At 65.2% G+C, this 57,053-nt stretch carries 56 protein-coding genes, 4 tRNA genes and 1 riboswitch (2 of these 61 cut by a window edge); of the genes, 45 read left to right on the forward strand and 15 right to left on the reverse strand.

Annotated elements, in window-relative coordinates; translation table 11 throughout:
• The 6 genes from J7I92_RS05550 to J7I92_RS05575 all read right to left on the reverse strand — a co-directional run.
• Positions 1-382, reverse strand: the 5' portion of a protein-coding gene (locus tag J7I92_RS05550) for a ParB/RepB/Spo0J family partition protein (protein ID WP_214838402.1). 977 nt of this gene lie to the left of the window's left edge; only the first 382 of its 1,359 coding nucleotides appear in the window; the start codon lies at positions 380-382; the stop codon falls past the left edge of the window.
• Entirely contained in the window at positions 379-792 is a 414-nt protein-coding gene (locus tag J7I92_RS05555) for a hypothetical protein (RefSeq protein ID WP_214838404.1), read from the reverse strand. Before J7I92_RS05555 ends, J7I92_RS05550 begins: the two co-directional genes overlap by 4 nt.
• The gene (locus J7I92_RS05560) at positions 789-977 is read right to left on the reverse strand and encodes a hypothetical protein (protein ID WP_214838406.1); all 189 of its coding nucleotides are present in this window, start codon (positions 975-977) and stop codon (positions 789-791) included. Before J7I92_RS05560 ends, J7I92_RS05555 begins: the two co-directional genes overlap by 4 nt.
• Complete coding sequence (locus J7I92_RS05565; protein WP_214838408.1) at positions 974-1,231, reverse strand: hypothetical protein; 258 nt, start codon at positions 1,229-1,231, stop codon at positions 974-976. Before J7I92_RS05565 ends, J7I92_RS05560 begins: the two co-directional genes overlap by 4 nt.
• On the reverse strand, positions 1,228-1,731 hold the full coding sequence (locus tag J7I92_RS05570) for a hypothetical protein (protein WP_214838410.1): 504 nt from the start codon (positions 1,729-1,731) through the stop codon (positions 1,228-1,230). The genes J7I92_RS05565 and J7I92_RS05570 overlap by 4 nt, the downstream gene beginning before the upstream one ends.
• Positions 1,732-1,892: 161 nt before the next feature.
• Positions 1,893-2,132, reverse strand: a complete 240-nt coding sequence (locus tag J7I92_RS05575; RefSeq protein WP_214838412.1) for a helix-turn-helix domain-containing protein — start codon at positions 2,130-2,132, stop codon at positions 1,893-1,895.
• Between the two features lie 172 nt (positions 2,133-2,304).
• On the opposite strand from J7I92_RS05575, the gene J7I92_RS05580 reads away from it, so the two are divergent.
• The 4 genes from J7I92_RS05580 to ettA all read left to right on the forward strand — a co-directional run bounded on the left by J7I92_RS05580 (position 2,305) and on the right by ettA (position 5,918).
• Positions 2,305-2,631, forward strand: a complete 327-nt coding sequence (locus J7I92_RS05580) for a helix-turn-helix transcriptional regulator (protein WP_214838413.1) — start codon at positions 2,305-2,307, stop codon at positions 2,629-2,631.
• Positions 2,632-2,884: 253 nt separating this feature from the next.
• Positions 2,885-3,463 (forward strand): single-stranded DNA-binding protein, encoded by a 579-nt coding sequence (gene ssb / locus J7I92_RS05585; protein WP_214838415.1) that lies wholly within the window; start codon positions 2,885-2,887, stop codon positions 3,461-3,463.
• Between the two features lie 168 nt (positions 3,464-3,631).
• A complete protein-coding gene (locus J7I92_RS23725) occupies positions 3,632-4,117 on the forward strand; it encodes a DUF6993 domain-containing protein (protein ID WP_251039509.1) in 486 nt (161 codons plus the stop codon).
• 118 nt (positions 4,118-4,235) lie between these two features.
• Positions 4,236-5,918 carry an energy-dependent translational throttle protein EttA gene (ettA, locus tag J7I92_RS05595; RefSeq protein ID WP_214838418.1) on the forward strand — a complete coding sequence of 561 codons (1,683 nt, stop codon included), beginning with the start codon at positions 4,236-4,238 and terminating at the stop codon, positions 5,916-5,918.
• A 53-nt stretch (positions 5,919-5,971) separates the two neighbouring features.
• Here the strand turns inward: ettA and tesB are convergent, their stop codons facing one another.
• Positions 5,972-6,952 carry an acyl-CoA thioesterase II gene (gene tesB / locus J7I92_RS05600; RefSeq protein WP_214838420.1) on the reverse strand — a complete coding sequence of 327 codons (981 nt, stop codon included), beginning with the start codon at positions 6,950-6,952 and terminating at the stop codon, positions 5,972-5,974.
• 63 nt (positions 6,953-7,015) lie between these two features.
• Here tesB and J7I92_RS05605 point away from each other — a divergent pair, with 63 nt between their 5' ends.
• Positions 7,016-7,681: a hypothetical protein gene (locus J7I92_RS05605; RefSeq protein WP_214838422.1), complete on the forward strand. Its 666-nt coding sequence runs from the start codon at positions 7,016-7,018 to the stop codon at positions 7,679-7,681.
• 21 nt (positions 7,682-7,702) lie between these two features.
• On the opposite strand, the gene J7I92_RS05610 is transcribed toward J7I92_RS05605, so the two are convergent.
• The 4 genes from J7I92_RS05610 to pepN all read right to left on the reverse strand — a co-directional run bounded on the left by J7I92_RS05610 (position 7,703) and on the right by pepN (position 12,012).
• Complete coding sequence (locus J7I92_RS05610; RefSeq protein WP_285290070.1) at positions 7,703-8,158, reverse strand: globin; 456 nt, start codon at positions 8,156-8,158, stop codon at positions 7,703-7,705.
• A 2-nt stretch (positions 8,159-8,160) separates the two neighbouring features.
• Positions 8,161-8,826, reverse strand: a complete 666-nt coding sequence (locus J7I92_RS05615) for a mechanosensitive ion channel domain-containing protein (protein ID WP_214838424.1) — start codon at positions 8,824-8,826, stop codon at positions 8,161-8,163.
• Between the two features lie 151 nt (positions 8,827-8,977).
• On the reverse strand, positions 8,978-9,454 hold the full coding sequence (locus J7I92_RS05620) for an OsmC family protein (protein WP_214838426.1): 477 nt from the start codon (positions 9,452-9,454) through the stop codon (positions 8,978-8,980).
• A gap of 5 nt (positions 9,455-9,459) precedes the next feature.
• The gene (pepN, locus tag J7I92_RS05625; protein WP_214838428.1) at positions 9,460-12,012 is read right to left on the reverse strand and encodes an aminopeptidase N; all 2,553 of its coding nucleotides are present in this window, start codon (positions 12,010-12,012) and stop codon (positions 9,460-9,462) included.
• 145 nt (positions 12,013-12,157) lie between these two features.
• On the opposite strand from pepN, the gene J7I92_RS05630 reads away from it, so the two are divergent.
• From J7I92_RS05630 to J7I92_RS05640, 3 genes are all read left to right on the forward strand, one after another.
• Positions 12,158-13,159 carry a hypothetical protein gene (locus J7I92_RS05630; RefSeq protein ID WP_214838430.1) on the forward strand — a complete coding sequence of 334 codons (1,002 nt, stop codon included), beginning with the start codon at positions 12,158-12,160 and terminating at the stop codon, positions 13,157-13,159.
• 94 nt (positions 13,160-13,253) lie between these two features.
• Positions 13,254-13,748: a ribose-5-phosphate isomerase gene (locus J7I92_RS05635; protein WP_214838432.1), complete on the forward strand. Its 495-nt coding sequence runs from the start codon at positions 13,254-13,256 to the stop codon at positions 13,746-13,748.
• A complete protein-coding gene (locus J7I92_RS05640) occupies positions 13,748-14,686 on the forward strand; it encodes a DNA-formamidopyrimidine glycosylase family protein (protein WP_214838434.1) in 939 nt (312 codons plus the stop codon). The genes J7I92_RS05635 and J7I92_RS05640 overlap by 1 nt, the downstream gene beginning before the upstream one ends.
• A 68-nt stretch (positions 14,687-14,754) precedes the next feature.
• Here the strand turns inward: J7I92_RS05640 and J7I92_RS05645 are convergent.
• Positions 14,755-14,828 (reverse strand) — tRNA-Gly (locus tag J7I92_RS05645).
• A gap of 155 nt (positions 14,829-14,983) precedes the next feature.
• Between J7I92_RS05645 and J7I92_RS05650 the strand changes: the two genes are divergently transcribed.
• From J7I92_RS05650 to J7I92_RS05675, 6 genes are all read left to right on the forward strand, one after another.
• A tRNA-Pro gene (locus J7I92_RS05650) sits at positions 14,984-15,058 on the forward strand.
• 66 nt (positions 15,059-15,124) lie between these two features.
• Positions 15,125-16,522 (forward strand): trigger factor, encoded by a 1,398-nt coding sequence (gene tig, locus J7I92_RS05655; RefSeq protein ID WP_214838437.1) that lies wholly within the window; start codon positions 15,125-15,127, stop codon positions 16,520-16,522.
• 269 nt (positions 16,523-16,791) lie between these two features.
• Positions 16,792-17,403: an ATP-dependent Clp protease proteolytic subunit gene (locus J7I92_RS05660; RefSeq protein ID WP_214839034.1), complete on the forward strand. Its 612-nt coding sequence runs from the start codon at positions 16,792-16,794 to the stop codon at positions 17,401-17,403.
• Between the two features lie 35 nt (positions 17,404-17,438).
• Positions 17,439-18,098: an ATP-dependent Clp protease proteolytic subunit gene (locus tag J7I92_RS05665; protein WP_214838439.1), complete on the forward strand. Its 660-nt coding sequence runs from the start codon at positions 17,439-17,441 to the stop codon at positions 18,096-18,098.
• 198 nt (positions 18,099-18,296) lie between these two features.
• Positions 18,297-19,586, forward strand: a complete 1,290-nt coding sequence (clpX, locus tag J7I92_RS05670) for an ATP-dependent Clp protease ATP-binding subunit ClpX (RefSeq protein ID WP_028268994.1) — start codon at positions 18,297-18,299, stop codon at positions 19,584-19,586.
• 68 nt (positions 19,587-19,654) lie between these two features.
• Positions 19,655-20,269 carry a DsbA family protein gene (locus J7I92_RS05675; RefSeq protein ID WP_214838441.1) on the forward strand — a complete coding sequence of 205 codons (615 nt, stop codon included), beginning with the start codon at positions 19,655-19,657 and terminating at the stop codon, positions 20,267-20,269.
• A 373-nt stretch (positions 20,270-20,642) separates the two neighbouring features.
• Here J7I92_RS05675 and valS read toward each other — a convergent pair whose 3' ends face one another.
• Positions 20,643-23,264 (reverse strand): valine--tRNA ligase, encoded by a 2,622-nt coding sequence (gene valS, locus J7I92_RS05680; protein WP_214838443.1) that lies wholly within the window; start codon positions 23,262-23,264, stop codon positions 20,643-20,645.
• 61 nt (positions 23,265-23,325) lie between these two features.
• Here valS and J7I92_RS05685 point away from each other — a divergent pair, with 61 nt between their 5' ends.
• The 6 genes from J7I92_RS05685 (at position 23,326) to ndk (ending at position 30,427) form a co-directional block, all read left to right on the forward strand.
• A complete protein-coding gene (locus J7I92_RS05685; protein WP_214838445.1) occupies positions 23,326-23,685 on the forward strand; it encodes a DUF488 domain-containing protein in 360 nt (119 codons plus the stop codon).
• A gap of 9 nt (positions 23,686-23,694) precedes the next feature.
• Positions 23,695-24,459 (forward strand): SDR family oxidoreductase, encoded by a 765-nt coding sequence (locus J7I92_RS05690; protein ID WP_214838447.1) that lies wholly within the window; start codon positions 23,695-23,697, stop codon positions 24,457-24,459.
• A gap of 317 nt (positions 24,460-24,776) precedes the next feature.
• Entirely contained in the window at positions 24,777-28,142 is a 3,366-nt protein-coding gene (gene ileS, locus J7I92_RS05695; RefSeq protein ID WP_214838449.1) for an isoleucine--tRNA ligase, read from the forward strand.
• A gap of 3 nt (positions 28,143-28,145) precedes the next feature.
• Positions 28,146-29,504 (forward strand): folylpolyglutamate synthase/dihydrofolate synthase family protein, encoded by a 1,359-nt coding sequence (locus J7I92_RS05700; RefSeq protein WP_214838451.1) that lies wholly within the window; start codon positions 28,146-28,148, stop codon positions 29,502-29,504.
• A complete protein-coding gene (locus J7I92_RS05705; RefSeq protein ID WP_214838452.1) occupies positions 29,504-29,965 on the forward strand; it encodes a DUF4233 domain-containing protein in 462 nt (153 codons plus the stop codon). The genes J7I92_RS05700 and J7I92_RS05705 overlap by 1 nt, the downstream gene beginning before the upstream one ends.
• Positions 29,966-30,007: 42 nt before the next feature.
• A complete protein-coding gene (gene ndk / locus J7I92_RS05710) occupies positions 30,008-30,427 on the forward strand; it encodes a nucleoside-diphosphate kinase (protein ID WP_214838455.1) in 420 nt (139 codons plus the stop codon).
• Positions 30,428-30,510: 83 nt separating this feature from the next.
• Here ndk and J7I92_RS05715 read toward each other — a convergent pair whose 3' ends face one another.
• A complete protein-coding gene (locus J7I92_RS05715; RefSeq protein ID WP_214838456.1) occupies positions 30,511-31,179 on the reverse strand; it encodes a vitamin K epoxide reductase family protein in 669 nt (222 codons plus the stop codon).
• Between the two features lie 468 nt (positions 31,180-31,647).
• Between J7I92_RS05715 and J7I92_RS05720 the strand changes: the two genes are divergently transcribed.
• From J7I92_RS05720 to J7I92_RS05810, 20 genes are all read left to right on the forward strand, one after another.
• Entirely contained in the window at positions 31,648-35,028 is a 3,381-nt protein-coding gene (locus J7I92_RS05720) for an Rne/Rng family ribonuclease (protein ID WP_214838458.1), read from the forward strand.
• 106 nt (positions 35,029-35,134) lie between these two features.
• A riboswitch (TPP riboswitch) is annotated at positions 35,135-35,232 on the forward strand.
• Positions 35,215-36,807: a bifunctional hydroxymethylpyrimidine kinase/phosphomethylpyrimidine kinase gene (locus J7I92_RS05725; RefSeq protein WP_214838460.1), complete on the forward strand. Its 1,593-nt coding sequence runs from the start codon at positions 35,215-35,217 to the stop codon at positions 36,805-36,807. (Overlaps the previous riboswitch by 18 nt.)
• 324 nt (positions 36,808-37,131) lie before the next feature.
• Positions 37,132-37,440: a 50S ribosomal protein L21 gene (gene rplU, locus J7I92_RS05730; protein ID WP_011692233.1), complete on the forward strand. Its 309-nt coding sequence runs from the start codon at positions 37,132-37,134 to the stop codon at positions 37,438-37,440.
• Between the two features lie 60 nt (positions 37,441-37,500).
• Entirely contained in the window at positions 37,501-37,764 is a 264-nt protein-coding gene (rpmA, locus tag J7I92_RS05735; protein ID WP_009372867.1) for a 50S ribosomal protein L27, read from the forward strand.
• 117 nt (positions 37,765-37,881) lie between these two features.
• Positions 37,882-39,471 carry a GTPase ObgE gene (gene obgE, locus J7I92_RS05740; RefSeq protein WP_214838462.1) on the forward strand — a complete coding sequence of 530 codons (1,590 nt, stop codon included), beginning with the start codon at positions 37,882-37,884 and terminating at the stop codon, positions 39,469-39,471.
• A 64-nt stretch (positions 39,472-39,535) separates the two neighbouring features.
• Positions 39,536-40,633 carry a glutamate 5-kinase gene (gene proB, locus J7I92_RS05745; protein WP_214839037.1) on the forward strand — a complete coding sequence of 366 codons (1,098 nt, stop codon included), beginning with the start codon at positions 39,536-39,538 and terminating at the stop codon, positions 40,631-40,633.
• Between the two features lie 26 nt (positions 40,634-40,659).
• The gene (locus tag J7I92_RS05750) at positions 40,660-42,009 is read left to right on the forward strand and encodes a glutamate-5-semialdehyde dehydrogenase (RefSeq protein ID WP_214838464.1); all 1,350 of its coding nucleotides are present in this window, start codon (positions 40,660-40,662) and stop codon (positions 42,007-42,009) included.
• 81 nt (positions 42,010-42,090) lie between these two features.
• Complete coding sequence (locus J7I92_RS05755; RefSeq protein WP_214838466.1) at positions 42,091-42,315, forward strand: hypothetical protein; 225 nt, start codon at positions 42,091-42,093, stop codon at positions 42,313-42,315.
• On the forward strand, positions 42,254-42,988 hold the full coding sequence (gene nadD / locus J7I92_RS05760) for a nicotinate-nucleotide adenylyltransferase (RefSeq protein WP_285290071.1): 735 nt from the start codon (positions 42,254-42,256) through the stop codon (positions 42,986-42,988). Before J7I92_RS05755 ends, nadD begins: the two co-directional genes overlap by 62 nt.
• A 290-nt stretch (positions 42,989-43,278) precedes the next feature.
• Positions 43,279-44,337, forward strand: coding sequence for a hypothetical protein (locus J7I92_RS05765; protein WP_396020354.1), 1,059 nt, complete (start codon positions 43,279-43,281; stop codon positions 44,335-44,337).
• Between the two features lie 102 nt (positions 44,338-44,439).
• The gene (gene rsfS, locus J7I92_RS05770; protein WP_214838470.1) at positions 44,440-44,841 is read left to right on the forward strand and encodes a ribosome silencing factor; all 402 of its coding nucleotides are present in this window, start codon (positions 44,440-44,442) and stop codon (positions 44,839-44,841) included.
• Between the two features lie 141 nt (positions 44,842-44,982).
• Positions 44,983-45,055: transfer RNA gene (locus tag J7I92_RS05775), tRNA-Ala, on the forward strand.
• Positions 45,056-45,238: 183 nt separating this feature from the next.
• Positions 45,239-45,314, forward strand: a tRNA-Ala gene (locus J7I92_RS05780).
• Between the two features lie 67 nt (positions 45,315-45,381).
• The gene (locus J7I92_RS24505; protein WP_396020355.1) at positions 45,382-45,489 is read left to right on the forward strand and encodes a hypothetical protein; all 108 of its coding nucleotides are present in this window, start codon (positions 45,382-45,384) and stop codon (positions 45,487-45,489) included.
• 46 nt (positions 45,490-45,535) lie between these two features.
• Positions 45,536-46,738, forward strand: a complete 1,203-nt coding sequence (locus J7I92_RS05785) for an NAD(P)-binding domain-containing protein (RefSeq protein ID WP_311380141.1) — start codon at positions 45,536-45,538, stop codon at positions 46,736-46,738.
• A gap of 68 nt (positions 46,739-46,806) precedes the next feature.
• Complete coding sequence (locus J7I92_RS05790; protein WP_214838474.1) at positions 46,807-47,949, forward strand: class I SAM-dependent methyltransferase; 1,143 nt, start codon at positions 46,807-46,809, stop codon at positions 47,947-47,949.
• Between the two features lie 163 nt (positions 47,950-48,112).
• Positions 48,113-49,366, forward strand: a complete 1,254-nt coding sequence (locus J7I92_RS05795; protein WP_311380142.1) for an ROK family transcriptional regulator — start codon at positions 48,113-48,115, stop codon at positions 49,364-49,366.
• A 130-nt stretch (positions 49,367-49,496) separates the two neighbouring features.
• Positions 49,497-50,828, forward strand: a complete 1,332-nt coding sequence (locus J7I92_RS05800; RefSeq protein ID WP_251039513.1) for an extracellular solute-binding protein — start codon at positions 49,497-49,499, stop codon at positions 50,826-50,828.
• A gap of 3 nt (positions 50,829-50,831) precedes the next feature.
• Positions 50,832-51,713 carry a carbohydrate ABC transporter permease gene (locus J7I92_RS05805; RefSeq protein ID WP_214838478.1) on the forward strand — a complete coding sequence of 294 codons (882 nt, stop codon included), beginning with the start codon at positions 50,832-50,834 and terminating at the stop codon, positions 51,711-51,713.
• Complete coding sequence (locus J7I92_RS05810; protein WP_214838480.1) at positions 51,710-52,585, forward strand: carbohydrate ABC transporter permease; 876 nt, start codon at positions 51,710-51,712, stop codon at positions 52,583-52,585. The genes J7I92_RS05805 and J7I92_RS05810 overlap by 4 nt, the downstream gene beginning before the upstream one ends.
• Before the next feature lie 22 nt (positions 52,586-52,607).
• Here J7I92_RS05810 and J7I92_RS05815 read toward each other — a convergent pair whose 3' ends face one another.
• Entirely contained in the window at positions 52,608-52,805 is a 198-nt protein-coding gene (locus tag J7I92_RS05815; protein WP_251039515.1) for a hypothetical protein, read from the reverse strand.
• Between the two features lie 164 nt (positions 52,806-52,969).
• On the opposite strand from J7I92_RS05815, the gene J7I92_RS05820 reads away from it, so the two are divergent.
• The 5 genes in view from J7I92_RS05820 to J7I92_RS05840 are tightly spaced (at most 10 nt apart) and all read left to right on the forward strand, a layout consistent with a single transcriptional unit that may run on beyond the window.
• Complete coding sequence (locus J7I92_RS05820) at positions 52,970-53,977, forward strand: MoxR family ATPase (RefSeq protein WP_214838483.1); 1,008 nt, start codon at positions 52,970-52,972, stop codon at positions 53,975-53,977.
• A 10-nt stretch (positions 53,978-53,987) separates the two neighbouring features.
• On the forward strand, positions 53,988-54,908 hold the full coding sequence (locus J7I92_RS05825; RefSeq protein WP_214838484.1) for a DUF58 domain-containing protein: 921 nt from the start codon (positions 53,988-53,990) through the stop codon (positions 54,906-54,908).
• Positions 54,898-55,383 carry a hypothetical protein gene (locus J7I92_RS05830; protein WP_214838485.1) on the forward strand — a complete coding sequence of 162 codons (486 nt, stop codon included), beginning with the start codon at positions 54,898-54,900 and terminating at the stop codon, positions 55,381-55,383. The genes J7I92_RS05825 and J7I92_RS05830 overlap by 11 nt, the downstream gene beginning before the upstream one ends.
• Positions 55,374-56,387 carry a VWA domain-containing protein gene (locus J7I92_RS05835; protein ID WP_214838486.1) on the forward strand — a complete coding sequence of 338 codons (1,014 nt, stop codon included), beginning with the start codon at positions 55,374-55,376 and terminating at the stop codon, positions 56,385-56,387. The genes J7I92_RS05830 and J7I92_RS05835 overlap by 10 nt, the downstream gene beginning before the upstream one ends.
• On the forward strand, positions 56,384-57,053 hold the 5' portion of the coding sequence (locus J7I92_RS05840) for a VWA domain-containing protein (protein WP_214838487.1). The gene runs 341 nt beyond the window's last position; only the first 670 of its 1,011 coding nucleotides appear in the window; its start codon is at positions 56,384-56,386; the stop codon falls past the right edge of the window. Before J7I92_RS05835 ends, J7I92_RS05840 begins: the two co-directional genes overlap by 4 nt.

A 57,053-nucleotide genomic window follows, 5' to 3' on the forward strand; every position in this document is an offset into this window, starting at 1 on the left:
CGAACTCGAGGAGTGCCTGATAGGCGTTTGCTTCCTCCGTGATGGTCAGGTCAGTGCGTTGGGTGTTCTCGACCAACATGGCTTCGAGCTGCTTGGGCTCGGTGTCGATGTCGGTCCGGATGACGCAGGGCAGGGAGTCGACGTTGGCGAGCTTCGCGGCCGCGTGCCGGCGGTGCCCTGCGATGATGACGTACCGGACCTCTTCGCGGCTTATCTTTCCGGCAGGTCGTTGCGTGAGATCCGGGGCGACGACGAGCGGCTGCAGAATGCCCTGGGCGCTGATGCTGTTTGCGAGGTCCGTGACGATCCCGACGTCCTTGCGGACGTTCTTCGGGTGGATGGCCAGCTGGTCGATGTGTAGCTCTTGGAAGGTGGCGCTCATCGTGTGGTCTCTTCTGCCAGGGAGTGGCGGTAGTTCAGTGCGAACGCGAGTGCGGCCTGGAGGCAGGCGATGCCGGCGTTGATGTTGCCGTCCTGGATCTCGCGCAAAGCCCGGGTCGTTTGGTCCTCTGTGTCCAGCCACAGATCTGGTTCCCTGTCGTCGCCGACGACGCTGAGGGCGGCGCCGGCGGCGGCCAAATGCTCGCTCGCTTCCTTCGCAGCGGCGGCCAGCTCGGCGCGGGCCTGTTCCTGGCGGGCCGCTTCGATGTCCTGCCGCAGCACGGACTGGAACGGGGCCGGCAGGCGGTGCCCGTTCGGAAGGTAGGCTTCCCTCTTCGCCGGGGCTTGGACGGCGGACAGCGGCACGTTGCCGAGCCACCCCTGTTCGGTCTCCACTGGCTGTTCGGTCATGATCCTTGTCCTGTCTCTGTTTCGATGACGAATCCGGCAGCGCCGGTAACTACTGCGAGCATGCCGACCAGGTAGGCGGCGTTGAATGTGGGGAACGCGGCGACGATTGCCAGCAGGCCGGCGGCGAGGATGAGTAGGTAGGCGCGGCGGCGATTCCGGCCGACCCGCGCCGATGGGCGGCTCACTGCCCCGCTCCGGCGAGCGCGGGCTGGCGGTACTCGTGGATGGAGTAGTTCGCCCTGGGGATGCGGTCCACGATGATCTGCTGCGCGTGGACGTCCACCGCGAGCGCCTGCGGTGCCGGCCACTTGGACCGGGCATAGGTCAGGAGCTGCGCGGAGAGCTCGTTGTTGTCCCGGTAGTGCAGGTCTGCACGGTCCTTGTAGGGGCGGTGGCCGATGGGCTGCACGACGGCGAACCGCTTGATACGGGCCTTCACCGCTGGGCCCCTACCCGGTTGAGCGCCAGCTCCAGGTTCGCTTTCACCTGGGCTACATCCTCAGCGTTGGCGACATTCACGACGGCGATGGGTCCGGGGCCGGGCTTGGGGGTCTGCGCGTCCGACGCCTCGCGGGCGGCGCGGATGTCGCGGAAGGCCAGCTGCTCCAGCTCGTCGCCGTAGCGGTCCACCGAGGCGTTGACTTCATTGACCAGGTTCGTCGTGTACTTGCGGAGATCCTCGAATGTCTGCTCGATGTGGTCCACGGCCATGTCTGCGTTGCCGGTCCGGTCGAAAGCGCGGAGCGTGCGGACCGCGGAAGCCAGCTGGTTCGCGGTGACGATGACGTGCTCGGCCAGCTGGTGCCGCCGGGCCTTCTCCATCGACAGGTACTTGTCGACCAGCCCGGCCTTGCCGCCCTGGCGGCGGTCCTCGGCGCCGAAGAACAAGTGCCTGGGCGGGTCAACGGCGGGAGTCTCTGGCGTGCTTTGAGCGTCCATTGATAAACTCGATTCTGATTCGAGCGTCAGAAGTCCCAATGAATTGGGGGCTGACGATTGGATTTGATACGGGCGGTCCAGTGAGTTCTTGGCGGAAGGAACTGGACCGCCCTATTTACTGCCTGCCTACGGGCTCTACCCGGCAGGACAACTGCGGGGAGTCAGGCAGACTCGGCCTGGGCCCGAATATCTTCAGGCAGTAGTTTCGAAACGGGGACGCTGAATGCGTTGGCGAGAGCGAATAGCTCTTCGACGTCGATGGGGGTTATCCCCAGATACCGACGGTTGGCGGAGGACTGGCTTACGCCCAGGGCCACGGCGATGTCGCGCTGGGACATCTTGAGACGGGCGGCTTCCGCACGTACATTTGCGGCTACCCGTTCGGTGACTGTTTCACTCATGAGTACGAGTATTACCCAGAAATGCGTACTTTACAACCCTGAGAAGTGAGTACTCGTGTACCTGTTTCCAAGTAGTCCGTAATCTGGCAAATGAGTGGTTGATTTAACGGTAAAGTGATTATTTATCCCGCTCGCTGTTGCATGTACCCAGTCAATGGGTATAGTTCATTTCATGAGCACAGCAATCAACGAACAACACTCGTCCGAGTCATTGTCTGTTGCGGTTGCCCGGCGTCTACGGGGTCAACTCGCAGAACGAAATCTCAAGGGCTCCGGCCTCGCCCGGCTGACCGGCCTGCCGCAGCAGACCATCTCAAGGAAGCTGCTGGGTGGAACGCCCTTCACGCTCGATGAGCTTCAGGCAATCTGCGAGGTCACCGGCATCAGCCTGGAATACATCCTCTTGGGACTCCCGACATCCACTGGTCCCGTTCCCCCGAGGGACGGTGAACGCACCCCAAAATCTGAGGCGGTCTCGAATAACAAGCCTTTGGATTAGAAGGCCGCTGCTCTATCCCCTGAGCTACTGGGGCACGCTTGGCGTCTCCGGACTATTCCGGCGATGCCTAGAAAAGTTTACAGTGCCCGGCGCCATCGACCAGTCAGCCTGCCCGCGGCGTTTTGGCCTGGCGATAAGGTCCGTCTTCACCCGAAGTTTTGCACATAGCGAATGCTGCCTCTCGCCCCCGGTGCTTTCCTGCCCGAAGCTGAAGATGCCTGCTAGGGCACATCATTCGAGACAGGACACCAAGATGACTGACAACATCACTGTCCGGGGCTTCGTTGCCACGGAAATCAGGAGTTCCACAACTCCTGGGGGAGTCGCCACCGCATCGTTTCGGCTCGGCTCCACGGACCGGCGCTATGACCGCGCGTCAAGCACATGGGTCGACGGTAATACCAACTGGTTCACAGTCCAGGGCTACCGGCAGCTTGCCGGCAACATGGGGTGCAGCATCAAAAAAGGCCAGCGCGTGATCATCGTTGGCCGGCTCAAAATGCGGAGCTGGGAGAAGGACGGCCGCATCTACCACGCTGCGGAGATCGACGCCGACTCCGTCGGGCATGACCTCATGTGGGGCTCCGCCAACTTCATCCGTACGGCAGGGAACGCCGCCCAGGCCGAACGAGGGCAGGGCCAGCCAGGTTCCACATCGGCGGAGCAGGACGGCAGCATGCCCGGCAGCGAGGAGCCTGACGACGCGCGGGAAGGGAGTGAGAACGGACAGGACGACGACCCCGCCGCCGAAGGGATCTTCATCGACGATGCAAACGGCGAAATGCTGCAACTCGATTCAGAGACAGGCGAACTCACGGGGACCGCCCCCTGAACATGTCCCGCTGATGCCCCGGGTGCGGCACCGTTCCCCCGCGGTGCCGCATGGCAGAATGACAAAGTGATTCGAGCACAGAGACCCCACCTTCACCGCGGAACCCCGCTGCCCGTAAGCGGCGCGTCCGGGAGCCGGCAGTCAGGAGGCCAGTGGCGTGTCCGCAGCATGCGCCTTCGGTTTCTCGCGGTGCCCGTGCTGGTGGCGGGCCTGGCGGGGTGTAACGGTGCGGATTCCGGCGCATCGGCCCCGTCGTCACGGCAATCGACCGCCGCAGCGGAAGTGCCGGCCACACCAGCGGCGGCGCCAACCCCCGCCGCGACGGCTTCTACCGCCTCGCCGGGCGGTGAGCCGGGGCTCGACCCGGCGACTGAGCGGCTGAAGGAAACGGTGGGCAACGCGCTTCAGGGCGTGGCCGGGGCCAATCCAAAGCCGGGTCAGGACCAGCTGACAGCAGCCCTGACCGGCGCAGGCATACCGGCCGAGTCATTGCAGGTATCAGTCAGCCGCACTCCGACCGGTCTGGAAGTGGATGCGATTGAGGCCGCTGCATTGCAAGGCCAGGATTGTGTGATCGGCCAGATCCGCGACGGAAGCGTCGTGGTCACCGTCCTTCCGGTGCTGGCGACCGGAAAATGCTTCGTCGGCGGCTGAGCCTGGACTGAGCCTCAACCGGTCCATTGCGTAACTGAAGTCCGTTTTCCGCTGCTGTCGGGCTTCGGAGCCTGAAGCGAATGTGAGTTAACCCCGCCGACCCACTAGATTTGGAACCATGGCGGAATTTATCTACACAATGACCAAGGCCCGTAAGGCTGTTGGCGAAAAACTTATTCTCGACGACGTAAGCATGTCCTTCTTCCCGGGTGCCAAGATCGGTGTTGTTGGCCCCAACGGTGCCGGTAAGTCCACCATCCTCAAGATCATGGCTGGCCTGGACACTCCCTCCAACGGTGAGGCACGGCTCAGCCCCGGCTACACGGTAGGCATCCTGCTCCAGGAGCCGCCGCTGAACGAGGAGAAGACCGTCCTCGGCAACGTCCAGGAAGGTGTTGGCGAGATCTACGGGAAGATCCAGCGCTTCAACGCAATCTCCGAGGAAATGGCCAACCCGGACGCGGACTACGACTCCCTGCTGGAGGAAATGGGCCACCTTCAGGAAGCCATCGACTCAGCCGACGCCTGGGACCTTGACTCGCAGCTCGAGCAGGCCATGGATGCGCTCCGCTGCCCGCCGGCCGATGCCGACGTCACCCTCCTCTCCGGTGGTGAGCGCCGCCGCGTTGCACTGTGCAAGCTCCTGCTCCAGAAGCCGGACCTCCTCCTGCTCGACGAGCCCACCAACCACCTCGACGCCGAAAGCGTCCTGTGGCTGGAACAGCACCTCTCGTCATACGCAGGCGCCGTCCTCGCCGTCACCCACGACCGCTACTTCCTCGACCATGTTGCCGAGTGGATCGCCGAAGTGGACCGCGGTCACCTGTACCCGTACGAAGGCAACTACTCCACGTACCTGGAGAAAAAGCGCGCCCGCCTGGAAATCCAAGGCAAGAAGGACGCCAAGCAGGCCAAGCGCCTTACCGAGGAACTCGAGTGGGTCCGCTCCAACGCCAAGGGACGCCAGACCAAGTCCAAGGCCCGCCTGGCCCGCTACGAGGAAATGGCCGCGGAAGCGGACCGTACCCGCAAGCTCGACTTCGAAGAGATCCAGATCCCGCCGGGACCCCGCCTCGGCGGCCTGGTGCTCGAAGCCAAGAACCTGCAGAAGGGCTTCGAGGACCGTACGCTCATCGACGGCCTGTCCTTCACGCTGCCGCGCAACGGCATCGTGGGCGTCATCGGCCCCAACGGCGTCGGCAAGACCACCCTGTTCAAGACCATCGTGGGCCTGGAACCGCTCGACGGCGGCGACCTGAAGATCGGCGACTCGGTCAAGATCTCCTATGCGGACCAAAGCCGCGGCGGCATCGACCCCAACAAGACCCTCTGGGAGGTCGTCTCCGACGGCCTGGACTTCATCCAGGTGGGCCACGTTGAAATGCCGTCCCGCGCCTATGTGGCGGCCTTCGGATTCAAGGGCCCGGACCAGCAGAAGAAGGCAGGTGTCCTCTCCGGTGGTGAGCGCAACCGCCTGAACCTGGCCCTGACCCTCAAGCAGGGCGGCAACTTGCTGCTCCTCGACGAACCCACCAACGACCTCGATGTCGAAACCCTCAGCAGCCTCGAAAACGCCCTGCTGGAATTCCCCGGCTGTGCTGTCGTCGTCTCCCACGACCGCTGGTTCCTGGACCGGGTGGCCACCCACATCCTGGCCTACGAAGGTGACGAGGAGAACCCGTCCAAGTGGTACTGGTTTGAAGGAAACTTCGAGTCCTACGAGGAAAACAAGGTGGAGCGCCTCGGCCCGGACGCGGCCAAGCCGCACCGCGTCACGCACCGCCGCCTGACCCGCGACTAAGGTCGGAATGCAAAAGGCCGGTTCCCTGGGGAACCGGCCTTTTGCATGCCAAGCTAGACCTTGTCGGCCTTGCGCATCTGGCGCTCGATCACCTTTGTCTGCAATGCGCCGACTACTTTGTTCTTCAGGTCCGTCGGCACCCGGACCATGCCTTCCTGCGCCACCGATGCAACGTGCTCCCCGTCCCGGCTGAAAATCTTGCCGGTGGCCAGGCCGCGGGCGCCCTGGGCGCTGGGTGATTCCTGGACATACAGCAGCCACTCATCAACGCGCACAGGCCGGTGCCACCACATGGCGTGGTCCAGGCTGGCGACACTCATTCCCGGCGTGATCCAGCTGAGGCCGTGCTTGCGGAGGATGGATTCGAGCAGCGTGTAGTCGCTGGCGTAGGCGAGGGCTGCGCGGTGCGTGTTGGCGTCGTCCGGCATCGGCCCGAAGGTCTTCATCCAGACGGCATTGCGGGCTTCCCGCTCCCCCTTGGCCGACACGTACAGCGCCGGGTCAACGTGGCGTATGTCGAAGGGCCGCTCGTAGGCCCAGTGCCGGGCCACCGGGTGGTCGTACTTTCCCAGCAGGTCGGCCGTGCTGGGCAACGACTCCGGGTCAGGTATTCCTGCCGGCATCGGGGACTGGTGGTCGATGCCCTCGTCCTCCTCCTGGAAGGAGGCGATCATGGACAGTATGGGCGTGCCCTCCTGGTATGCGTGGACGCGGCGGGCAGAAAATGAGCGGCCGTCCCGCAGCCGCTGGACGCCGAAGGTAATGGGCTTGTTCGCGTCGCCCGGGCGCAGGAAATACCCGTGCATGGAATGGACACTGCGGGCGGGATCAACGGTCCGGTTTGCCGCGATGAGCGATTGCGCCAGTACCTGCCCGCCAAAAACACGCTGCCGCGGCTGCCGCTGGGACGGACCCATGAAGATGTCCTCGTCGGTCCGGGCACCCTCAAGCGTGCCGAGATCGAGGAGTTCAATGAGCGAGGATGTGGGATCCTCGGTGGGCAACGCCTGCAATCCGGCTTCCGCTTCAGTCATGGTTTGACTCTAGACGTCGCCCCGGCGCTCCTCAACCGCGGCTCAGCCGGTAGAGTCCTTAATGTGTCTGATGTCCTAACCCAGTCTTTCCGGTTCGCCGATCCCCGTGATCTGGCCGATCTCCGTACCTACGCGACGCGTGCCAAGGCAATTGAAGACGGCGCCATCCGGCTTCAGGCCACGGGCTGCGTGCTGGCTGCCTACGTCTGCGTGCTCCGCCCGCGGCTGCTGGGCGAGTCGACGCCCACCATTCTTGGCCTCCGCACCATGGCGCTGGCCGAGCCGGCCGCCGCCGACGTGACGGTTCCTCTCGCCGCGGTGCTGGACCGCCTTGCCCGGGCGGGGGACAACGACGTCGAACTTCCGATTCCGCCCATGACCGTCACCGAGTCCTGGGCGGGGGTTGGAGCGCCCAGGTCCGGCTGGGAGCTTATGGGCGCGCTTCCCGACGCTGAGCTGAGGGCGGCCGCGGAAGCCGGCATCACGGAGGTGGCCGGTATTGTTCCGGACAAGCCGGGCGCCCTGATCGTGAACAATGCCCGCGCCAATGTGTGGGGCCGTGAGCTGGCCGGTTCCGGCGGCCTGCCTGCCGGCGCAGCCTTCGCCGCCCTGACCCTTGGCTTCCTGGGCGGCGATGAGCAAAAGCTTTACCGCGCGGGACGCTGGTTCCGGCTCAGCGGCAGCCGCGGCCATGTCCTGGCCCGGACAGGCGCCGGCCTCCGCCTCTGACTGGAGGACCCCGGAACCCGCTTAGGTGTCCGACGCGCTGTTCACCATGGACAGCGCGGCCCGCTCCATGTAGTCCCACAGCGTGTTTTCGTAGAGCGGCGGCAGTTCGAGCGAGTCCACCGCCGTGCGCATGTGGTGGAGCCACCGGTCCTTGGCCGCAGGCGTGACCCGGAACGGCATGTGCCGCATCCGCAGCCGCGGGTGGCCGCGTTCCTCGCCGTACGTGGTGGGTCCTCCCCAGTACTGCTCGAGGAACATGAGGAAGCGCCTTTTGGCCGGTCCCAGGTCCTCCTCCGGATACATGGGCCGGAGCAGCGGGTCGGTGGCCACGCCGTCGTAGAAGACATCGATGAGCTTCACGAAAGTCTCATGACCGCCCACGGCGTCGTAGAAGTTGTCCGTGTAGCCGGGCTGGCTGAAGGGATCGTTCTGCATCAGCATCTTCGGTTGTCGTTGTTCGGGGGTTGGCATGCTCATGGCTACTCTCCGGCCTTCTGCTGCTTTGCTGAATCATGGTCCGGCACTTCCACGGAGTCGTCCGCCGGCGCCACGTAGTTGCCCTGGGAACGGTTGCCCACCCGCAGGATCTCGCCGTTGCGCAGGTACCAGATGGCGCCGTCGTCGGACCGGACGCGGGTGATGCGAAGGCCCATGGACTCCACCCTGCCCACGACCTCGCTGGTTTCGATGATGTCGCCGATTCCGTACTGGTCCTCGATGGTGATGAAGATGCCGGCCAGGAAGTCGCGGATGAGCTGCTGGGCGCCGAAGCCGATGGCGACACCGAGGATACCAACGCTCGTCAGCAGCGGTGCGATGTCCACGTCCAGGTTCTTCAGGACGTACATGATGGTGATAACGACGATCAGGACACTGGCCACGCTGTTCAGCAGCGAGCCGATTGTCTTGGCCCGCTGGACGCGTCGTTCATGGTCCAGTGCCCTCAGTGCCGGCGCTACCCAGCGGAAATGCGGTTTCTTGAAAAACGTTGTGCCGGCTGCCACACTCTTGGTGATTCCGGCGATCAGGAACGACGCGATGAGCCAGATCGTGACGCCGATTCCAATGCTGATCACGATTCCGGCGACGTTGATATCGGAGACGTCCGGTGCGGCTGGCGTGGTGATCGTCGACATGAAGTACATCGGCAGGGGGGCTCCTTATTGCTGACCGGCTTCCGCCGGGCATACCGGGGTTCGCCCGGCGCATAACACTCTGTTCACCTTCAACAGTAGCGCCGTAGCGCGGCCGCGGGCGCATCCTGATGCGCTGAACGGGCACCGCCAGAAGCCTCGGTCAGGCCCCCACCACCGTGGCGGGCGCGTGCAGCACGGGAAAGTTGACGCTGCGGGCAATGAAGCAGACCTTGTTTGCCTCCTGGTGCAGTTCTTCCATAAGCGCGGCGTCCACCTCGGCGGCAACCGTCACCTTGGGCCGGAGGGTGACGGACTCAAACTGGCCGCTGCCGTCCCGGTTGGTCCGCATCAGCCCCTCGGCCCTGTCTTCGTAGGCCGTCACCACCACGCCGTGCTTGACGGCCACATGCAGGAACGACAACATGTGGCACTGCGACAGGGCGGCCAGCAGCAGCTGTTCCGGGTTGTACCGGGTCTTGTCGCCATGGAATGTGGGATCCGCGGAGCCTTTCAAAACAGGAAGGCCGGCGAGTTCGACGTCGTGGTCCCGGGAGTAGCCCCGGTATGTGGACGTTCCCTCACCCCGGTTCCCGGTCCAGCGGACAGTCACGGCATAGCGGTGCTCGTCAAGGGCCATGCCGCCTACCCCACGTCGGCCTGGCGGGCACGCAGCGCGCGGGCCACGCCGTCGCGGTTTTCCAGCATCATCCGCCGCAGGGCGGCACTTTCTTCGGGCAGCGTGGCCAGGAAGTCGTCGGTGCGGTCCACCGTCGCCTGGGTGGTCTGCAGCGACGGATAGAGCCCGACGACGATCTGCTGGGCCAGTGCGTGCGTGCGGTTGGCGACGATGCCGGGAACGGCGTCGAAATACTTCTCCGTGTACGGCTCCAGCAGCGCCGGGTCCAGCACGCGCGTGAAGCCCGCCACCGCGGACGCCTGCAGGGCGTTCGACAGCTCGCCCTTCACCACGATGGACTCCCACGCCTCGGCCTTGGCCCGGGCCGTGGGGATGGCCGCCTTGGCCAGCGCGGCGGCGTTCTGGCCGTTCGCGGTGTTGTCCTGCGCGAGTTCGGCGTCGATGCGGTCCTGGCCGAACCGGCCGCCGGCCACGAGCGAGGCGAGCAGCTCCCACCGCAGGTCCTGGTCCACGGTCAGGCCGGGCAGTTCCGCAGAGCCGTCCAGCAGGGCGGCAACGGTATCCAGCTGGCTGTCGCTGCGGGCCAGCAGGGCGTAGGACTTAGCGAACTGCAGCTGCGCATCGGAGCCCGGGGGAACGGTGCCGGCAAGGTCCCACAGGGTGTCGGCCGCGGCAACTGACGTTTTCTCCCGGTGCTCTTCGGCAACGTAATAGCTGAGCGTTGTGGCCAGCTGGCGGAGCTGGACCAGGATCACCGAGGAGTCCGATTCGGACGCGATGTTCGCCAGGATCAGTTCGACGTATCCGCGCGCCGGCGTTTCGCCGTCGCGGGCGGCGTCCCAGGCAGATCCCCAGACGAGCGTCCTCGGCAGGCTTTCACGGAAGTCCTTCAGGTGGGCCGTCGCGGTGGCCAGGGATTGCGGGTCGAGGCGGACCTTGGCATAGGCGAGGTCGTCGTCGTTGAGCAGGATCAGGTCCGGCTGCTGCAGCCCGGTCAGGGCAGGCACGTCGGTGCGTTCGCCGTCGACGTCGAGTTCTTCGCGGTGCACGCGGACAAGCTGCCCGTCGGTGATGTTGTAGAAGCCGACGGCCAGGCGGTGCGGCCTGATGGTGGGCTGCTCGGCCACCGCGGTCTGTACGATGCTGAAAGCGGTGATCGCACCGGTGGAATCCACCGAAACGTCCGGGGACAGCGTGTTGACCCCGGCGGTCTCCAGCCACAGCCGCCCCCACTGGTCCAGGTCCCGGCCGCTGGCTTTTTCCAGCTCCACCATGAGGTCGCTCAGCTCGGTGTTTTTCCACGCGTGCTTGCTGAAGTATTCACGGACGCCTGACATGAACTGCTCCGGTCCCACCCAGGCAACCAGCTGGCGGAGCACCGAGGCACCCTTGGCGTAGGTGATGCCGTCGAAGTTCACCTCAACGTCCTGCAAATTGTTGATCTCGGCGAAAATCGGGTGCGTTGTGGGCAGCTGGTCCTGGCGGTATGCCCAGGATTTCTCCACCGAGGCAAACGTGGTCCAGGCGTGGTCAAACTCCGTGTTCTCCACGGCCGCCAGATGGGACATGTACTCGGCGAACGATTCGTTGAGCCACAGGTCGTTCCACCAGCGCATCGTGACGAGGTCGCCGAACCACATGTGCGCGAGCTCGTGCAAGATCGTGATGGCACGGCGTTCGATCTGCGCGCCCGTGACCTTGCCGCGGAACACATAGCCTTCCAGGATGGTGACGGCGCCCGCGTTTTCCATGGCACCGGCGTTGAACTCCGGGACGAAGAGCTGGTCGTACTTCTCGAACGGATAGGGGCAGCCGAACTGCGCCTCGAAGAACTCGAACCCCTGGCGGGTCAGTTCGAAGATGTTGTCCGCGTCGAGGTACTGCATGAGCGACTTGCGCGCGAACACACCCAGGGGAACGACGCGCCCGTCGGCGCACTTCACCTCGCTGCGCACGGACTGGTACGGGCCGGCGATCAGGGCCGTGACATAGGAGGACAGCCGGGGAGTGGCGGGAAACTCCCAGACCGAGCGGGCGCTGCCGTCTTCGGCCGGAATGGTTTCGATCGGGACCGGAGTGGGGGAGTTGGACACCAGGTCCCAGTGCGACGGCCCGGTGACAGTGAACGTGAAGCTCGCCTTGAGGTCGGGCTGTTCGAACACCGCAAACATCCGGCGGGAGTCCGGCACCTCAAACTGCGTGTACAGGTAAACCTCGTTGTCCACCGGATCCACAAACCGGTGGAGGCCTTCTCCCGTGTTCATGTACGGGGCCTCGGCCACGACCAGCAGGTTGTTCTCCGCGGCGAGGTCCGGCAGCTGGATGCGGACGCCGTCGGACACCTCGGCCGGGTCGAGCTCGATGCCGTTGAGCATGACGCTGTGGACCTTGTGGGTTACTGCATCGATGAACGTGGAAGACCCGGGGCGTGCGCTGAACTTCACGGCCGTGGTGGATCCGAAGACCTTGTCACCCCGGGTCAGGTCCAGGCTGACTTCGTAGGATTCAACGGAAATGAGGTCGGCGCGCTCACGGGCTTCGGCGCGCGTCAGGTTCATGCCTGGCAAGGTGGGGCCTCCAGAATAGGGTTGCGTTCCCGGCCGGCAACGGTCATTGCCTGCACTGTGAAATTATTCTTTCACTTCATTGCGCATTGGCAAGTTAGGTGGATCACAGCGTGCCGCTGCGGGGTAGCGTGGGGGTATGGGAAAGATCAGGGATTCGGTGGACGCCAAGGCACTGCGGTTCGCGATCGGGTTTCCGGTGCTGCTGGCCGCCGCATTCGTGGTCTGCGCACTTCTGCTCCGGCCGGACGTGCCGGACCCCATGGCGGTCCGCTGGTCCGACGCCGGTCCGGTCGGCTTTGCGCCGTTTTCCGCCTTTGTGGCAGTCGGCGCCCTGATCATCACGGTGGTGGGGTGGCTCGCCCTGGGACAGGCGGCACCTTTGAGCCGGCCCACTGTGATGCGCCGCTTATTGATGGGCGCCGGACTAAGCGTCACTCTCTTCGTCACAACTGCACTGGCCGCGGTGCTGGTGGGCCAGGCGGGAATCGCCGATGTCCGTGAGGCCCGGGTCGACATGTCGGCATTGGCGCTCGGGAGCGGGGCGGCCCTGGCCCTTGGGGTCATCATGGGCTTTGTCTTCAAAGCGGATGAACAGTGGTCCGTCGACGACGAACGCGCGCTGCAGGAGGCCCTGGACCGTGAACTGGACCCCGAACTCGCGACCGATTCCGTGCGGTTGTGGGTACACGCCCGCAGCTCGGTGTTCGTGATGCTGGGCGTGGCCTCGCTCTTCCCGGCAGCCCTGATCTCCATCGCCCTGCCCTGGCTCGGTGCCCTGCTGGTGGTCCTGGCCGTGCTGGCAGCCGCCTTCCTGTTCGCCCGGATCATCGTTGACCGGAGCGGGCTGCGGGTCTTCGTCGCGGGCTTCGTCCGGGTGATGGAGGTTCCGGCGGCCGCAATTTCCTCGGCGTCGCCGGCTGAGGTCCGTGCCGCAGACTACGGCGGCTGGGGCTACCGCCACCACGGCGGGACCACCGCGATGCTCGTCAGCAGTGGCCCCGCCGTCGTGGTCAACCGCGCTGACGGCAAGAAAGTGGCTGTCAGCGGCGGCAGCACGGACTCCGCGGAAAGGGTGGCCGCGGTGCTGTCCCGCGTGGCTGCCCGGGCGCGCGGGGAGAAGCGCCCGCCCCAGCCGTAACATCCCGGGCGGCACCTGCGTCCTAGTACGCTTGGATCCGACCCCCGAAGCAGCCCGGAAGCCTACCGGTGCTCATGACTGAACGGATACCGCCGTGACCACAAACCCCGACTTCCCGCGCGTCCACATAGCCACCGACCACGCCGGAATGGAGCTCAGCGCCCACCTGGTGGCCCACCTCACGGCCAAGGGCTATGACGTGGTTGACCACGGACCCAAGGTCTACGACGCCCTGGATGACTACCCGTCGTTCTGCATCAACGCGGGACTTGCTGTCGTGGCGGACCAGGCCGCCGGCGTCCACGCTCTGGGCATCGTGCTGGGCGGCTCGGGCAACGGCGAGCAGATCGCGGCCAACAAGGTCAAGGGCGTCCGCGCTGCACTGGCCTGGAACCTCTCCACCGCCACCCTTGCCCGGGACCACAACGACGCGAACGTCGTGGCCGTCGGGGGCCGCCAGCACAGCGTGGAGGAAGCCACGGAGATCATTGAGGCCTTCCTGCAGGAACCGTTCAGCAACGACGAGCGCCACGTCCGCCGGATCGGCAAGATCGCGGCCTACGAGAACACCGGTGAGGTTATCGCCTAGTGCCCGAGGGGCATTCCGTCCACCGGCTGGCGCGCCAGTTTTCGGACGTATTTTCAGACCGGCGGCTCGCCGTTTCCAGTCCGCAGGGCCGCTTCGCCGACGGAGCGGCCCTGCTGGATGGCCGCATCCTGGTCGGCACAGTGGCGCACGGGAAGCACCTGTTCCTGCACTTCGACCACGGGCTGGTCCTGCACGTGCACCTTGGCCTCTATGGCGCCTGGGACTTCGGCGGTGACGCCACCTTCCGCGGAGCCTCCAGCATTGGCGCCCCCCGGAAGATGGGGGAGCGGGAGGTGTACGACGACGGCCCGCCGGCCGGAGCTGAGCAGGCCGACGCGGCAGAGAACCAGGGCGCTTTCGGTTACACGGGTCCTCCCGCGCCCGTCGGCGCCGTCCGCGTCCGGCTCGCCGGAGACCACGGCTGGGCGGACCTCAGGGGCGCCACCACGTGCCACGCGATCACCGAGGAGGAAGCCGATGCCGTGCTGGGTCGGCTGGGACCGGACCCGCTTCGCAACGTTCCGGGGGACAAGGCAGGCTTCGTTGCCGGCGTGCGGGCGCGGAAAACGCCGCTTGCGGCGCTGCTTATGGACCAGAAAGTGATTGCCGGCGTCGGGAACGTCTACCGCGCTGAACTGCTCTTCCGCCAGGGCCTCCATCCCTGGCTGCCCGGCCGTTCCCTGGAGCCCGGGGCGGCAGGGCAGCTGTGGGACGACACAGTGGCGATGATGTCCGACGGCGTCCGCGACGGCAGGATCATCACCACGCCGCCCCGCTACTGGACCGATCCGGGCGCGGGGCTGCCGGCACCGGAGGAGTCCCACTTCGTGTACCGGCGGCAAGGCCTCGAGTGCCGCGACTGCGGGACCCCGGTGGCACTGGCTGAACTCGCTGCGCGCAAGCTGTTTTGGTGCCCCACGTGCCAGCGGGGATCCTGAGGCAACAAAAAAGCCCCTCCGCAGAGGGGCTTTCTTGTTGTCCTGCCTGGTGTCCTGCAGGGCTGTCCTGGAGGGGACGACGGGAATCGAACCCGCGTAATCAGTTTGGAAGACTGAGGCTTTACCATTAAGCTACGTCCCCGGAAACACTCATCCACCAACATTCTAAATGCCGGATGGCAGTCGGTGCATTTTCCGGTCGGCTGCTCGAGCCGGATATAACTAAACCTAATTCAGGGCCCCAGTGTCAAATGTGCATATCCGCTCGATATGACCGTAGACTGTTCTGTGCACTTACGGGGTGTAGCTCAGCTTGGCTAGAGCGCCTGCTTTGGGAGCAGGAAGTCGCAGGTTCAAATCCTGTCACCCCGACTCTGCAGCTTGTCAGATCATTGCGTTTGCAGAACCCCATCCCACAAAACCAGGAGTACTTAGACTGTGAAGAGCGCTGTCGAGAACCTCACCCCCACGCGGGTCAAGCTCAATGTTGAGGTCCCCTTTGAGGAATTGAAGCCCAGCATCGATGAGGCATACAAGACTGTTGCTTCGCAGATCCAGGTCCCCGGCTTCCGCAAGGGTAAGGTCCCCGCAAAGCTGATCGACCAGCGCGTTGGCCGCGGCTACGTGCTGGAAACGGCCATCAACGAAGGCCTCAACGGCTGGTACCAGGAGGCCGTGCAAGAAACCGGCATCCGTCCCCTGAGCCGTCCCGAGGTTGAGATCACCGAGGTTCCGGACCCGACGGCCACCGACGGCGAACTCAAGTTCCACGCTGAAGTTGACGTCCGGCCCGAGATCGAGCTGCCCGACTACGCCGGCATCAAGGTTGAGGTTGCCGCGGCTGAGTCCTCCGAAGCCGATGTTGACAAGGCACTCGACGAACTCCGCGGCCGCTTCGGCACGCTCAAGTCCGTGGACCGCCCGGCTGCCGACGGAGACTTCCTGACCATCGACATCACTGCCTCCATCGACGGCGCCGAGGTTGACTCCGCCTCCGGCCTGTCCTACCAGGTCGGTGCCGGCACCATGCTCGAAGGCCTCGACGAGGCCGTGACGGGCCTCAGCGCCGACGAGGACGCCATCTTCGACACCACCCTCGTGGGCGGCGACCACGCCGGCGAAGCTGCGCAGGTCAAGGTAGTGGTCAAGTCCGTCAAGGAGCGCGAGCTTCCCGAGGCCGACGACGACTTCGCCCAGCTGGCCTCCGAGTTCGACACTCTGGCCGAACTGCGTGAGGACCTCGCTAAGCAGGCTTCCGAATCCAAGGTTGTCGAGCAGGGTGTCGAGGCGCGTGACAAGGTCCTGGACAAGCTCGTTGAGCTGGTTGAGGTTCCTGTTCCTGCGTCGGTCGTCGAAGAGCAGCTCGAGCAGCACTTCAAGGCCGAGAACTCCCACGGTGAAGGCGAGCACGACACCGACGAGCACCGCGCCGAGGTCAAGGCCAACACCGAGCGTGCTTTCCAGAACGAGATCATCCTTGACGCCATCGCTGACAAGGAAGAGGTCGGCGTCAGCCAGAACGAGCTGATCGACTACATCGTCACCACCGCCAGCCAGTACGGCATGGACCCGAACCAGTTCGCCCAGATCATCGACCAGTCCGGCCAGGTTCCCATGATGGTTTCCGAGGTCCGCCGCCGGAAGGCCCTGGCCGTTGTGCTGGGCCAGGCCGAGGTTACGGACTCCGAGGGCAACAAGGTTGACCTGAGTGACTTCGTGCGCCCCGGCGGCGAAGAGGTTCCTGCCGCTGAAGCTGAAGAAGCTCCCGCCGTCGAAGGCGAAGCCGCCGCCGAGGAAGCTGTTCCCAGCGACGACCCGGCAGCAGTGAAGTTCTAACTCGCGCTGTCTCTCAACACCGCGCGGAAGCCCCCGGATCCTGGTCCGGGGGCTTCCCCATTTAAGCCGGATCTTCCCCCTGGAAGTACCGGGGCCCCGGGCCGCCGGCGGCAATCGTGCGCCGTCAGCGAACAGTGCGATCCGCGAGAACAAAACGTCAGGGAAACCGGTTAGTGTCCAAGTAGTGATTTTCAGTGGCGTCGTCCCGTGACGCCACCGTCGCCAGCGAGAGGTAAGTACATATGTCACAGCAAGCAGGGGCACCCCGGATGGCAACTGTCGATCCGGCAGCCCAGGACAACTACATCTACAACCGCCTGCTGAAAGAGCGCATCATCTGGCTTGGCTCCGAGGTCCGCGATGAGAACGCCAACGCGATCTGCTCGCAGCTGCTGCTGCTGTCGGCCGAGAACCCCGATAAGGACATCTACCTGTACATCAACTCGCCGGGCGGCTCAGTGACCGCCGGCATGGCCATCTACGACACCATGCAGTTCATCCCGAACGACGTCGTCACGGTCGCCACCGGCCTCGCCGCCTCGATGGGCCAGTTCCTCCTGTCCTCCGGCACCAAGGGCAAGCGCTACGCTACCCCGAACGCCCGCATTCTGATGCACCAGCCGTCCGGCGGCATCGGTGGCACCGCCTCGGACATCAAGATCCAGGCCGAGCTGATCCTGCACATGAAGAAGGTCATGGCGGAACTGACCGCCGATCAGACCGGGCAGGAGGTGGAGACCATCCTCAAGGACAACGACCGCGACAAGTGGTTCACGGCTCCCGAGGCCCTTGAATACGGTTTCTTCGACAAGATCGCCGCGCACGCGGGATCTGTGGCCGGCGGCGGCGGCACTCAAAACGCCAGCGGCGCGGACAACTAACCGGCACGACAGTAATGATTCCAGGAGAAATGAACATGAACTACAATTTCGGATCGACTGCCGGGAACCTGCCCACCAGCCGCTACGTCCTGCCGCAGTTTGAGGAGCGTACCCCCTACGGCTTTAAGCGCCAGGACCCGTACACCAAGCTGTTCGAGGACCGCATTATCTTCCTTGGCGTACAGGTGGATGACGCCTCTGCTGACGACGTCATGGCCCAGCTGCTGGTGCTTGAGTCCACCGACCCGGACCGCGATATCACGCTTTACATCAATTCGCCGGGCGGTTCCTTCACGGCCATGACCGCGATCTATGACACCATGCAGTACATCCGTCCCGAGATCCAGACGGTGTGCCTTGGCCAGGCTGCAAGCGCCGCGGCCGTGCTGCTCGCAGCAGGAACGCCGGGCAAGCGGCTGGCACTGCCGAACGCGCGCGTCCTGATCCACCAGCCGGCACTGTCCGGCGGCCAGGGCGGCCAGGCCTCGGACCTCGAGATCCAGGCCGCGGAAGTCATGCGGATGCGCTCCTGGCTCGAGGACACCCTGGCGAAGCACTCAGGCCGGACCTCCGAGCAGGTCAACAACGACATCGAGCGTGACAAGATCCTCACGGCGGCTGAGGCGCAGTCCTACGGCCTGATCGACCAGGTCCTGGACTCCCGCAAGATCAAGCCGCAGGTGATCTCCAGGTAAAATGGCACGACACGCGGAGCCGGTGCGGTTCATGGAAAATGGACCGCACCGGCTTTCGTTTTCAACACGTAAGGTTCCACCCCTCAGGCCGAATGTGACCTAGAGTGGAACATGTCACGGCCGGACCTTCCGGACCCACCGTGATTCCAGCAACCGGTGCAGTGCTGCGATAGCGGCAAGATACTAAGGGGTTCACATATGGCTCGGATTGGCGAGAGCACGGATCTGCTGAAGTGCTCTTTCTGCGGAAAGAGCCAAAAGCAGGTGCGCAAGCTCATTGCCGGGCCCGGCGTGTACATCTGCGATGAGTGCATTGAGCTCTGCAACGAGATCATTGAAGAGGAGCTCGCGGAAGTAGCGGACCTCGGCAGTTTCGAGCTGCCCAAACCGCGCGAGATCTTCGACTTCCTGCAGGAATACGTCATCGGCCAGGAGCCCGCCAAACGTTCCCTCGCCGTCGCGGTGTACAACCACTACAAGCGCATCCAGGCCGGCCACGCCCCCAAGAGCGGTAGCCTTGCCGAAGGCGTCCATCACGACGACGTCGAGATCGCCAAGTCGAACATCCTCCTGATCGGCCCCACCGGCTGCGGCAAGACCTACCTCGCCCAGACCCTCGCGCGTCGCCTCAACGTCCCGTTCGCCGTCGCGGATGCCACGGCACTCACCGAAGCCGGATACGTCGGCGAGGACGTCGAAAACATCCTCCTGAAGCTCATCCAGGCCGCTGACTATGACGTCAAGAAGGCCGAACAGGGCATCATTTACATTGACGAGATCGACAAGATCTCCCGCAAGAGCGAAAACCCTTCCATCACCCGGGATGTGTCCGGTGAGGGCGTGCAGCAGGCGCTGCTGAAGATCCTGGAAGGCACCGTGGCCTCGGTTCCGCCGCAGGGCGGCCGGAAGCACCCGCACCAGGAATTCATCCAGATCGACACCACCAACGTGCTCTTCATCGTCGCCGGAGCCTTCGCGGGGCTCGAGGATATCATCGGTTCCCGCTCCGGCCGCAAGGGCATCGGCTTCGGTGCGCCGCTCAACGAGGTCAAGAACAACTCGGACTCCTACGGTGAAGTCATGCCGGAGGACCTGCTGAAGTTTGGACTGATCCCGGAATTCATCGGCAGGCTTCCCGTCATCACCACCGTGTCCAATCTGGACCGCCCGGCGTTGATCCAGATTCTCTCGACACCCAAGAACGCCCTCGTGAAGCAGTACCAGAAGATGTTCCAGCTCGACGGCGTCGAGCTGCTTTTCGACGACGCGGCGCTGGACATGATCGCGGACCAGGCACTGGAACGGGGGACCGGCGCCCGTGGGCTCCGCGCCATCATGGAGGAAGTCCTCCTGCCCGTCATGTTCGATCTTCCGAGCCGTGATGACATCGCGAGCGTTGTTATCACCGCCGACGTCGTGGCAAAGAAGGCGCAGCCCACCATGATCGCGCACGACGTCGTGGCCAAGCGGCGGAATAAATCCGCTTAGTTTCCCGCTGTGGTTGAAGGTGCGCCCGGCGCCCCGTGACCTGACGACTTTTTTCGAGGAGACTTCCTGTGCCTGAAACCACTGTGAGCAAAGCCGACTTCTGGTTCGACCCCCTGTGCCCCTTCGCCTGGATCACGTCCCGCTGGGTCGGGGAGGTCGAAGGAGTCCGCGACATCAGGACGGAGTGGCACGTGATGAGCCTCGCCGTGCTGAACGAGGGCCGTGACCTTGAACCCGGGTACCGCGAACTGATGGACAAAGCCTGGGGCCCCGTCCGCGTCATCATCGCTGCCCGGGAGCAGCACGGCGACCAGGTGGTCAAGCCGCTGTATGACGCCATGGGCAGCCTGATCCACGACGGCGGCGAGAAGGACTTCGGCATCGTGATCGCCAAGGCCCTCGCGGAGTGCGGGCTGCCGGCCGGGCTGGCGTCGGCAGCATCCTCCGACGCCTTCGATGAGCAGCTCCGCGCCAGCCATGAAGAGGGTATCTCGCTCGTGGGCCAGGATGTCGGAACGCCGGTGGTGGCCTTCAACGGCACGGCATTCTTCGGTCCGGTGCTGACGCGCATTCCCCGCGGAGAGGAAGCCGGCCGTCTGTGGGATGCATCGGTGACCCTGGCCGCCTACCCGCATTTCTTTGAGATCAAGCGCAGCCGCACGGAGCGGCCCGAATTCAACTAGCCCGGCGGCCGGGAGAATTACTGTGATGTAGTTCTTCCGGGCCCCTTGCGGTTCGCCCTGGGTGGGACAACAATAGTTCTTACCCACTTCGAAAGAAGAGGGACACGGAAACCAAAGATTCAGTGACACGCATCTGACGCAGCCTTCGGCAAAGTCAGAAGCTGGCTACCAGTGACGAGGTAGTAAGACCTGAAATTCCGAGGATTCCGCCAGATTGTCACAGACGTCACGAGACAATCGAAAAGTCGAAGCCCCACCAACCGCGAAAAGCTGATGGGGCTTCCCCTTTGCCCAAAAATTAGGACACAGAAAACGAAGCCCCGCCGGCACAGGAGCCGGCGGGGCTTTCATTGTTTTGCGGAAGCTGCAGCTGTCAGACCGTTGGCGCTTCTTCCGGCTGTGCCAGCACAACATCGCTGACGGTGAGTTCACCTTCGCCGGCCACGAGGGTCAGCTCGCGTGCATTGGAGGCTGCCTTCAGGTCGGCAAGGCCTGCCTTCAGCTGCGTGGTCAGTGATTCCGTGGCGGTGATCGTCGCGGACAGGACCTCGGTGCGCTGCTTGACCTTCGCTTCGGACTTGGCCTTGCGGATACCGCTCAGTGCAACGCCCACGGTCGCGAGCATGGTGGTGTCGCCGTCGGACACTTCCAGGGCAGCGGGCCATTCGGCGCGGTGCACTGAACCGCTGCGCCACCAGCCCCAGACCTCTTCGGTTGCGAAAGGAAGGAACGGAGCGAACAGCCTCAGCAGGGTATCCAGCGTGGTGGCCAGGGCGGCCAGAACGGACGCCTGTTCCGACTCACCGGCGGCACCGTAGGCACGGTCCTTGATGAGTTCCACGTAGTCGTCGGTGAACTGCCAGAAGAAGCTTTCGCTGATCTGCAGGGCCCGGGCGTAGTCGTAGTTGTCGAACGCCTTGGTCGCCTGCGCCACCACATCCGAAAGCTGGGCCAGCAGTGCACGGTCCAGGGCATTGGTGAGCACGGACAGGTCCGTTGAAACCACCGAGTTTTCGGTGGCGCCGAGGTTCAGGACGAACTTCGAGGCGTTGAGCAGCTTGATGGCCAGGCGCCGCCCGATCTTCATCTGGGCGATCTCGTATGCGGTGTCCACGCCGAGCTTGGCCGAGGCCGCCCAGTAACGGACAGCGTCCGAGCCGTACTCGTTGAGGACGTCGGTGGGTACCACAACGTTGCCCTTGGACTTGGACATCTTCTTGCGGTCCGGGTCCAGGATCCAGCCGGAAATGGCGGCGTGCTTCCACGGCGCACTCTTCTGCAGTGCATCGGCACGGACCGCGGAAGAGAACAGCCAGGTCCGGATGATGTCGTGGCCCTGGGGGCGGAGGTCGAACGGGTAGACCTTGGCGAACAAGTCCTCATCCCGGCTCCAGCCGCCCACGATCTGCGGTGTCAGGGATGACGTTGCCCAGGTGTCCAGGACGTCGGCGTCGCCCGTGAAGCCGTTCGGCTGGTCGCGCTGGGACTCGTCGAATCCCGGGGCGGCGTCGGCGGCCGGATCGACGGGCAGCGACTCGTCAGACGGCAGGACGGGGTTGTCGTAGTCCGGGTTGCCCTGGGCGTCCAAGGGGTACCAGACCGGGATGGGCACACCGAAGAAGCGCTGGCGGGAGACCAGCCAGTCCCCGTTGAGGCCGGCGATCCAGTTTTCGTACCGGGAGCGCATGAACGACGGGTGGAAGTTGATCTCCTGGCCGCGTCCGATGAGGCGTTCGCGGCGTTCCTCGTCACGGCCGCCGTTGCGGATGTACCACTGGCGGGACGTGACAACTTCGAGCGGCTTGTCGCCCTTTTCGAAGAAGTTCACCGGGTGCGTGATTTTCTTGGGTTCTCCATCCAGGAGGCCAGCCGCGGCGAGCAGCTCAACCACGGCTTCCTTGGCCGAGAAAGCGGTCTTGCCGGCAATCGCAGCGTAGGCTTCCCGCCCGGCGTCGGTGGTGATCCACTCCGGGGTCTCGGCAATGATGCGGCCGTCGCGGCCCATGATGGCGCGCGTGGGCAGCTGAAGTTCGCGCCACCACGTGACGTCGGTCAGGTCACCGAAGGTGCACACCATGGCGATGCCCGAGCCCTTGTCCGCCTTGGCGAGCGGGTGGGCCTTGACCTCAAGCTCGACCTCAAAGAGCGGGGACTTCACGGTCTTGCCGAACAGCGGCTGGTACCGTTCGTCGTCGGGGTTTGCCACCAGGGCTGCGCAGGCGGCCAGCAGCTCAGGGCGCGTGGTCTCAATGAAGATCTTTTCCCCGTCTTCTGTGAAGAAGGGATAGCGGTAGTAGGCGCCGGCAACTTCGCGGTCCTCAAGCTCGGCCTGAGCAACGGCGGTCCGGAACGTCACGTCCCAGAGGGTGGGCGCCTCCGCCATGTAGGCGTCACCCGCTGCGAGGTTGGCAAGGAACGCTCGCTGGGACACCGCACGGGAGGTGTCATCGATGGTGCGGTAGGTCAGGTCCCAGTCGACGGAGAGCCCGAGGGTCTGGAACAGGTTCTCGAAGACCTTCTCGTCCTCTACCGCGAGTTCTTCACAGAGCTCGATGAAGTTCTGCCGGGACACGACGTCGAAGTCGCGCTGGTTCTTGGCCGGCTGGGCCGGCGGACGGTAGCCAGCGTTGTAGGGGATGGCTGGGTCGCAGCGCACACCGTAGTAGTTCTGGACGCGGCGTTCGGTGGGCAGGCCGTTGTCGTCCCAGCCCATCGGGTAGAAGACGTTCTTGCCCGTCATGCGCATGTACCGCGCCTGCACGTCGGTCTGCGTGAAGGAGAACATGTGGCCCACGTGGAGCGAACCTGATGCCGTCGGCGGGGGAGTGTCGATCGAGTAGACCTGCTCGCGCGTCGTGTCCGGGTTGAACTTGTAGGTTCCTTCACTCAGCCAGCGCTGCGTCAGCGCAGCCTCCAGCCCTTCCAGGGCGGGCTTGTCCGGAACGTTGATAGGGGCAGTGGTGGGCGTGTCTGTACCCTGTTTGTCTTCAGCCATGGAGCAATTGTTTCATGATCTCTTCCATCGCCTGCGCGGATCCCTGCCGTAGCATCCCGGTATGGACAGTGCAGCCCGCCACCTGGCGATGAAACGTGTCTACGATGAACCGGCCGACGACGACGGTTTCCGGGTGCTGGTGGACCGGCTGTGGCCCCGGGGCATCAGTAAGGAGCGCGCCAGGCTGGACCTCTGGCTCAAGGACATCGCGCCGTCGGCGCCGCTGCGGACAGAGTTCGCCCACATGCAGGAACGGTTCGCGGACTTCCGGAAGCAGTACGAGGCCGAGCTCGAAAACAATCCGGCCGTGGACACCCTTCGGGAGCTGGCAGGGAAGCACCGGCGGGTCACGCTGCTGTATGGCGCCAGGGACCCGGAGATCAACAACGCCCGTGTGCTTCTGGAGTTCCTGCGGCGCTAGGGTGTTGCCATGACTGAGGAAAAGAACACGAAGGCAGCAGTAGTTACAGGCGCAAGCACGGGAATCGGCGAGGCCACGGTCCGCGCGCTGCGGGCTGAGGGGTGGAAGGTCTTTGCCGTCGCGCGCCGGGAGGACCGCCTGGCTGCACTAGCGGAGGAGACGGGCGCCGCCGCCGTACCCGCGGACATCGCGGACGATGCCGATGTCGAACGGCTCCTGGCCGAAGTGACGCAGGCCGGCGGCATCGACACCCTCATCAACATTGCCGGCGGTGCGCGCGGCGCGGACCGGATCGCGGATGCCAAGACCGATGACTGGGAGTGGATGTTCGACGTCAACGTGCTGGGGACCATGAAACTGACCCGCGCCTTCCTTCCCATGCTGCGCGCCTGCGGGGAAGGGACAGTCCTGAACCTGACTTCGACGGCGGGACTGGCCGCCTATGAAGGTGGCGGCGGCTACAACGCGGCCAAGTTCGCCCAGCACGCCATGACGGGTGCCCTGCGGCTCGAAGAGGTGGAACACAACGTCCGCGTCATCGAGGTTGCACCGGGGCTGGTGCACACCGAGGAGTTTGCGTTGAACAGGCTCGGCGGCGACCAGGAAGCCGCCGGCAAGGTCTACCAGGGGGTCGAGAAGCCGCTGACGGCTGCCGACGTCGCCGACGTGATCCGCTACGCCGTCACCGCGCCACACCACGTGAACCTGGACCAGATCGTGATCAGGCCGGTGGCGCAGGCGGCCAACTACAAGCTCATCCGCAAACAGGGCTGAGCCGGCTCCGGTTACCACAGAAGGCGCCAACTCTGGGTAGAATCGAGTATCAGCTTTGACCCGGCCATCACCGGTGAGCTTCCGGAAGAACCTCCGGTGCCTGCAGCGCAGGCTCCGGACCAGTAGAACCGGACGGGTAAGCCCGTCACAGCAGCAAATGAGCGGCCGACGCCGGGACAGCTCCACTTTCGTGGGGATGCGCCGGCGACGGTAAGTGAGGTGGTACCGCGGTGCCGGTGCTGTTGGAAAGCAGCGCACGGGCCGTCCTCGCATCCTGAATGATCCACTTGTTCACCAGCTCAACCCAGGATGTCGAGATGACCTATTACCCCAAGGCCTCAGCCGCACCGTCAGGCACCGCCGCCAGCACCTCTGCTTCCAACACCTCCGGTGTTTCGGCCTCCGTGAAGTTTCCGGAGATCGAAGAGCGCATCCTCAAGTACTGGGACCAGGACGGCACCTTCCAGGCGAGCATCGACCAGCGAAGCGCCGACCTTCCCGGCGGCGCCACCGGCAGCAACGAATTCGTCTTCTACGACGGTCCTCCCTTCGCAAACGGCCTGCCGCACTATGGCCACCTCCTGACCGGCTACGCCAAGGACCTGGTGGGCCGCTACCAGACGCAACGCGGCCGCCGCGTGGAGCGCCGCTTCGGCTGGGATACCCACGGCCTCCCCGCCGAGCTGGAAGCCATGAAGCAGCTGGGCATGACGGACAAGACGCAGATCGAGGCCATGGGCATCGACAAGTTCAACGACGCCTGCCGCGCCTCGGTGATGAAGTACGCGGACGAGTGGAAGAGCTATGTCACCCGCCAGGCCCGCTGGGTGGACTTCGACAACGACTACAAGACCCTCAACGTCGAGTACATGGAGTCCGTGCTCTGGGCCTTCAAGCAGCTGCATGAAAAGGGCCTGACCTACAACGGCTACCGCGTCCTGCCGTACTGCTGGAAGGACGAGACTCCGCTGTCCAACCATGAGCTGCGGATGGATGACGACGTCTACAAGAACCGCCAGGACCAGACCGTCACCGTGACTTTCCCCATCACGGCCGGGGAGTCGGAGCTGTCGAAGAAGCTTGCCGGTGTGCAGGCGCTCGCTTGGACCACCACGCCCTGGACGCTGCCCACCAACCTGGCGCTCGCCGTCGGGCCGTCCATCGCGTACGCGGTCCTGCCTGCGGGGCCGAACGGCATCAAGGCGGCTGCCGCCGAAGCTCCGGTTGCCGGGAGCTTCCTGCTGGCCGCTGACCTGCTGGGCACCTATGCCAAGGATCTGGGCTACGGCGACGGCACTGCCGGAGTTGAAGCTGCCGAGGCCGCGGTAACCGCCACCTACACGGGCGCGGAGCTGGAAGGCCTGCAGTACCAGCCGCTCTGGAACGACTTCAGTGACACCGAAAAGTTCGGCACCCAGAACGCCTGGCGCTTCCTGGTTGCCGATTATGTCACCACCACCGACGGCACCGGCATTGTCCACCAGGCGCCCGCCTACGGTGAGGATGACCAGAAGGTCTGTGAAGAGGCCGGCATCCCCGTGGTTCTGTCCGTGGACGAAGGCGCGAAATTCCTGCCGCTCTTCTCGCACGGCGACCTTCACGACATCGTGGGCCTGCAGGTGTTCGAGGCCAACAAGCCCATCACCCAGGTCCTCCGCGCCCAGGGCCGACTGGTCCGCCAGGCGAGCTACGAGCACAGCTACCCGCACTGCTGGCGCTGCCGCAACCCGCTGATCTACCGTGCGGTGTCCTCCTGGTACGTGGAAGTCACCAAATTCAAGGACCGCATGTCCGAGCTGAACCAGGAGATCAACTGGATCCCCGGGAACGTCAAGGACGGCCAGTTCGGCAAGTGGCTCGCCAACGCCCGCGACTGGTCCATCAGCCGCAACCGCTACTGGGGCAGCCCCATCCCGGTGTGGCAGTCCAGCGACCCCGAATACCCGCGCACCGACGTCTACGGCTCGCTTGCTGAAATCGAAGCCGACTTCGGCCGGCTCCCGCTGAACCAGGACGGCCAGGTAGACCTGCACCGGCCGTTCATCGACGAACTGACCCGCCCGAACCCGGACGACCCGCGGACCCCGGAAGAGGGCCAGTCCGTGATGCGCCGCGTCGAGGACGTCCTGGACGTCTGGTTCGACTCCGGCTCCATGCCCTACGGCCAGGTCCACTACCCGTTCCAGAACGAGGAATGGTTCGACACCCACAACCCTGCCGACTTCATCGTGGAGTACATCGGCCAGACGCGCGGCTGGTTCTATATGCTGCATATCCTGTCCACGGCGCTGTTCGACCGCCCTGCCTTCCGCAACGTCATCAGCCATGGCATCGTTCTGGGCTCGGACGGACAGAAGATGTCCAAGAGCCTGCGCAACTACCCGGACGTGTCCGAGGTCCTGGACCGCGACGGTTCCGACGCGATGCGCTGGTTCCTGATGTCCAGTCCCATACTGCGGGGTGGCAACCTTGTGGTCACCGAACAGGGAATCCGCGACGGCGTCCGCCAGGTCATCCTGCCGCTCTGGAACGTTTACAGCTTCTTCACGCTGTACACGAACGCCGCTAATGCAGTGGACGGAACAGCCTCCGGGTATGACGCCAAGCTGCGCTACGACGGCTACACGGACACGCTGGACCAGTACCTCATGGCCAACACCGGGGACTTGGTCCGCAACATGACCGCGCAGCTGGACAGCTACGACATCTCCGGTGCCTGCGACGAACTGCGCAGCTACCTGGATATGCTCACCAACTGGTATGTGCGCCGCAGCCGTCAGCGCTTCTTCGACGAGAGCACCGACGCCTTCGACGCGCTCTACACCGCGCTCGAAGCCGTCTGCCGGGTGTCGGCGTCCCTGCTGCCGCTGGTTTCCGAGGAAATCTGGCGCGGCCTCACGGGCGGCCGCTCCGTGCACCTCGCCGACTGGCCGGACGCGGGGCTCTTCCCGGCCAACGCCGCGCTCGTGGAGGCGATGGACCGGGTGCAGCAGATCTGCTCCACCGGATCGTCGCTCCGCAAGGCTGCGAACCTGCGCGTCCGCCTGCCGCTGCAGGAACTCACTGTCGTGGCACCCGGCGCGGATGCGCTTGGAGGCTTTGCCGCCGTCGTCGCGGATGAACTGAACCTGCGGTCCGTCCGCCTGCTCGACGCCGAGAGCGCTTCCCCGGAGGAGTTCGGCATCGAACAGAAGCTGGTGGTCAACGCCCGCGCCGCCGGTCCGCGCCTGGGCAAGAACGTCCAGCAGGCCATCAAGGGCTCCAAATCCGGCGACTGGTCCGTTTCCGAAGCCGGCGTGGTAACTGCCGGCGGACTCGAGCTGGAGCCGCAGGAATATACCTTGGAAACCGTGGTGGCGGAAGCTGCAGAGGGAGCAGGTTCCCGCGCGGCCGCCGTGCTGCCGGGCGGCGGATTCGTGGTCCTCAACACCGAGGTCACCCCGGAACTGGAGGCCGAGGGCCTGGCCCGGGACATGGTCCGTGCCATCCAGCAGGCGCGGAAGGACGCTGGACTGAACGTCAGCGACCGGATTCGTACCACCGTCACGGCGGCGCAGAGCGTCATCGACGCACTGGAGGCCAATGCCGGACTTATCAAGACCGAAACCCTGACCGTGGACTTGGGAACCCTCGCGGAAGATTCCGCAGAGCCGCGGGTCACCGTCGAAAAAGTAGAGGCCTAGAACATGACCGACGAATTCTCCGTGGAGAGCGTCTACGCCGAGCTGCTGGGCCGGGCGCCGGAAAACAAGATGGAGCCGCGCCTCGCGCCGCTGTTCCGGGCCATGGATGTGCTGGGTGAGCCCAACAAGGCGTTCCCGATCATCCACGTCACCGGCACCAACGGCAAGACGTCCACGGCGCGGATGATCGAGGCGGGGCTGCGTGCCCACGGCCTGAGCACCGGCCGCTACACCAGCCCGCACTTGTCCAAGGTGACCGAGCGGATCAGCATCGACGGCGCTCCGGTGTCCGATGAGACGTTCGTCCGGATCTGGGACGAAATCCGGCCGTACCTCGAAATCGTGGACAACGAGCTGGTGGCCGACGGCCAGCCGCGGCTGACCTACTTTGAGTGCCTCACCATCCTGGGCTTCGCCGTATTCGCCGACCAGCCTGTCAACGTGGCCATCATGGAGGTGGGCCTCGGCGGCATCACCGACGCCACCAACGTCGGCGATGGCCAGGTGGCCGTGGTGACTCCCATTTCGCTGGACCACACCGATCTTCTCGGAGACACCACGGAAGAAATCGCCCACGAAAAGGCCGGGATCATCAAGCCCGGCGGCTTCCTGGTCAGCGCCGCGCAGCCCGTCGATGCCGCGCAGGTCCTGCTCGAAAAGGCCCGCGAAGTCCAGGTGCCGTACCGGTTTGAAGGCGTGGAATTCGGCGTCGAATCCCGGACCGTTGCCGTCGGCGGCCAGGTGGTCACGATCCAGGGCCTTGCGGGACGGTACGAGGACTTGCTCGTTCCGCTGCACGGAGCGCACCAGGCGGAGAATGTCGCCGTCGCGATCGCCGCCCTGGAAGCGTTCTTCGGCGGGGAGAAGGCGCTCGACGCCGAGGTCCTGCAGGAGGCCTTCGCTTCCGTCACGTCCCCGGGCCGCCTCGAAGTAGTCCGGACCGCCCCGACCATCATCGTGGACGCCGGCCACAACCCGGAGGGCATCCGGGTCTCGGCCGAGGCCATCCACGAAGCCTTCAGCTTCACCAAACTTGTGGTGGTTGTGGGCGTCCTGAAAGAGAAGGACGCCGAGGAGATCCTCCGCCAGCTGAAGGAGTCCCTCGGCGACCTCGCCGCCGAATACTGCTTCACGCAGTCCAACTCACCCAGGGCAGTTCCGGCCGAGGACCTCGCCGAACTCGCGCTGGACCTTGGCTTCGGTGAGGAGAACATCCACGTTGCCGAAAAACTGGACGACGCCCTGGAATGGGCTGTGGAGCACGCCGAATCCAATGAGGACCTTGCCGGTGGCGTCCTGGTCACCGGTTCCATCACGCTCGTGGCGGAAGCCCGAATCCTGCTCGGAAAGACGGACGCCTGATGGCACGGCTCACCAAGGCGCAGCGGGAATGGCGGCCGGGCATGCCCAAGAAGCGGCGCTCCACCAAGGTCATGTTCGCCTCCACGGTCCTGGTGCTCGAAGGGTTCGTTGCATTCTTCGCCACGCTGGCGGTCTTCGGACTCCGGCGCGACGAGTTCCCCCCGGCCGTGATTCTCTCGGTGGGCATCGGGCTCAGCCTGGTGCTCGTGCTCACGTGCGCGGTGCTGTCCAAGCCCTGGGGTGTGGCACTGGGCTGGATCCTGCAGCTCGTCCTGATCTTCACCGGATTCATTGAGCCCATGATGTTCGTGGTCGGAATCCTCTTTGCGGTGGCCTGGTGGTACGGCATCCGCACCGGCATCAGGATCGACCGCGAAGCCGCCCAGCGCGACCGCGAGCAGGCCGCCTGGGAAGCCGAGCACCCGGCTGCCGGCAATGAAGGCACCGCCCAGACCCCGTAGACTAACCAAGAAACCCCCACCCACAACATTTTTGGAGCAGCTGTGAGCGTTGAGCGCACCCTCGTCCTGATTAAGCCCGACGGCGTGACCCGTAGCCTGACCGGCGCCATCCTCGGCCGGATCGAAGCCAAGGGCTACACCCTGACCGAGCTTAAGAAGGTCGATGCCAGCCGCGAACTGCTGGAGCAGCACTACGAGGAGCACGTGGGCAAGCCGTTCTACGAGCCGCTCGTGGAGTTCATGCTCAGCGGACCGGTTGTCGCCGCGATCTTCGAAGGCCACCGCGTCATCGAGGGCTTCCGTTCCCTCGCCGGCACCACGGACCCAACGACGGCGGCGCCCGGCACCATCCGCGGCGACTTCGGCCGCGACTGGGGCCTGAAGGTCCAGCAGAACCTGGTGCACGGCTCCGACTCCGTCGAGTCCGCCGAGCGCGAGATCAAGATCTGGTTCCAGGACTAACAGCCACCAGCGCGAGCGTACAGTTGAGGCCCCCGTTTCTTTGAGAAGCGGGGGCCTCAACTGTTCGTTCGCGCTTTGGGCGCTTAGTACCCGGACGTCCCGATGAACACCTGGATGAAGGCGAAGAAGATGGTGGCGATTACTGCCACGTACAGCAGCGCCGTGATGATCCAGCCGGAGTCGCCCACGATCCTTGCAGGGCCTGCCGGAACCTTGATGACTCCGTGCGTGATGTTCCTTGCCGTGACCCAGACAAAGAGCGGAATCATCGCGGCCCAGACCACCATGCAGAACGGGCAGAGGATGTGGATGGTGTAGAGGGCCTGCGACCACAGCCACACCACGAAAGCGAAGCCCAGCGTCACACCGGCCTGCAGGCCAAGCCAGTACCAGCGGGCAAACTTCGCACCGGCAAGGACAGCCACGCCCGTGGTGATCACGACGGCAAACGCCACGATGCCAATAAACATGTTGGGGAAGCCGAACACCGAACTCTGCCATGTCTGCATCACGGCTCCGCAGGAGACCCACGGATTGATGTCGCACGCCGTGACGTGGTTCGGGTCCTTGAGAACCTCAAGTTTCTCCAGGACCAGGGCGCCTGAAGCCAGCCAGCCGACGACGCCGGTGATCACCAGCAGCCATCCGAACTGCTTGTCCCGGGTCATGGGAGGCAGGCCTTCCCGGCCCGCTTCCCGCTCTTGGAGGCCGTCCACCCGGTTGTTCTGCGTGGAATTGGAGATGCTGGGCATGGGATGTTGCGTCCTTTTTCTCGAGGGCTCCTCGCCCTGATTGTAACGCCGGAGGCTGGACGGGCCCCACAGAGTCCGGCCGCCGCGCTTTGCGCGTATACGGATGCCCCCGCATCCCGCGTGTTTGAGTGAGCGTATGAGAGAATGAAGCTGGCTGGAATACGATCCACATTCGAATTCCGGTCCGGTTGCTTGTTTGTAAGACCGCCAATGATGAGCAGGGTACGCTCCGGATCCACGATAGATCCCGGCTTTCCCGCAATGCCATTGGACGGCACCTGGTTGTGGCTTTGCGGAACAACGGGTTTCAGAACAACGCTGCCGGCCCTCCAGGGCTGCCGCACCCCACTGCCGGTGCGAACCTGAGGGTATCCAATTGACTTCTGTCAACGCCTGCGGGTTTTGACAATATGTGCCCCAATGGGTGCCGGATGTGGCGGTGCGTCAGGGGCAGGAGTGTCGCCACATATGGATAATGACCAGGTTCTAGCCGTTAATGAAGAAACCGCCGCCAGCGCTGAGGCGGCAGCGTCCGAAGCTCCCAAGAGGGCCACCCGGACCAGACGAAAGGCCGCCCCGAAGGCGGAGGCCGTCGAAGCTGGCGAAGCAGGGGCAGTTCCGGGCGAAGCTACGGAGGCAGAGGCCGCCGCCGAGGAAAAGCCGCCGGCGCGCCGCAGCCGCTCCCGCAAGAAAGTAGAGCCTGCCGAGCCGCTTCCGGTGTTCGCCGACGACGCCACGCAGGTTGAGGCCACGCAGAGCGACGTGGCCCCGGCAGAGGCAATCCCGGCGGATGAAGCCCTCGCCCAGGACGTTGTTGAAAAGCCCGTTCGGCGCCGCGCCTCGCGCGCCAAAGCCCCCGCAAAAGCGGCCGACGCCGAGCTGGCAGCTGAGCCTGCTCCCGCCCGGGATGCCGAGTCCGTTGACGCCGCGCCCCTTGTCGAGTCGGCGGCGGAGGAAGAAGTAGTGGGCGCCGAAGCGCAGGCTCCGGCCGAACCGCAAGCAGCTGCGCAGGATCAGGCCCCTCCCGTGAAGGCCGAGGCCGCGCAGACCGAGCCCGAGCAGCCCGCAGCGGCCGAAGCGGCCAGCCCGGTCGGTGCGCTGTTCCTCGAGCCCGGCTCAGTCACGTCCATGATTTTCCAGGCACCCGACCTGAGCACCGTGGTCCGCCCGGCAGCCACCCCTGCTGCCGTCGAAGAAGCCGACGAGGAAGAGACAGACGAAGACGGCGACGTTGACGCCGGCGGCCCCCGCCGCCGCCGCAGCCGCGGACGCCGTGGCCGCAGCCGCGTGACGGACCGGGATGCTGCCGGCGATACTGAAGTTGCCGAAGGCGCCGCCGGTGACGAGGACGCCGATGAGGAGTCCACCCGGACTGCGGACGACGGCGTGACGTCTCGCCGTCGTCGTCGCCGCCGCCGCGGCGACCAGGACCTTGAGTTGACCGGCGGAGGAGATGACGACCCGCCCAACACCGTGACCCGGGTCCGTGCCCCCCGCGCAATCAGCGAGGCACCGGTCAGCAACCGCGTGACGTCCGTGAAGGGCTCCACCCGGCTCGAGGCCAAGAAGCAGCGCCGCCGCGAATCCCGCGACACCGGCCGCCGCCGCACGGTGATCACCGAGGCTGAGTTCCTGGCACGCCGTGAATCCGTGGACCGCCAGATGATCGTCCGCCAGCGCGACGACAGAATCCAGATCGGCGTCCTGGAAGACGGCGTCCTGGCCGAGCACTTTGTCTCCAAGACTCAGCAGGATTCATTGATCGGCAACGTCTACCTGGGCAAGGTGCAGAATGTGCTGCCCTCCATGGAAGCTGCCTTCGTGGACATCGGACGCGGCCGCAACGCGGTGCTGTACGCCGGTGAAGTCAATTGGGAAGCAGTTAACCTCGAAGGCAAGCAGCGCCGGATCGAGAACGCGCTGAAGTCCGGCGACTCCGTGCTGGTCCAGGTCACCAAGGACCCGGTGGGCCACAAGGGTGCGCGCCTGACCAGCCAGATTTCCCTGCCCGGCCGCTACCTTGTGTACGTTCCCGGCGGCTCGATGACCGGCATCTCCCGCAAGCTGCCCGACGTCGAGCGCAACCGCCTCAAGCGGATCCTCAAGGACCGCCTGCCGGAAGACGCCGGCGTGATCGTCCGCACCGCTGCTGAGGGCGCATCAGAGGAAGAGCTCACGCACGACATCAACCGCCTGCGTGCCCAGTGGGAAGGCATCGAAAGCCAGGCCACGTCCACCAAGATCCTCGCCCCGGAGGTCCTCTACGGCGAACCAGACCTCACCATCAAGGTGGTCCGGGACGTCTTCAACGAGGACTTCTCCAAGCTCATCGTCTCGGGCGAGGAGGCCTGGGACACCATCGAGGCGTACGTGACCTACGTCGCCCCGGACCTGGTGGGACGGCTCGAAAAGTGGACCAAGGATACGGACATCTTCTCGGCCTGGCGGATCGATGAACAGATCCACAAGGCGCTGGACCGCAAGGTCTTCCTGCCCTCCGGCGGCTCCCTCGTCATTGACCGCACCGAAGCCATGACCGTGGTGGACGTCAACACCGGCAAGTTCACCGGCAGCGGCGGCAACCTCGAGGAAACCGTCACCAAGAACAACCTGGAAGCGGCCGAGGAAGTGGTGCGCCAGCTTCGCCTGCGCGACATCGGCGGCATCATCGTCATCGACTTCATCGACATGGTGCTGGAATCGAACCGCGACCTCGTGCTGCGCCGAATGGTGGAGTGCCTGGGCCGTGACAGGACCAAGCACCAGGTCGCGGAAGTGACCTCGCTGGGCCTGGTACAGATGACCCGCAAGCGGATGGGCACCGGGCTGCTGGAAGTCTTTGGCGAGCAGTGCGAGGTGTGCGCCGGCCGCGGCGTCGTCACCCATGACGAGCCGGTGGAACACCGCCGCGCCAACACCGTTGCCGCGGAGCACCACGTGCAGCGGACGGAAACGCAGCAGCAGCCCGTCCGCACGGAGCGCAAGAGCCGCCGCCGCGGCAAGGGCGGCCAGCTTATTCCCGAAGCCGCACCGTCGATGCCGGCCCAGGTCCACCACGAGCCCACCGACGCCGAACGGCACGCCAAGGCTGAAGCTACGCGCCTGGCACTGGCGAACATCGCCGCCGCGGCACACGCCGCCCACCTGCACGACGCCGAGACCGGCCATGCAGCCCCCGCTGCGGCGGGTCCCTCCGGACAGGCATCGGGCGTCCTCGGTGCTGCCGCGGGACAGGATGCACTCGCCCAGCCAGCACCGGCTCACCCCGCTCCCGCCCAGTCCTCACCGCTCCGGCCGGCACCCGGCACAGCGCGGCCGGAAAAGGTATCGGAGACTGAGACGGCGGCAGCAGGACGTCCCGCTGCCGTGCTGACGTTCGGCGGCGAAAAGGTAGCGCTGCCGTTTGTCGAGCACGCAGGAGAGGCGCCGGCAACTGCTGCCAGCCTGACCCTTGACCGCCTGGCCGAGGCGTTTGCACACCTTGGCGAACCTGCTGCCCCGGTTGTGAGCCCGGAGGCACCGGCCGAACAGCCGGCTCCGGCAGTCCAGGCCCCGGCAGCGCAGGCCGCCGCAGCACAGGCCCCATCAGCGCAGGCCGCCGAACCGGACTACACCGATCACACTGCGGTGCAGGGCCGGGCACGCCGTCCCCGCCGGAACCGGAGCGCGAGCCGTGCCCAGGGCGCAGCGAACGAGACCTCGGTGGAACACCACGAGACAGCTCCGGTAGCCCCAGGCGGCCACACCCACGAGGCGAAGGCACCGGAACCGGCCAAGAAGGACGCCGTCAAGGCACCGGCCAGCGAGCCCATCATCCTGGGCGTCGGAGTCCCGGCTTCGGAACTCTGAGCCCACCAGCCGGCTGACAACGCGGGTGCCGCCCGGGAGCTGCGTAGCAATACGCCGCTTTCGGGCTGCATCCGTGAGTTCGTTTCGGGGAAACAGCTAGGCTAGGGGGACTGACACGGGGTGCCGCGCACAGGGCCGGCTGAGATCAACACCCGTAGAACCTGTCCGGTTAGCACCGGCGAAGGGATGTCTCCTTTGTCTTCATCATTCCTGCCCACTCCGGCCTCCCGGTCAACCCCGGCACCATCCGGGGCCCCTGGCCTGCGCACTACACCACGCGTGCTGGCGATCGCCGGCTCCGACCCGTCCGGTGGGGCCGGTATCCAGGCCGACCTCAAAAGCATTGCCGCCAACGGCGGCTACGGCATGGCTGCCATCACGGCCCTGACGGCGCAGAATACGCGGGGCGTCCGGGCCGTCCACGTTCCCCCGGCGGAATTCCTGACTGCCCAGCTGGAGGCCATCAGCGACGACATCAGCATTGACGCCGTCAAGATCGGCATGCTGGGGGACTCCGCGGTGATTGCCGCCGTCCGCCAGTGGCTGGGGAAGTCCCGTCCCGCCGTCGTGGTTCTGGATCCTGTTATGGTCGCCACCAGCGGTGACCGTCTGCTGCAGGAGGCGGCCGAAGCGGAACTGCGCGAACTCCTGCCACTCGCCGACCTCATCACACCGAACCTGGCGGAACTCGCAATGCTGCTCAACGAACCCATTGCTGACGACTGGGAGGCTGCACTCGTCCAGGGCAAACGGCTCGCCGCCCAAGCCGGAACCACCGTGCTCGTCAAGGGCGGGCACCTTGACGGCGGCGAATGCCCTGACGCGCTGGTCAACACCGGTGGGCTGCTTGCCCAGGACGTTGTGGAGGTTCCCGGCGAGCGGGTGGCAACGACGAACAGCCACGGGACCGGCTGCTCGCTGTCCTCGGCCATGGCCACCGCCCAGGCGCGGCTGGGGGACTGGGAGGCATCGCTGCGCGCGGTGAAGCCGTGGCTGCAGGGGGCGCTCCGGGAGTCCCGAGTGCTGGAGGTGGGAACGGGCAACGGTCCGGTGCACCACTTCCATCACCTGGCGCCAAAGGACCAGGCCGTTCCGGCCGAAGGGCAGTTCGCTGCGGCTCTGTGGCAGGACGCCAAAGCGGACCTGGAGGACATCTACCGCCTTGACTTCATCCGCGCACTGGCAGGGGGGTCCCTCACCGAGCAGCATTTTGCCTACTACCTCGCCCAGGACGCCATCTACCTGAACGGCTATTCCAGGGTGCTGTCCCGGGCTACCGCGCTCGCGCCGACCGAGGCGGAGCAGCTGTTCTGGGCGAGGTCGGCCCAGCAATGCCTTGAAGTCGAGTCCGAGCTGCACCGGAACTGGCTCAGCACCCGCACTGTGGATACCGGGCTGGGGCCCGTGACCAAGTCCTACGTTGACCACCTCCTGGCCTCGTCAGCCGCCGGCAGCTACGCCGTGCTGGTGGCCGCCGTCCTCCCGTGCTTCTGGCTGTACGCGGAGGTGGGCGCCACGCTTCACGGGCAGTTCCTGGCGGCAGGTTCTCCCACAGGCCACCCCTACGCCGACTGGCTTCGGACCTACGCGGACGAGGACTTCGCCGCGGCGACCCGGCAGGCCGTTCGGATCATGGACGACGCCGCCAGGGCCGCCTCCGCAACGGAACGGCAGGCCATGACCCTGGCCTTCCAGCAGTCGTGCCGCTACGAGGTGGACTTCTTCGACGCGCCGCGTCTGCACGCTGAACCCCGGAACGTTGCAAAGCCGGTAGGATAGTGGGGCACGGTTCCGGAAGTCGTTGCAGCGGCACTCTGGGTTTACACGGAGTGGCGCCTATCACGTACTACTGCCGGAGCCAGCCTCATTTGCGGCCGAAGGCAAAATTAGCGTATTCTAGATCTTCGGTGCTTACGCCAACACTTGGGTTATGACCTCAGGACAGTCAGTTTGGAATTCCAAATGGCATTGTCCTTGGGATAACTCATGGGTTCCCCCGGGGAATCCACCGGCGTTGAGGCACAGCGTGAACCAGGCCAAACAATTGGACCCAGGTTCCGCACGCAAATCTAGTAATAAACGTCGAGAGAAGTGAGTTCCCCAGTGGTGTACGCGATTGTCCGCGCAGGCGGCCGCCAAGAGAAGGTTTCCGTTGGAGACTTCGTTACCCTGAACCGCGTCCCCGGTGGAGCCGGCAGCACCATTGAGTTGCCCGCACTGCTCCTGGTAGACGGTGACAAGGTCACGTCTGCCGCTGCGGACCTGGCCAAGGTAACGGTTACGGCTGAGATCCTTCAGGACCTGCGTGGTCCGAAGATCGTCATCCAGAAGTTCAAGAACAAGACCGGGTACAAGAAGCGCCAGGGTCACCGTCAGGAACTGACCAAGGTCAAGATCACCGGTATCAAGTAACCTTCCGTTACTTTCAGGTTTTCAGCAGATTCCCCAGAATTTTTAAGGCAGGCATTTCAAATGGCACATAAAAAAGGCGCGAGCTCCACTCGCAACGGTCGTGACTCCAACGCCCAGTACCTCGGCGTCAAGCGCTTCGGCGGCCAGGTAGTTTCCGCAGGCGAGATCATCGTCCGCCAGCGTGGTACCCACTTCCACCCGGGCGCCGGCGTTGGCCGCGGCGGCGACGACACCCTGTTCGCCCTGACCCCCGGCGCTGTCGAGTTCGGCACCCGCCGCGGACGTCGAGTCGTGAACATCGTTGCTGCTGCAGCTGCAGAGTAACAACAAGATCTGAACCGGTGGAGCGGGCCATGATGGCCCGCTCCACTGGTCTTTTAACCGCATTACAATCAATTTGGGCGTCCAAGACGGTCAGGTTAAGCACAGAGGAGATTCACCGTGGCGAGCTTTGTAGACCGGGTAGTACTGCACGTATCCGGCGGTACCGGCGGCCACGGCTGTGTTTCCGTCCACCGCGAGAAGTTCAAGCCCCTGGGCGGTCCCGACGGTGGCAACGGCGGTGACGGCGGAGACGTCATCCTACGCGTTGACTCCCAGACCACCACGCTGCTGGACTACCACCACGCGCCCCACCGCCACGCAACCAACGGCGGGCCGGGCATGGGCGACTGGCGCGGCGGAAAGAACGGCGAAACCCTGGTCCTGCCGGTTCCGGAAGGCACCGTGGTGAAGACCAAGGACGGCCGGGTCCTGGCTGACCTCGTCGGCGAAGGCACCGAGTTCGTCGCGGCCGCAGGCGGCATCGGCGGACTGGGTAATGCCGCGCTGTCGTCACAGAAGCGCCGGGCTCCGGGCTTCGCCCTCCTCGGCATCGAAGGCGAGTCCAGTGACATCGTCCTGGAGCTGAAGTCCATTGCGGACATCGCCCTCGTGGGTTTCCCGTCCGCTGGCAAATCCAGCCTCATTGCCGCGATGTCCGCCGCCCGCCCCAAAATCGCGGACTACCCGTTCACCACGCTGATCCCCAACCTGGGTGTGGTGCAGGCCGGTGACGTCCGCTTCACCATCGCCGACGTCCCTGGACTCATCGAAGGAGCAAGCGAAGGCAAGGGCCTGGGCCACCACTTCCTCCGCCACGTGGAACGGTGCGCAGCTTTGGTCCACGTTTTGGACTGCGGTACGCTGGAAGCTGACCGAGATCCGCTCTCCGACCTCGCGATTATCGAAGCCGAACTCGAAAAGTACGCGGTTGACATGAGTTACGCCGGCACCGACGGCGAGGTTGTCCCGCTGAACCACCGGCCCCGGCTGGTGGCACTCAACAAGGTCGACCTGCCTGACGGCAAGGACATGGCTGAATTTGTCCGGCCCGAGCTCGAATCCCGCGGCTACCGTGTGTTCGAGATCTCCGCGACGAGCCATGAAGGGCTACGCCAGCTGGGCTTCGCAATGGCAGAGATCGTCAAGGCTGCCCGCGACGCTGTGGCTGCCACGCCGCCCAAGGTACACGCTCCCGTGCTGCGCCCGCGCGCAGTGAACGAGGCCGGCTTCAAGATCCGCCGCGAGGAGAAGAATCTCGAGCCGCTGTTCCGCGTACTGGGCGACAAGCCCGTTCGCTGGGTCAAGCAGACCGACTTCACCAACGAGGAAGCCATTGGCTACCTCGCAGACCGGCTGGCCAAGCTCGGCGTCGAGAACGAGCTGTTCAAGCAGGGTGCCAAGCCCGGCGACACCGTGGTGATCGGTGAAGACGACGGCGTCGTCTTCGACTGGGAACCCACGATGATGGCCGGCGCGGAACTGCTTGCGTCGCCGCGCGGCACCGACGTGCGCTTTGCCGACATCGGCGATCGCCCCACCCGCGGTCAGAAGCGCGAAGACCAGCAGGAACGCCGCGACGCCAAGGCCGCGGCCCGGGCAGAGCTCGAGGCCGAACGCAAAGCCGGTATCTGGACCGAATCAGTCAGCGGGCGACGTGCCGCACGGCCGCTGCAGGAGAGTGGACTGACCACCGAAAATGAGGAGTGAATCCCCACACGTGACCGATAATTCCGCAATTGTCATCGAAGAACCCAGGACCGACGACCGCAGCATGCTCGCCAGGGCGCGGCGCATCGTGGTCAAGGTCGGCTCGTCATCGCTCACCAGCATCAAGGGCGGAATCTCGGAAGAAGCGCTGATCGAGCTGTCCAATGCGCTGGCCGCTAAGTGCAACGCAGGCACGGAGATCATCCTTGTTTCCTCCGGTGCCATCTCCGCAGGCCTGGCACCACTGGGTCTTGTGAAGCGTCCGCGGGACCTCGCGACTCAGCAGGCGGCCGCAAGCGTGGGCCAGGGGCTCCTTATGGCCCGCTACACCCATGCCTTCGCAGCGCACGGCGTGACGGTGAGCCAGGTGCTGCTGACTGCCGACGACCTCATGCGGCGCAGCCATCACCAGAACGCCTTCCGGGCACTGAACCGTTTGCTGAACCTCGGCGTTGTTCCCGTGGTCAATGAGAATGACACCGTTGCGACCCACAAGATCCGCTTCGGCGATAACGACCGGCTCTCGGCTCTTGTTGCCCACCTGGTTCGCGCGGATGCGCTTGTGCTGCTTTCCGACGTCGACTCGCTTTATGACGGCCCGCCCTCGAAGGGGGCCAAGCGGATTCGGCAGGTTGACGGCCCGCAGGACCTTGAGGGCGTGTCCATCGGCAGTCCCGGCAAGGCCGGAGTGGGAACCGGCGGCATGCAGACGAAGGTCGAAGCAGCCATCATGGCCGCCGATTCTGGTATTCCCGCTTTGGTTACGTCCACGGGAAACGCCGCTGCGGCCCTCGCCGGTGAGGATGTGGGAACGTGGTTCTCGGTCAACAGCGGCCGCAAATCCGTGCGGATGATGTGGCTTGCCCACCTTGCCCACGTGCAGGGCCGCCTGCTTCTGGACAATGGGGCAGTCAAGGCTGTCCGCGACAACGGCGCCTCCCTGCTGCCGGCAGGTATTACGTCAGTCGAAGGTCACTTCGAATCCGGGGACGCCGTCGAAATGGTTGCCCCGGACGGCACTGTGATCGCCCGCGGCCTGGTCAACTACTCGGCGGATGAACTCCCGCAGATGCTGGGCCGTTCCACCGTGGAACTGGGTGAGTCCCTGGGCCGCGGCTTCGACCGTGAGGTTGTTCACGTTGATGACCTCGTTCTGGTCTAGACGGCAGATTCGCCTAGACTTGAATGATGACTGAGGCACTGATTCACCAAGCCGCTGAGAAATCCAACGACTCCGCGGAAGTAACTTCCGCGCCGGAAAAGGCCCAGCTGTCCCCGGCTGAGGTCGAGGTTGCCGTGTATGCCATCGCCGACCGGTCCCGCCATGCTGCCCGTAGCATGGCGCGCGCAAACCGGGCGCGGAAGGACAAGGCCCTCCGTGCCATCGGCGGAGCCTTGATCGACAGCAAGTCGCAGATCCTCGCCGCCAATGCCAAGGATGTGGAGTCCGGCCGCGCCAACGGAACCTCCGTCGCATTGCTTGACCGGCTGACGCTGAACGAGGCGCGCATCGATGCCCTGGCGGCCGCCCTGGAAAACCTCGCCGGCCTGCCTGACCCCGTGGGAAACGTGGTCCGCGGCCAGACACTGCCCAACGGCCTGCGCCTGCGCCAGGTCAACGTTCCCATGGGTGTCGTTGCCGCTATCTATGAAGCACGTCCCAACGTGACAGTGGACATCGCCGGCCTGGCGCTCAAAAGCGGCAATGCGGTGATCCTGCGCGGCGGCACCGCCGCGGCAGCCACCAACGAAGCCCTCATCAGGGTCCTGCGCGAAGCGCTCGAGTCGGTGGGCCTGCCCGCGGACGCCGTCCAGACCGTGGACCAGTTCGGCCGTGAAGGAGCCAACGTCCTGATGCGGGCGCGCGGCCGGGTGGATGTCCTGATTCCCCGCGGCGGCAGGGATCTTATTCAGACGGTGGTCACCAACTCCTCCGTACCCGTCATCGAGACCGGTGAGGGCAACGTCCACATCTTCCTCGACGAATCCGCCAATGAAGACATGGCAGTGGAAATCCTCCTCAACGCCAAGACCCAGCGGCCCAGCGTCTGCAACACCGTGGAGACCCTCCTGGTGCACTCCAGGTCCACCGTCCTGCCCGCCGTCGCTGCGGCCCTCCGGAAGGCCGGGGTAACGCTGCACGCCGACGAGAGGGTCCGCGCCGCCCTGCCGGCGTCGGTGGAATCAGTTCCCGCCACCGATGAGGACTGGGCCACCGAGTACATGGACCTGGATCTCGCAGTTGCGATGGTGGACAACCTTGACGAGGCAGTGAAGCACATCCGCAGCTGGTCGACCGGCCACACCGAGGCCATCATCACCAACGACCTCGCGAATGCCGAACGCTTCATTGCTGAAATCGACTCAGCGGCCGTAATTGTCAACGCCTCCACGAGGTTCACGGACGGCGGGGAACTGGGCCTGGGCGCCGAGGTGGGCATTTCCACCCAGAAGCTCCACGCCCGCGGTCCCATGGGGCTGACCGAACTCACTACCACCAAGTGGATCGTCCAGGGCGAGGGCCAGATCCGCAGCTAGCAACGCTGTAACATGGAACAGAAGTCCGGAACGGCGGGAATGACCGCCGTCGTCATTGTGTGAACTCATTAGGGGAAGAAAATGCTGCTGCAGCAGGTCGGCGCGTCCGTCGCCGAACATGAAGAACTGGCTCCGCTGTGGGCCGAACCGTGGGTCTTCGGTGTGTCGATCTTTGCCATCATGGTCGTCCTGATGTTTGTGACGCTGTCCTACACCAACCTGGGCAACCGGCACGAGGCAGTCGATGAGCATTCGGATCCGCACCGCCAGCACCCCAACAAGCACGACCACGGCCAAGGCCACTAACATCACTGCCGTCCTGAAGCGGCGCGGCGCCAAGCGCCGCCTGCGTCTGGGTGTGATGGGTGGGACGTTCGATCCCATCCATCACGGCCACCTTGTCGCTGCCAGCGAGGTTGCTGCGAAGTTCGGCTTGGACGAAGTCGTATTTGTGCCGACTGGCCAGCCGTGGCAGAAAACCCATAAGAGAGTCAGTGAACCGGAGCACCGGTATCTCATGACGGTCATTGCCACGGCGTCGAACCCCCGGTTCACCGTCAGCAGGGTTGACGTTGACCGCCCCGGCCCCACCTACACCATCGACACCCTCCGTGACCTCCGGACCCAGCGGCCGGATGCGGACTTGTTCTTCATCACCGGCGCGGACGCCATGGCGCAAATCCTGTCGTGGAAGAACATCGATGAACTGTGGTCGTTGGCGCATTTCGTCGGGGTCACCCGGCCGGGGCACGTCCTCGACGGGATGGGCCGGAAAGACGTCAGCCTCCTGGAAGTGCCGGCCATGGCGATCTCGTCCACTGATTGCCGGACACGCGTCGCGGCCGGGAACCCTGTCTGGTACCTGGTGCCTGACGGGGTGGTCCAGTACATTGCGAAATACGGCCTGTACGCCGGGCACTCCGAACCGGACAGCAGCGCTGCACTTATCGAGTTACCCGAACCAGCCAGTACCGAGTGAGTTGTTAGATGAGCCAGGAACAGCCTCCCCTCCGTAGCCGCCGCGAATTGCGCCAGGCCAGAGTTGAGCGCGCGGAATCACACCAGGAAACGGGGCCTTCAGTCCCGCCCCGGGTTCCTCCTGCCTCAAAAGTGCCCGGCAACGGAGCTCCGGAAGTTTCCCGTGACGAGGCCTTGAAAAAGCCCGGCCCCGGTGCACCGTCCGGTGGGCCGGCCACGGGGGCTGACGACGCACGCCCGGAAAGCGGGACCGGCCGGATACGTCGTGTTGCTCCGGGCCCGGTCGATTCGGTGCGGCCAGCTTCGGGATCCGAACGGTCGTCACAGAGCCGGGCGAGGGACCGCGCCGCGCTGCGGACCATCAAGGAACTCGCACAGAAGGAAGAACGGCTTTCCGGCGGCGGGCCGCCCACGCGGCGCCAGCTTCGCCTGCAACAGCTCCAGGCAGAGGCCGCGCCGGCCACCGCTGCCAACCTGATCGTCCCGCCCGCCCGCACGTCCGCACAGCGGACTGTGCCGCAGGCCCGGCCGGGACAGCCTTCGCCGCAGCCCGCAACTCCCCAGCCGGTCAGCCCGGAATCGAAGACGCCGCAGGCGACGACGGATAACAAGATCCCCGACGGAATGACCGTTGAGCAGGCACTCGCAGCGCGTTCCCTGATCGCCGAACAGGCCAGGAACCAGATCGCCAAGATGGAGCACATCGCGGCCAACGATCCCGAGGCGGTGGATCCGGAAATCCTTGCCGAGCAGATCGCCCTGGCAGAGCGCGCTGCAATATTAAACAAGCGGGCCGTGGCCAAGCAGAAGCTCGCCGAGCAGGCCAGCCAGCCAGCGCACCCCAAGACGGAACCGTCCGCTGTCAGCAACCTGGCCATGGTCACGCCGCTGGAGTTCGAAAAGGTTCCGGGCATTGACCGGCCGGTGATGAAAAAACCTGCAACCACCTACGTGCCCGTGGTCACTAACCCCGGCCAGCGGTTGCAGCCACCGAGCACCAAGGGCCCGCGCAAATCCGGCCAGACGAGGCGGAACGCCGCGTCGGTGGCAGGCCGGGCGGGCGTCCTTGCCCGCGCGGAGGCGGCCGCCCAGGCCGCGGCCGATCCTTCGGCGGCACCGGTTGCGGCGCCTACGTCCGGCGAGCCCTGGGCAGCTGAAAGCGGCGAAAACTTCGTGGACCGGCCCCGTGTGCCCGCCAATTCAGCCTATGGCCTGGAACCGCTGGACGCGGCCACCGCCGGCCTTGGCAGGGCAAACCGGATCAGGATGCTGCAGTTATGCGTGCTCGCGTTGGGGATCGTGGCCTTGATTGCCGGCGTCACCATGATCATCAGCGGCCTCGCGGGCTGATCACCTCTGGTAGGGCAGCGTAAGGTGCTGCCATCCCGCAACTGCGGTGCTGTTACCGACGGCGCCGCCCCTACATAGCTTCACACCACTACAAGGAGTCCCGTGACTGCAACCGAATCATCCATCGCCACAGCACGCGCAGCAGCGCGCGCCGCAGCGGACAAGATCGCCCAGGACATTGTTGGCCTGGACGTCAGCGAGCGGCTGGCCCTTGCCGACGTTTTCCTGATTGCCTCCGCACCCAGCGAACGCCAGGTCAACGCCATCGTTGACGGCATCGAAGAAGAACTGGGCAAGAAGGACCTCCGTCCTGTCCGCCGGGAAGGCCGCTCTGGCGGACGCTGGGTCCTGTTGGACTACTCCGACGTCGTCATCCACGTCCAGCATGAGGAAGACCGCGTGTTCTATGCCCTTGAGCGTCTGTGGAAGGACTGCCCCGTAGTGGACCTCCAGCTCGGCGAGAACGACTCGGCCAAGGCAGCGGTTTCCTCAGAGAGCGAGTAGCCCGGCCCGCCGCCACCCGAATATGCCCGATTTGGAATTTTCGGAATGGCTGTTCTAAGATATTTGAGTTGCTTCGGAGAGATCCGAACAAAGAATCGGGCCCGACAGCCAAAGCTGAAGGTGCCGGAGCAATACAAATTCGGGGCTGTGGCGCAGCTGGTAGCGCACCTGCATGGCATGCAGGGGGTCAGGGGTTCGAGTCCCCTCAGCTCCACCGGATAGTCCGCCGGAATCGAAAGATTCCGGCGGACTTTTTTTGTTTTCCGCCTCTCACCCGCCTCGGCGACGGCCTCGGTGAACTGCACGGCACGCGCCGTCGTCGATTGGCGTCTTACACGATTGTGGTTTAAGATAATCAAGTTGCTTACGGAGATCGCTCCGAAAGGAACAAGAATTTGGGGCTGTGGCGCAGCTGGTAGCGCACCTGCATGGCATGCAGGGGGTCAGGGGTTCGAGTCCCCTCAGCTCCACCAAATTCACCAGCAGAAGCCGCCCGACCGGGCGGCTTCTGCTGTTTAACCGCTCGACTACGATGGGAGCGTGAATGACGCCCTGCCCCCTTGCCCTGAATGCTCGAGCGAATACACCTATGAAATGGGTGCGCTTGGTCCGATGCAGCTCAAATCCACTGTGGTCAAGAAAGCCTAGGAAAATCGCCGGTTACGAGGCGGCAGGCCCCGACGCGGCGGAGCCGGTGGAAGCGGGGCTCCAGACCGCGGATGTGGTGGTCATTGGTGCGGGCCAGGCCGGCTTGTCCGCTGCCTACCATCTGCAGCGGCGAGGCTTCCTGCCTGCAGGCCAAACCTCGGGCGGAGAGATGGCCGCCGAGTTCCCTGGCTCGTATGTCGTCCTGGACGCCGAAGCCGGACCAGAGGGAGCCTGGAGGCACCGCTGGCAGAGCCTCCGGATGGCGACCGTCAACGGCATCAGCGACCTGCCGGGGATCCCCAAACCGGACATCGACCCCGCCGAGCCAAGCTCAGGCTTTCTCTCCCGCTATTTCGGTGACTACGAAGAGGGGCTCGGGCTGAACGTCGTGCGGCCTGTTAAGGTTCATTCGGTCTCCCGCGAGGACAACGACCCATCCGGGCGGCTGAGGATCGGGACCTCCGCCGGAAAATGGTCGGCACGGGCGGTCATCAACGCCACAGGCACCTGGACCAGGCCGTTCTGGCCCATCTACCCGGGCCAGTCGTCCTTCCGGGGAAGGCAGCTGCATGTGGCCGACTACGTGGCAGCCGAGGAGTTCCGCGGGCAGCACGTCATCGTGGTAGGCGGCGGCATTTCCGCCGTCGGCCTCCTTGACGAAATTTCCCAGGTGACGTCCACAAGGTGGTTCACCCGCCGGGAACCGGTGTGGCGTGATGCCGCTTTTGACCAGAAGGCGGGGCACGACGCCGTCGCGCTCGTTGATGAGCGCGTCCGGCTGGGATTGCCACCACAGAGTGTCGTTTCAGTGACCGGGCTCATCTCGACGCCTTCGCTGCGCGCGGCAGCCGAGCGCGGCGTCCTGGACCGCCACCCGATGTTCACCGGGATTGAGCCCACCCGCGTCCGGCTGGCCGACGGGAGCTTCCTGGCAGCCGGGGTGATCCTCTGGGCCACCGGTTTCCGGGCCGAGCTGGAACACCTCGCGCCGTTGCACCTGCGCGGACCGGGAGGCGGAATCGCCATGGACGGCACCCAGGTGGCGGCAGAGAAGCGGGTCCACCTGATTGGCTACGGGCCATCGTCGTCCACCATAGGCGCCAACCGGGCCGGGCGGTCGGCCGTGGCAGGCATCCTGAAGATGCTCGAACACTGCAGCCCTGACCCCGGCCCCGACCGCAGCCTTGACTCCGGCACCCCGGGGCGAGCGGATCCGGGCATCCCGTTTCACGGTAGGTTTACTGGGTAGCTTCCCACCAGGTTGAGGGGTGCCGGGAGCGTAAGAACGGCAGACAGAGAAAAGGCGGCAGCTTGCAGGTGGCGGACAACAGCGTGGAATCAGTCCTCTCCGGCTTGCGCCGGTTTCCCGATGTTGAGGCCGCCAACCTGCAGGCCTGGGATGCAACGGACAAGCTCCTGCTCGAAACAGCCGCGGAACTGCTGACACCCGGCAGCCGCATCGCGGTAATCGGTGACCGCTACGGGGCCCTGACGCTGGGCGCACTGGCCGCGTACGGCGTCAGGGACGTTCGTGTCCACCAGGACCTCATCACGGGGGAGCGGGCGCTGCGCAACAACGCCGCCGCCCTGGGCATCGCGGACGGCTTTGAGCAGTTGCCGCTCGGGCCGGCCCTGCTAAGCGGCGCCGACGCGGTGCTGATGCAGCTGCCGAAGACCCTTGCCGAACTGGCGGAAATGGCCGACGCTGTGGCCCGCTATGCTGCGCCGCACACTGTCCTGTTCGCCGGCGGCAGGATCAAGCACATGAGCCTTGGCATGAACACCGTTCTTCAACGCCGGTTCAGTGACGTCCAGCCCCAACTGGCCCGGCAGAAATCGAGGGTCCTGGTCGCCCGGAACGCCCCCCCGGTTACGGGAGAGCCGCCGTTTCCGGTCGTCGACCGGATCAGCGAGCTGGACCTCACCGTCTGCGCACGGGGGGCAGTGTTCGCCGGCACCAAGCTGGACATCGGGACCCGGTTCCTGCTGCGGTTCCTGCCCGACATGCCCTCGGCGGAGAACGTCGTTGACCTGGGGTGCGGGACCGGAATCCTGGCCGCGATGTATGCCAGAAGCCATCCGGGATCGGCAGTCACGGCGACCGACCAATCAGCTGCCGCCGTCGATTCTGCCCGGGCCACCGCGGAGGCCAACGGCCTGGCGGGGCAGGTCACCGTGCTTCAGGACGATGCCATGGACTCCGTGCCGGACGGAAGCGCGGACCTTATCCTGTTGAATCCGCCGTTCCACCTGGGAGCCAGCGTCCATGCCGGGGCGGGGCTGAAACTGATCCGTGCCGCGGGAAGGGTGCTGGCACCGGGTGGCGAACTCTGGACCGTGTACAACAGCCACCTGCAATATCTGCCGGCCTTGGAACGCTTTGTAGGTCCCACCCGGGTCGCGGGCAAAAACGCCAAGTTTACGGTTGCGGTCAGCACGGGGCGTACCCCGCACCCGTAGCACCTCCCAACCAGGTGGCTCGTGGCAAAAAGACCGGCCGGCATCCGGCACAGCAGGAAAAGCGCCCCGCCCCGAAGTCCGCGTGTGAGCGTACCGCCTTACGCGCGCGTAACGTACGATTCAAGCATCAGTAGTGCATAACCGAAGAATTTTAGGGGAATCCGTGACTGAGATCCGCACGCCGACACCGAGGCGCGGAACCAATTTGCCCCGCATGGGGGACTTCAATCTCACGGTGATTCTGGACGCCATCAGGCGCTCTTCGGGGGGCCTCAGCCGGGTGGAACTCGCCCAGATCGTGGGCCTGTCCCCGCAGACGATCTCCAACATCTCGCGGCGCCTGCTCGACCAAAACCTCATCGTGGAAGCCGGCAAGGAAGGCAGCGGGCCGGGCAAGCCGCGCACCATTCTCCGGCTGAACCCTGCCGGAATGTACGCCGTTGGAGTCCACCTTGACCCGGCCGTCACCACCTTCGTGGTGCTGGATCTGGTGGGGTCCGTGGTCAGGCACTCAAGGATCAATACCCCCGGAGCCAGCGACCCCGACGGGATCATCGCCATCATCGCCACCGAAATCAAGGACCTGGTCTCCGCCTCCGGGGTTGATCCGGAGAAGATCGCCGGACTGGGCGTGGCAGCCCCCGGCCCGATCAACCTTGACGAGGGCACCGTGGTGGACCCGCCGCTGCTGCTCGGCTGGGACCATGTGCCCCTGCGCGACGCCCTTGCCGAGGCCACCGGACTGTCCACCCTGGTGGACAAGGACGTCACCAGCGCCGCCGTCGCCGAAACCTGGGCGGGCGGCCCCAGCGGTTCCGGCAGTTTCATCTTTATGTACATGGGCACCGGCATCGGGTGCGGCATCGTCCTGAACGACGAAGTAGTCCGCGGCACCTCGGGCAATGCCGGCGAGATCGGGCACATCATTGTTGATCCCGACGGACCGTCCTGTGACTGCGGGCTGCGTGGATGCGTGAAATCAAGCAGCATCCCGCAGGTCCTGGTGGCGCAGGCCGAGTCCGCCGGCGTGCTGGAGGTTGTGCGGCACCCCTCGGGTGCGCTGGACATCCAGGAGAGCTTCGCGAAACTCTGCGACGCAGCAGACGCCGGGAACACCACGGCGGCCGGGATCATTGATCACTCCGCCGTCCTCGTTGCCCGCGCGGTGGCTGTTGTCACCAACACGCTCGACGTCGAGAGGGTGGTGTTCGGCGGACCGTTCTGGAGTCTTCTCGCAGAGAGGTACCTTGACCGGGTTCCGGACTTATTGACGGAGAACAGCGCGGCCCGCGAGATCCACGGCATAGAAGTTGTGGGCACGGGGGTTGGCGAGGACGTCGGAGCCGTCGGGGCCGCCTGCCTGGTGCTCGAGCACACTCTGGCGCCACGGGCCCAACGGCTGCTGCTTGAAGGCTGAGGATCCGCTCCCGCTGCTTTGTGCGGGATATTAACCTGAAATTTCATACAGGCTGGGGCCAGCTGGAGGATATTGGGGGCTGCAGCCGCTCGGAGATTGGAGCGTCATGCACCGCCCTGCCAAAATACTCATGGCACTGTTGTCCGCGGCAGTCCTGCTGGCAACATCGGCCTGCTCCCCGGAGCAGCCGGCCGCCGAGAACCGGGTCCTGAAGATCGTCTATCAAAAGACTGACTCCTTCACGGCCCTGGACACCCTGTTCAAGGACGCCAAGAAGGAATTCGAAGCTGCCAACCAGGGCACCACTGTTGAGCTGCAGCCGATCGAGGCGAACGACGACGACTATGGCACCAAGCTTGCGCTGGCCCTGAGGTCGACGGAAACCGCTCCCGACGTCTTTTACGAGGACACCTTCAAAGTGCGGTCGGACGTCGACGCCGGGTACCTCCTGAAGCTGGACAGCTACCTTGAGAAATGGGACGACTGGAAGACCTACAATGAAGCCGCCAAAGCGGCCGGCACCGGAGACGACGGCGGCATTTACGCCGTCCCGCTGGGCACCGACACCCGCGGCATCTGGTACAACAAGAAAGTCCTGCAGAAGGCAGGAATTTCGCTGCCGTGGCAACCCCGGAACTGGGACGAAATCCTTGACGCTGCCCGCAAAATGAAAGCGGCGGATCCGTCAGTGGTCCCCTTCAACATGTACGCCGGCAAGGCCTCCGGCGAGGGCACCGTGATGCAAAGCTTCTACGAGCTTTTGTACGGCACGGACAGTCAGCTGTATGACCAGCAGGAGAAAAAATGGGTGGTGGGTTCCCAGGGATTCACCGATTCGCTGGCGTTCCTGAAAACTCTCTACGACGAAAAGCTGGCGGTCACGCCCGCCGAGGCGCTCGACGCGAATGTTTGGAAGAAAGTCTTCGGCGAATGGCTGCCGCAGGGCAAAATGGGCGCAGTCGTGGAAGGTTCCTACTCGCCGTCGTTCTGGCAGAAGGACGGAAGTTACGAGTGGGAAGGCTACGCGGAAGACATGGGTGTGGCCAAATTCCCCACCCAGCGGGGGCAGGAACCGGGCGGCGTCAGCATGTCGGGCGGCTGGACCCTGGCTGTCGGTGCCGATTCCGCGCATCCTGACCAGGCGTTCCAGTTCATGACCACGGCGCTGAATAAGAAGAACTCTCTGGCGTTCACCATTGCCAGTTCCCAGATCGCGGTCCGGTCCGACGTCGCCGCCGAACCGGACTATCTGGCGGCCAATCCATTCGTAAAGGACGTGTCGGAGCTCGTTTCCGTCACCCACTACCGGCCCGCCACGGCGGACTATCCGCGGATCTCCTCCGCCGTCCAGGTTGCCACCGAAGCCGTGATCACCGGCGCCCTCTCGCCGGAGGCGGCAGCCGAGCAGTACGACAAGACCATCAGGGACCAGGTGGGTGACGCCAAGGTCCTGCAGAAATAACGCGTGGGTGCGTCCAAGCCCTTCCGGCAGCAGCTCCGGCTGCTGCCGGTTGTGCCCTCCGTCCTGCTGCTCCTCCTTTTCCTGGCCGCGCCTGTCCTGTGGTCCTTCCACGCGTCCTTCACGAACGCGGCCCTCACCGGCCGGAACGCCCGGAATCCGGCCTGGACCGGCCTCGATAATTACGAGCGGCTGCTGACCGACTCCGCATTCCCGGCATCGGTTTTCCTCACGGTTGTCTTCGTGGTGGCCTCCGCGATCGTGGGCCAGAACCTGCTGGGACTGCTGATCGCCGGGTTGATGACGCGTGCCCGGAAGCCCGTGTCCGCCGTCGTGGGAACGGCCGTGGTGGCGGCCTGGGTCCTTCCCGAGATTGTTGCCGCGTTCGCCGCCTACGCCTATTTCAGCAAGGACGGAACGCTGAACCAGCTGCTCGCGGGTGCAGGCTGGAGCGGTGCCGACTGGCTCTATGCCTTCCCCATGGTGGCCGTGGTGCTCGCCAACATCTGGCGCGGCACCGCCTTCTCCATGCTGGTGTACCGCGCCGCCCTCGCCGACGTGCCGCAGGACATCTCCGAGGCCGCCCTGATGGACGGCGCCTCGGGGTGGCAGCGCCTGGTGTTCGTCACCCTGCCGTTGATCCGGTCCAGCATTGCCACCAACCTCATGCTCGTGACCCTGCAGACCCTGGCCGTCTTCACGCTGATCTGGGTGATGACAGCCGGCGGACCGTCCAATACCAGCACCACCTTGCCGGTCCTTGCCTACCAGGAGGCGTTCAAGTTCGGAGACATCGGGTACGGCACCGCCATAGCGTCCGTGCTCATCGTCCTGGGCCTGGTGTTCGGGATTGCCTACGTCCGGCTGCTCAAGGGGGACAAGCGATGACGACGACGGAACGGACCGCGCGGCAGGCAGCAAGCGGGAGACTGGCCTCGTCGAAGCGCCGCCCGCGCAGCACCCCGGCAGACGCGGCGCTGATGCTGATCGGCGCCTGCTTCCTGCTGCCGCTGCTGTGGCTCGTCCTTGCCTCGCTGGATACGAACGCCGGCTACCAGACCCGGCTGCCCGGCAACGCTTCGCTCACCAACTTCGCAGCTGTCCTTACGCCGGAGTTGCTGCTCCGGCCGCTCTGGAACAGCCTGCTGCTTTCCGCCGGAACCGCAACAGTGACCCTGTTGGCCGCCGTGCTGGCGGCCTACCCGCTCTCGCGGTTCCAGTCCAGGTTCAACAGGCCGTTCCTGTACTCAATCCTGTGCGGAACCTGCCTGCCCATCACCGCGATCATGGTTCCGGTCTACGGCCTGTTCGTCCAACTGAGGCTGCTGGACTCCATGCCTTCGACCGTTCTCTTCATGGCGGCCACGGCGCTGCCAATGGCCATCTGGATGACCAAGAACTTCATGGACACGGTGCCCCTCTCGCTGGAGGAAGCTGCATGGATGGACGGCGCCTCCGGGCTGACGGCCCTGCGCACCGTGGTGCTGCCGCTCATGCGCCAGGGCCTCGGCGTGGTGTTCATCTTCGTTTTCATCCAGACCTGGGGCAACTTCTTCGTGCCCTTCATACTCCTGCTGTCCCCGTCGAAGCAGCCAGCGTCCGTTTCGATCTTCAGCTTCTTCGGCCAGCATGGAGCCATCGCCTACGGCCAGCTGGCCGCATTCTCCATCCTCTATTCGATTCCGGTCCTGGTCCTCTACGTACTGGTGGCACGCGGGGCCGGCGGATCGTTTGCGCTGTCAGGCGCGATGAAGGGCTGAAGCCCTTCAAGGAAGGAGCCCGTCAGTCGATGTCTTCGAAAACCGTTCCAAACGGGATGCTGTCGTCCAGGTGCGCCTGATGGTCATGGGGATGGAACACGACCCGCACCCCGTGCAACTTGTCGGCCGCCGACTGCATGAGGATCGGCCGGACGGTGTTGATGAAACTCTCGCTCTTGCCGGCGAGATACTCCTCGTAACTGGCTGGAAGCTGAATCATCCCCTCAGGATAGTCCCGCACGGCCCGCATGGGGAGGGCTCCCCATTGTGGAATCCGGAGCCGGCGGCTTGGATAGTATGGCCCGTGGCGGGCGTCATACGGCCGCCGGCGATTTGCGGCAGCAGCAGCGGCCGGTCATGAACAGTAAACCAGGGGGAATTCCAGTGCTTCAGACTACGGCCGCCGTCAGGATCGAAGCGGCGGAACTGGCCCGGGCACAGCAGATCATGGCCAGCATTTCGCGCAGCTTCGACGCGAAGGTCGTGGGGCAGGAAAGACTCCGGGAATCGCTGCTGGTGGGACTCATGACCGGCGGCCACATCCTGCTCGAAAGCGTCCCGGGCCTGGCGAAGACCACGGCCGCGCAGACGGTGGCGGAGGCCGTCAGCGCCGAATTCCGCAGGATCCAGTGCACCCCCGACCTGCTGCCCAGCGACATCGTGGGCACGCAGATCTACGACGCCGCGAAAGGCACGTTCGTGACTCAGCTGGGTCCCGTCCACGCCAACATCGTGCTCCTGGACGAGATCAACCGGTCCAGTGCAAAAACCCAAAGCGCCATGCTCGAGGCGATGCAGGAGCGGCAGACATCCATCGGGGGAGTGATGCACCGGCTGCCCACCCCGTTCCTGGTGCTGGCCACCCAGAACCCCATCGAACAGGAAGGCACCTACCTGCTGCCCGAGGCACAGATGGACCGGTTCATGCTCAAAGACGTCCTGGACTACCCCACACCGGCCGAAGAGGCTGAGATCATCCGCCGGATCGATTCCGGCGTCTTCACGGACGAGCAACGTCCGGCCGCCGCGGCGTCGCTGGACGCGGTCTCGGAAGTGCAGGAACTGGTCAAACGCGTCTACATCGACCCCGCGATCGTCAGATACATCGTCGGGCTGGTGTTCGTGACCCGGAACGCCGCGCAGTACATCGACGCCCGGCTGGCGGGGTTCATTGAATTCGGTGCCAGTCCCCGCGCCAGCATCGCCTTCAGCCAGGCGGCCCGCGCGGTCGCCCTGCTCAAAGGCAGGGACCACGTGATTCCCGAGGACGTGAAGGCGCTGGCCCACCGCGTCCTCCGGCACCGGATCATCCTTGGCTTCGAGGCGGTCGCGGAGCAGGTGCCGGTCGAAGCCGTCATTGATGCCGTCGTGGCCTCCGTCCAGACCCCCTGAGCGCCGTAGCATGCCCAGCCTACTGACGCGGGTCAAGTCGAAGATGTCCATCTTCGCGCACCGCAAGGCACGCGGAATGCTCGACGGCGAATACGGTTCCGTCTTCAAAGGCCGCAGCCTGGACTTCGACGACCTCCGGGTTTATGTTCCCGGGGACGAAGTCCGCGACATCGACTGGAAAGCGTCCGCCCGGCACGGATCCCCGCTCATTAAGCGCTACGTCGCCGTGCGGCGGCAGGCCGTGCTGCTGGTCACGGACACTGGCCGCAATATGGCAGCCTTGTCGTTCGGCGGCGAGGAGAAAAAGGACATCGCCGTGATGGCCCTGGGTGTGGTGGGCTACCTCGCCCAGCGCCACGGCGACGTGGTGGGCCTGGTCTGCGGTGACGGCAGCTCGACCCGGTCGCTGCCCGCCAAGGCAGGCGAGGCGCACCTGGAAAGACTCCTCCGTGACGTCAACGGCCACACCGGACTTTCCTCCCCGCCCAGCAGCCTGGGGGAACAGCTTTCCTACGTGGCCCGCAATTACAGGCAGCGCATGCTGCTCTTTGTCGTGGCCGACGAAGTGGTGGTGGATGCCGCGATGGAGCAGCTGCTGCGCCGGCTTCGCGCCCAGCACGAGGTCCTCTGGCTGACCGTCCGCGACGCCGAGCTTGCCGGGCCCGCCTCTGTGCGGCATGCCGGCGGAGGGGAACCCGCCGACGCCGCGCCCGCCGACCGTTTCGACGTTGCCGACGCTCTCCTCCTTCCCGGCAGGCTGGTGGTTTCGGACGCCGTCATCCGTGCCTACGCCGCGGCGCAGGAGCAGCGGGACATGAAACGCCAGGCGGTGCTGCGCAGGTTAGGCATTGCGCATGTCCATGCCGGCAGCAGCCACGATGTGCTGCCTGCGGTGTTCACGCTATTGGAACGGCACCGCCGTGGAAAATAGCTCCGGTTTCTACGCCCCGCTGGCCTACAGCGCCTGGCTGCCCTGGGCCGGCGCGGGGCTCCTGTTGCTCGTCGCCGGGTGGCTGGCGTTCGTCGTCGTGTCCACACGGCAGGGGACAGCGGCAGCGCCGGCGGCCCGCCCCGCGCAGCCGTCGGACCCTTCCGCCGTGAAGCGGGAGTATCTGCGCCGCATGGATGCCGTGGCAGCCGATGCCGCCGCCGGCCGGTTGTCCGCACGCGCCGCGCACCAGGAGCTCAGCCTGCTGATCAGGGGCTTTGTCCGCGACGTGGCGGGCATCGACGCGCCGCGGATGACCCTGGCGGAGCTCAGCCGGCAGGGCGTTCCTGCGGCGGCATCGGCCATCAGCAGCCTCTATCCGGTGGAATTCGGTCCTGAAGGCGGGGGCACTGAACCCCGCGACTCTGTCGCGGCCGCGGCCGAAACGGCCCGGGAGGTGGTCCGGACGTGGAACTGATCTTCTGGTGGATGATTCCGGTGGCCCTTCTCCTTGCCGGTGCCACATACTGGGCGCTCCGGAAAGGGCCCGGCGGCGACGAATCCGTGCCGCGGCCGGTGGCCCACAGCCACCGCCTTACCGAACTGCCCGAATACCAGGCCGCCGTCCGGCGCCACCGCCGCTGGCTCACCGTTGCTGCCGTGGCCGGGGGAGTGGCGATGGCAGCGGCAGTCGTTGCCGCGGCCCGTCCTGCCGAGCGGAGCACCGTCAGCCCGGAGCAGCGCAACCGCGACATCATCCTGTGCCTCGACGCCTCCGGCTCGATGAGCAGCGCTGACGCGGCAGTGGCGGAAGTGTTCGCCCGGCTGGCACAGGGATTCGACGGCGAACGGCTTGGCCTGACTGTCTTCGACAGCAGCGCAGTGCAGGTCATTCCCTTGACGGACGACTATGACTACGTGCAGGAACAGCTAAAAGTCGCCAAGGAGGCCTTCGACGGGACGCCCGGAAGCGCCGGATTCCTGGACGGCACCTGGAACGGCGCGGGCTCCTCCCTGATCGGCGACGGACTGGCATCCTGCGTGCAGGGCTTCCCGGCGACCGGTGCCTTAACGCCGGGAGGAACCGGCCGAACGGAGGAACGGTCGCGCTCCGTCATCCTGGCCACCGACAACTTCGTTTCAGGGGAGCCCATATTCACCCTTGAGGAAGCCGGTTCACTCGCCAGGAAGCAGGGTGTCCGGGTCTATGCACTCAACCCCGGGGACTTTGACTACGGAACCGACCCTGAGCAGCCCGGTGCCAAGCTGCGCGCCGTCGCTGAAGGGACGGGCGGAGCGTACTACCCGCTGGACAGCCCGGAAGCCGCCGCGGACATTATTCGCAGGGTCCAGTCAACGGAAGCCACGGCCTTTAGTGCTGCCCCGCAGGCCGCCGTGTCGGACCGTGCCGAGATTCCACTGGGCATCGCCCTGGTGTCCGGCCTGGTGCTGGCCGGGGCAACCTGGAGGCTGCGGCGATGACATTCCAACCCATTTGGCCCTGGTGGATCATGGTCCCGTTAGTGCTCGCCGTCGCCGGCCTTCCGGCGTGGGCGGCAGTTCGACGACGGCCCGGCCGCGTCGATTTCCGCGGCGGGTTCCTTCCGGCAGCACTCGTGCCGTTGCTGCTGCTGGCGTCGCTTCGGCCGGGTCTGCCCGGCGGTAGCGTCAGGGGTGCCGCAGCCGACCTCAATGTCTTTTTTGTCGTGGACACCACCAGCAGCATCGCCGCCGAGGATTACGGAAACGGAAGCCGCAGGCTCGACGGCGTCCGGAAGGACATCATCGCGATCGCCGGGGAGCTGCCGGGAGCCAGGTTCTCCATGATCACCTTCGACTCCCAGGCCGTTCTCCGGATGCCGCTGACCACCGACGCCTCCGCCCTCGACACACTGACCAGCGTGCTGGAACCGCAGGTCACTGTGTACTCCACGGGCAGCAGCGTGACCGTGGCCCGGACTCTACTCAACGAACGGCTGAAAGCGGCCCGGGACAGCCACCCGGAGCGTGCCCGGATCGTTTACTACCTTGGCGACGGCGAGCAGACCAGCGGCAAGGCGCCCGAACCAATGCGGGTGGACGCTTCCCTGGTGAACGGCGGAGCGGTGCTGGGATACGGCAGCGGGCCGGGCGGGAGGATGAAGGAGA

It is taken from the genome of Arthrobacter sp. ISL-72 (assembly GCF_018613755.1).
GTDB lineage: Bacteria > Actinomycetota > Actinomycetes > Actinomycetales > Micrococcaceae > Arthrobacter.

Coding starts and splice junctions, on each gene's coding strand:
- J7I92_RS05555 (WP_214838404.1), bottom strand. CDS start 792: ATGACCGAACAGCCAGTGGAGACCGAACAGGGGTGGCTCGGCAACGTG.
- J7I92_RS05570 (WP_214838410.1), bottom strand. CDS start 1,731: ATGGACGCTCAAAGCACGCCAGAGACTCCCGCCGTTGACCCGCCCAGG.
- J7I92_RS05575 (WP_214838412.1), bottom strand. CDS start 2,132: ATGAGTGAAACAGTCACCGAACGGGTAGCCGCAAATGTACGTGCGGAA.
- J7I92_RS05580 (WP_214838413.1), top strand. CDS start 2,305: ATGAGCACAGCAATCAACGAACAACACTCGTCCGAGTCATTGTCTGTT.
- ssb (WP_214838415.1), top strand. CDS start 2,885: ATGACTGACAACATCACTGTCCGGGGCTTCGTTGCCACGGAAATCAGG.
- J7I92_RS23725 (WP_251039509.1), top strand. CDS start 3,632: ATGCGCCTTCGGTTTCTCGCGGTGCCCGTGCTGGTGGCGGGCCTGGCG.
- ettA (WP_214838418.1), top strand. CDS start 4,236: ATGGCGGAATTTATCTACACAATGACCAAGGCCCGTAAGGCTGTTGGC.
- tesB (WP_214838420.1), bottom strand. CDS start 6,952: ATGACTGAAGCGGAAGCCGGATTGCAGGCGTTGCCCACCGAGGATCCC.
- J7I92_RS05610 (WP_285290070.1), bottom strand. CDS start 8,158: ATGAGCATGCCAACCCCCGAACAACGACAACCGAAGATGCTGATGCAG.
- J7I92_RS05615 (WP_214838424.1), bottom strand. CDS start 8,826: ATGTACTTCATGTCGACGATCACCACGCCAGCCGCACCGGACGTCTCC.
- J7I92_RS05620 (WP_214838426.1), bottom strand. CDS start 9,454: ATGGCCCTTGACGAGCACCGCTATGCCGTGACTGTCCGCTGGACCGGG.
- pepN (WP_214838428.1), bottom strand. CDS start 12,012: ATGAACCTGACGCGCGCCGAAGCCCGTGAGCGCGCCGACCTCATTTCC.
- J7I92_RS05630 (WP_214838430.1), top strand. CDS start 12,158: ATGGGAAAGATCAGGGATTCGGTGGACGCCAAGGCACTGCGGTTCGCG.
- J7I92_RS05660 (WP_214839034.1), top strand. CDS start 16,792: ATGGCAACTGTCGATCCGGCAGCCCAGGACAACTACATCTACAACCGC.
- J7I92_RS05665 (WP_214838439.1), top strand. CDS start 17,439: ATGAACTACAATTTCGGATCGACTGCCGGGAACCTGCCCACCAGCCGC.
- clpX (WP_028268994.1), top strand. CDS start 18,297: ATGGCTCGGATTGGCGAGAGCACGGATCTGCTGAAGTGCTCTTTCTGC.
- valS (WP_214838443.1), bottom strand. CDS start 23,264: ATGGCTGAAGACAAACAGGGTACAGACACGCCCACCACTGCCCCTATC.
- J7I92_RS05685 (WP_214838445.1), top strand. CDS start 23,326: ATGGACAGTGCAGCCCGCCACCTGGCGATGAAACGTGTCTACGATGAA.
- J7I92_RS05690 (WP_214838447.1), top strand. CDS start 23,695: ATGACTGAGGAAAAGAACACGAAGGCAGCAGTAGTTACAGGCGCAAGC.
- ileS (WP_214838449.1), top strand. CDS start 24,777: ATGACCTATTACCCCAAGGCCTCAGCCGCACCGTCAGGCACCGCCGCC.
- J7I92_RS05700 (WP_214838451.1), top strand. CDS start 28,146: ATGACCGACGAATTCTCCGTGGAGAGCGTCTACGCCGAGCTGCTGGGC.
- J7I92_RS05705 (WP_214838452.1), top strand. CDS start 29,504: ATGGCACGGCTCACCAAGGCGCAGCGGGAATGGCGGCCGGGCATGCCC.
- J7I92_RS05715 (WP_214838456.1), bottom strand. CDS start 31,179: ATGCCCAGCATCTCCAATTCCACGCAGAACAACCGGGTGGACGGCCTC.
- J7I92_RS05720 (WP_214838458.1), top strand. CDS start 31,648: ATGGATAATGACCAGGTTCTAGCCGTTAATGAAGAAACCGCCGCCAGC.
- J7I92_RS05725 (WP_214838460.1), top strand. CDS start 35,215: ATGTCTCCTTTGTCTTCATCATTCCTGCCCACTCCGGCCTCCCGGTCA.
- rpmA (WP_009372867.1), top strand. CDS start 37,501: ATGGCACATAAAAAAGGCGCGAGCTCCACTCGCAACGGTCGTGACTCC.
- proB (WP_214839037.1), top strand. CDS start 39,536: ATGCTCGCCAGGGCGCGGCGCATCGTGGTCAAGGTCGGCTCGTCATCG.
- J7I92_RS05750 (WP_214838464.1), top strand. CDS start 40,660: ATGACTGAGGCACTGATTCACCAAGCCGCTGAGAAATCCAACGACTCC.
- J7I92_RS05755 (WP_214838466.1), top strand. CDS start 42,091: ATGCTGCTGCAGCAGGTCGGCGCGTCCGTCGCCGAACATGAAGAACTG.
- nadD (WP_285290071.1), top strand. CDS start 42,254: ATGAGCATTCGGATCCGCACCGCCAGCACCCCAACAAGCACGACCACG.
- J7I92_RS05800 (WP_251039513.1), top strand. CDS start 49,497: ATGGCACTGTTGTCCGCGGCAGTCCTGCTGGCAACATCGGCCTGCTCC.
- J7I92_RS05810 (WP_214838480.1), top strand. CDS start 51,710: ATGACGACGACGGAACGGACCGCGCGGCAGGCAGCAAGCGGGAGACTG.
- J7I92_RS05815 (WP_251039515.1), bottom strand. CDS start 52,805: ATGATTCAGCTTCCAGCCAGTTACGAGGAGTATCTCGCCGGCAAGAGC.
- J7I92_RS05825 (WP_214838484.1), top strand. CDS start 53,988: ATGCCCAGCCTACTGACGCGGGTCAAGTCGAAGATGTCCATCTTCGCG.